Annotated in this window: 50 protein-coding genes (2 of these 50 cut by a window edge); 26 read left to right on the top strand and 24 right to left on the bottom strand. The window is 67.1% G+C overall.

The window, feature by feature from the left end:
• Positions 1 to 1,385, bottom strand: the 5' portion of a protein-coding gene (gene pdxR, locus JHD77_RS18780; protein WP_003136388.1) for a MocR-like pyridoxine biosynthesis transcription factor PdxR. The gene continues 91 nt to the left of window position 1, outside the view; 1,385 of the gene's 1,476 nt are visible here — the first part of the coding sequence; its start codon is at positions 1,383 to 1,385; the stop codon falls past the left edge of the window.
• A 127-nt stretch (positions 1,386 to 1,512) separates the two neighbouring features.
• Here pdxR and JHD77_RS18775 point away from each other — a divergent pair, with 127 nt between their 5' ends.
• Positions 1,513 to 1,962, top strand: a complete 450-nt coding sequence (locus tag JHD77_RS18775) for a GNAT family N-acetyltransferase (protein WP_003096834.1) — start codon at positions 1,513 to 1,515, stop codon at positions 1,960 to 1,962.
• 8 nt (positions 1,963 to 1,970) lie between these two features.
• Positions 1,971 to 2,645, top strand: a complete 675-nt coding sequence (locus tag JHD77_RS18770; protein ID WP_196994398.1) for a GNAT family N-acetyltransferase — start codon at positions 1,971 to 1,973, stop codon at positions 2,643 to 2,645.
• A gap of 24 nt (positions 2,646 to 2,669) precedes the next feature.
• Here the strand turns inward: JHD77_RS18770 and mtr are convergent, their stop codons facing one another.
• The 3 genes from mtr to JHD77_RS18755 form a co-directional block, all read right to left on the bottom strand.
• Positions 2,670 to 3,923, bottom strand: a complete 1,254-nt coding sequence (gene mtr, locus JHD77_RS18765) for a tryptophan permease (RefSeq protein ID WP_003096841.1) — start codon at positions 3,921 to 3,923, stop codon at positions 2,670 to 2,672.
• A 180-nt stretch (positions 3,924 to 4,103) separates the two neighbouring features.
• Positions 4,104 to 5,927, bottom strand: a complete 1,824-nt coding sequence (gene oadA, locus JHD77_RS18760) for a sodium-extruding oxaloacetate decarboxylase subunit alpha (protein ID WP_003105555.1) — start codon at positions 5,925 to 5,927, stop codon at positions 4,104 to 4,106.
• A gap of 15 nt (positions 5,928 to 5,942) precedes the next feature.
• On the bottom strand, positions 5,943 to 7,358 hold the full coding sequence (locus JHD77_RS18755) for an acetyl-CoA carboxylase biotin carboxylase subunit (protein ID WP_003096848.1): 1,416 nt from the start codon (positions 7,356 to 7,358) through the stop codon (positions 5,943 to 5,945).
• 213 nt (positions 7,359 to 7,571) lie between these two features.
• Between JHD77_RS18755 and pycR the strand changes: the two genes are divergently transcribed.
• Positions 7,572 to 8,507 (top strand): LysR family transcriptional regulator PycR, encoded by a 936-nt coding sequence (pycR, locus tag JHD77_RS18750; protein WP_003121355.1) that lies wholly within the window; start codon positions 7,572 to 7,574, stop codon positions 8,505 to 8,507.
• On the opposite strand, the gene JHD77_RS18745 is transcribed toward pycR, so the two are convergent.
• Both JHD77_RS18745 and hexR read right to left on the bottom strand, forming a co-directional pair.
• Complete coding sequence (locus tag JHD77_RS18745) at positions 8,461 to 8,676, bottom strand: PA3496 family putative envelope integrity protein (protein ID WP_003105559.1); 216 nt, start codon at positions 8,674 to 8,676, stop codon at positions 8,461 to 8,463. The two genes, pycR and JHD77_RS18745, sit on opposite strands and share 47 nt — an antisense overlap.
• A 106-nt stretch (positions 8,677 to 8,782) precedes the next feature.
• Positions 8,783 to 9,664, bottom strand: a complete 882-nt coding sequence (hexR, locus tag JHD77_RS18740; RefSeq protein WP_003096857.1) for a transcriptional regulator HexR — start codon at positions 9,662 to 9,664, stop codon at positions 8,783 to 8,785.
• 85 nt (positions 9,665 to 9,749) lie between these two features.
• On the opposite strand from hexR, the gene zwf reads away from it, so the two are divergent.
• On the top strand, positions 9,750 to 11,216 hold the full coding sequence (gene zwf / locus JHD77_RS18735; protein WP_017002408.1) for a glucose-6-phosphate dehydrogenase: 1,467 nt from the start codon (positions 9,750 to 9,752) through the stop codon (positions 11,214 to 11,216).
• An 80-nt stretch (positions 11,217 to 11,296) separates the two neighbouring features.
• Positions 11,297 to 12,691 (top strand): prephenate-dependent tRNA uridine(34) hydroxylase TrhP, encoded by a 1,395-nt coding sequence (gene trhP, locus JHD77_RS18730; protein WP_003105560.1) that lies wholly within the window; start codon positions 11,297 to 11,299, stop codon positions 12,689 to 12,691.
• Here trhP and JHD77_RS18725 read toward each other — a convergent pair.
• From JHD77_RS18725 to JHD77_RS18715, 3 genes are read right to left on the bottom strand one after another with little or no spacing between them, the layout of a single operon-like run.
• On the bottom strand, positions 12,685 to 13,410 hold the full coding sequence (locus JHD77_RS18725; protein WP_003096864.1) for a DUF3142 domain-containing protein: 726 nt from the start codon (positions 13,408 to 13,410) through the stop codon (positions 12,685 to 12,687). The two genes, trhP and JHD77_RS18725, sit on opposite strands and share 7 nt — an antisense overlap.
• Positions 13,407 to 15,608: a hypothetical protein gene (locus tag JHD77_RS18720; protein ID WP_017002409.1), complete on the bottom strand. Its 2,202-nt coding sequence runs from the start codon at positions 15,606 to 15,608 to the stop codon at positions 13,407 to 13,409. The genes JHD77_RS18725 and JHD77_RS18720 overlap by 4 nt, the downstream gene beginning before the upstream one ends.
• Before the next feature lie 58 nt (positions 15,609 to 15,666).
• Positions 15,667 to 18,522 (bottom strand): putative bifunctional diguanylate cyclase/phosphodiesterase, encoded by a 2,856-nt coding sequence (locus JHD77_RS18715; protein WP_031756756.1) that lies wholly within the window; start codon positions 18,520 to 18,522, stop codon positions 15,667 to 15,669.
• 176 nt (positions 18,523 to 18,698) lie between these two features.
• Between JHD77_RS18715 and uvrD the strand changes: the two genes are divergently transcribed.
• From uvrD to JHD77_RS18695, 4 genes are all read left to right on the top strand, one after another.
• Positions 18,699 to 20,885 carry a DNA helicase II gene (gene uvrD / locus JHD77_RS18710; RefSeq protein ID WP_023088826.1) on the top strand — a complete coding sequence of 729 codons (2,187 nt, stop codon included), beginning with the start codon at positions 18,699 to 18,701 and terminating at the stop codon, positions 20,883 to 20,885.
• Positions 20,886 to 20,922: 37 nt separating this feature from the next.
• Positions 20,923 to 21,351: an EamA family transporter gene (locus JHD77_RS18705; protein WP_003096873.1), complete on the top strand. Its 429-nt coding sequence runs from the start codon at positions 20,923 to 20,925 to the stop codon at positions 21,349 to 21,351.
• Positions 21,352 to 21,448: 97 nt separating this feature from the next.
• Positions 21,449 to 22,942, top strand: a complete 1,494-nt coding sequence (locus JHD77_RS18700; protein WP_003096875.1) for an acetyl-CoA hydrolase/transferase family protein — start codon at positions 21,449 to 21,451, stop codon at positions 22,940 to 22,942.
• A gap of 377 nt (positions 22,943 to 23,319) precedes the next feature.
• Complete coding sequence (locus JHD77_RS18695) at positions 23,320 to 23,523, top strand: DUF1127 domain-containing protein (protein WP_003096877.1); 204 nt, start codon at positions 23,320 to 23,322, stop codon at positions 23,521 to 23,523.
• Positions 23,524 to 23,578: 55 nt separating this feature from the next.
• On the opposite strand, the gene wbpZ is transcribed toward JHD77_RS18695, so the two are convergent.
• The 8 genes from wbpZ to rmd are packed head-to-tail and all read right to left on the bottom strand — an operon-like array spanning position 23,579 to position 32,602.
• A complete protein-coding gene (gene wbpZ / locus JHD77_RS18690; RefSeq protein WP_010792440.1) occupies positions 23,579 to 24,724 on the bottom strand; it encodes a D-rhamnosyltransferase WbpZ in 1,146 nt (381 codons plus the stop codon).
• Positions 24,725 to 25,852 (bottom strand): glycosyltransferase family 4 protein, encoded by a 1,128-nt coding sequence (locus JHD77_RS18685; RefSeq protein WP_003102573.1) that lies wholly within the window; start codon positions 25,850 to 25,852, stop codon positions 24,725 to 24,727.
• Positions 25,836 to 27,218: a glycosyltransferase family 4 protein gene (locus tag JHD77_RS18680; protein ID WP_003096882.1), complete on the bottom strand. Its 1,383-nt coding sequence runs from the start codon at positions 27,216 to 27,218 to the stop codon at positions 25,836 to 25,838. The genes JHD77_RS18685 and JHD77_RS18680 overlap by 17 nt, the downstream gene beginning before the upstream one ends.
• The gene (locus JHD77_RS18675; RefSeq protein WP_003102571.1) at positions 27,215 to 28,480 is read right to left on the bottom strand and encodes an ABC transporter ATP-binding protein; all 1,266 of its coding nucleotides are present in this window, start codon (positions 28,478 to 28,480) and stop codon (positions 27,215 to 27,217) included. The genes JHD77_RS18680 and JHD77_RS18675 overlap by 4 nt, the downstream gene beginning before the upstream one ends.
• Positions 28,480 to 29,277 carry an ABC transporter permease gene (locus tag JHD77_RS18670; protein ID WP_003096887.1) on the bottom strand — a complete coding sequence of 266 codons (798 nt, stop codon included), beginning with the start codon at positions 29,275 to 29,277 and terminating at the stop codon, positions 28,480 to 28,482. Before JHD77_RS18670 ends, JHD77_RS18675 begins: the two co-directional genes overlap by 1 nt.
• On the bottom strand, positions 29,277 to 30,716 hold the full coding sequence (locus JHD77_RS18665; protein WP_003096889.1) for a mannose-1-phosphate guanylyltransferase/mannose-6-phosphate isomerase: 1,440 nt from the start codon (positions 30,714 to 30,716) through the stop codon (positions 29,277 to 29,279). Before JHD77_RS18665 ends, JHD77_RS18670 begins: the two co-directional genes overlap by 1 nt.
• A gap of 3 nt (positions 30,717 to 30,719) precedes the next feature.
• Positions 30,720 to 31,691, bottom strand: coding sequence for a GDP-mannose 4,6-dehydratase (gmd, locus tag JHD77_RS18660; protein ID WP_003096890.1), 972 nt, complete (start codon positions 31,689 to 31,691; stop codon positions 30,720 to 30,722).
• Positions 31,688 to 32,602 (bottom strand): GDP-6-deoxy-D-mannose reductase, encoded by a 915-nt coding sequence (gene rmd, locus JHD77_RS18655; protein WP_003102568.1) that lies wholly within the window; start codon positions 32,600 to 32,602, stop codon positions 31,688 to 31,690. The genes gmd and rmd overlap by 4 nt, the downstream gene beginning before the upstream one ends.
• 407 nt (positions 32,603 to 33,009) lie before the next feature.
• Between rmd and JHD77_RS18650 the strand changes: the two genes are divergently transcribed.
• From JHD77_RS18650 to JHD77_RS18605, 10 genes are all read left to right on the top strand, one after another.
• Positions 33,010 to 34,638: a glycosyltransferase gene (locus tag JHD77_RS18650; RefSeq protein WP_003102567.1), complete on the top strand. Its 1,629-nt coding sequence runs from the start codon at positions 33,010 to 33,012 to the stop codon at positions 34,636 to 34,638.
• Positions 34,632 to 35,933 (top strand): glycosyltransferase, encoded by a 1,302-nt coding sequence (locus JHD77_RS18645; RefSeq protein ID WP_003102565.1) that lies wholly within the window; start codon positions 34,632 to 34,634, stop codon positions 35,931 to 35,933. The genes JHD77_RS18650 and JHD77_RS18645 overlap by 7 nt, the downstream gene beginning before the upstream one ends.
• A complete protein-coding gene (locus JHD77_RS18640; protein WP_003102563.1) occupies positions 35,930 to 36,793 on the top strand; it encodes a class I SAM-dependent methyltransferase in 864 nt (287 codons plus the stop codon). Before JHD77_RS18645 ends, JHD77_RS18640 begins: the two co-directional genes overlap by 4 nt.
• A complete protein-coding gene (locus JHD77_RS18635) occupies positions 36,790 to 37,932 on the top strand; it encodes an acyltransferase family protein (RefSeq protein WP_003102561.1) in 1,143 nt (380 codons plus the stop codon). The genes JHD77_RS18640 and JHD77_RS18635 overlap by 4 nt, the downstream gene beginning before the upstream one ends.
• Positions 37,926 to 38,762: a class I SAM-dependent methyltransferase gene (locus JHD77_RS18630; protein ID WP_191519380.1), complete on the top strand. Its 837-nt coding sequence runs from the start codon at positions 37,926 to 37,928 to the stop codon at positions 38,760 to 38,762. Before JHD77_RS18635 ends, JHD77_RS18630 begins: the two co-directional genes overlap by 7 nt.
• 162 nt (positions 38,763 to 38,924) lie before the next feature.
• Entirely contained in the window at positions 38,925 to 39,137 is a 213-nt protein-coding gene (locus JHD77_RS18625; protein WP_003096905.1) for a DUF1127 domain-containing protein, read from the top strand.
• Positions 39,138 to 39,232: 95 nt separating this feature from the next.
• Positions 39,233 to 39,550 (top strand): DUF2388 domain-containing protein, encoded by a 318-nt coding sequence (locus JHD77_RS18620; RefSeq protein ID WP_003096907.1) that lies wholly within the window; start codon positions 39,233 to 39,235, stop codon positions 39,548 to 39,550.
• Positions 39,551 to 39,674: 124 nt separating this feature from the next.
• Entirely contained in the window at positions 39,675 to 39,968 is a 294-nt protein-coding gene (locus tag JHD77_RS18615) for a DUF2388 domain-containing protein (protein WP_003096909.1), read from the top strand.
• A 43-nt stretch (positions 39,969 to 40,011) separates the two neighbouring features.
• The gene (locus JHD77_RS18610) at positions 40,012 to 40,332 is read left to right on the top strand and encodes a DUF2388 domain-containing protein (RefSeq protein ID WP_003114112.1); all 321 of its coding nucleotides are present in this window, start codon (positions 40,012 to 40,014) and stop codon (positions 40,330 to 40,332) included.
• Positions 40,329 to 42,287: a DUF7844 domain-containing protein gene (locus JHD77_RS18605; RefSeq protein WP_003102547.1), complete on the top strand. Its 1,959-nt coding sequence runs from the start codon at positions 40,329 to 40,331 to the stop codon at positions 42,285 to 42,287. The genes JHD77_RS18610 and JHD77_RS18605 overlap by 4 nt, the downstream gene beginning before the upstream one ends.
• Before the next feature lie 107 nt (positions 42,288 to 42,394).
• Here the strand turns inward: JHD77_RS18605 and JHD77_RS18600 are convergent, their stop codons facing one another.
• On the bottom strand, positions 42,395 to 42,814 hold the full coding sequence (locus JHD77_RS18600; protein WP_003102545.1) for a GFA family protein: 420 nt from the start codon (positions 42,812 to 42,814) through the stop codon (positions 42,395 to 42,397).
• Between the two features lie 67 nt (positions 42,815 to 42,881).
• Between JHD77_RS18600 and JHD77_RS18595 the strand changes: the two genes are divergently transcribed.
• From JHD77_RS18595 to JHD77_RS18580, 4 genes are all read left to right on the top strand, one after another.
• Positions 42,882 to 43,826, top strand: a complete 945-nt coding sequence (locus JHD77_RS18595) for an AEC family transporter (RefSeq protein WP_003096914.1) — start codon at positions 42,882 to 42,884, stop codon at positions 43,824 to 43,826.
• Positions 43,823 to 44,185 (top strand): DUF2388 domain-containing protein, encoded by a 363-nt coding sequence (locus JHD77_RS18590; RefSeq protein WP_003102543.1) that lies wholly within the window; start codon positions 43,823 to 43,825, stop codon positions 44,183 to 44,185. The genes JHD77_RS18595 and JHD77_RS18590 overlap by 4 nt, the downstream gene beginning before the upstream one ends.
• Positions 44,186 to 44,464: 279 nt before the next feature.
• Positions 44,465 to 45,769, top strand: coding sequence for a CitMHS family transporter (locus tag JHD77_RS18585; RefSeq protein WP_003096918.1), 1,305 nt, complete (start codon positions 44,465 to 44,467; stop codon positions 45,767 to 45,769).
• A gap of 20 nt (positions 45,770 to 45,789) precedes the next feature.
• Positions 45,790 to 46,554: a TerC family protein gene (locus JHD77_RS18580; protein WP_003096920.1), complete on the top strand. Its 765-nt coding sequence runs from the start codon at positions 45,790 to 45,792 to the stop codon at positions 46,552 to 46,554.
• Positions 46,555 to 46,559: 5 nt separating this feature from the next.
• Here JHD77_RS18580 and prfH read toward each other — a convergent pair whose 3' ends face one another.
• The 3 genes from prfH to JHD77_RS18565 form a co-directional block, all read right to left on the bottom strand.
• Positions 46,560 to 47,174: a peptide chain release factor H gene (prfH, locus tag JHD77_RS18575; RefSeq protein ID WP_003114116.1), complete on the bottom strand. Its 615-nt coding sequence runs from the start codon at positions 47,172 to 47,174 to the stop codon at positions 46,560 to 46,562.
• Positions 47,171 to 48,310, bottom strand: a complete 1,140-nt coding sequence (locus JHD77_RS18570; protein ID WP_003121369.1) for an RNA ligase RtcB family protein — start codon at positions 48,308 to 48,310, stop codon at positions 47,171 to 47,173. The genes prfH and JHD77_RS18570 overlap by 4 nt, the downstream gene beginning before the upstream one ends.
• Positions 48,311 to 48,677: 367 nt before the next feature.
• Positions 48,678 to 49,478: a substrate-binding periplasmic protein gene (locus tag JHD77_RS18565; protein ID WP_003121370.1), complete on the bottom strand. Its 801-nt coding sequence runs from the start codon at positions 49,476 to 49,478 to the stop codon at positions 48,678 to 48,680.
• Between the two features lie 354 nt (positions 49,479 to 49,832).
• Between JHD77_RS18565 and JHD77_RS18560 the strand changes: the two genes are divergently transcribed.
• Both JHD77_RS18560 and JHD77_RS18555 read left to right on the top strand, forming a co-directional pair.
• Positions 49,833 to 51,581, top strand: a complete 1,749-nt coding sequence (locus JHD77_RS18560) for a Na/Pi cotransporter family protein (protein ID WP_003096931.1) — start codon at positions 49,833 to 49,835, stop codon at positions 51,579 to 51,581.
• Between the two features lie 68 nt (positions 51,582 to 51,649).
• The gene (locus JHD77_RS18555) at positions 51,650 to 53,023 is read left to right on the top strand and encodes a M16 family metallopeptidase (protein WP_003102849.1); all 1,374 of its coding nucleotides are present in this window, start codon (positions 51,650 to 51,652) and stop codon (positions 53,021 to 53,023) included.
• A gap of 5 nt (positions 53,024 to 53,028) precedes the next feature.
• Here JHD77_RS18555 and JHD77_RS18550 read toward each other — a convergent pair whose 3' ends face one another.
• Complete coding sequence (locus JHD77_RS18550) at positions 53,029 to 53,589, bottom strand: GNAT family N-acetyltransferase (RefSeq protein ID WP_003096934.1); 561 nt, start codon at positions 53,587 to 53,589, stop codon at positions 53,029 to 53,031.
• Positions 53,590 to 53,731: 142 nt separating this feature from the next.
• Positions 53,732 to 55,021: an MFS transporter gene (locus tag JHD77_RS18545; RefSeq protein ID WP_003096941.1), complete on the bottom strand. Its 1,290-nt coding sequence runs from the start codon at positions 55,019 to 55,021 to the stop codon at positions 53,732 to 53,734.
• A 373-nt stretch (positions 55,022 to 55,394) separates the two neighbouring features.
• Between JHD77_RS18545 and JHD77_RS18540 the strand changes: the two genes are divergently transcribed.
• Positions 55,395 to 56,435, top strand: coding sequence for a DUF5924 family protein (locus JHD77_RS18540; RefSeq protein ID WP_003114118.1), 1,041 nt, complete (start codon positions 55,395 to 55,397; stop codon positions 56,433 to 56,435).
• An 18-nt stretch (positions 56,436 to 56,453) separates the two neighbouring features.
• Here JHD77_RS18540 and JHD77_RS18535 read toward each other — a convergent pair whose 3' ends face one another.
• A protein-coding gene (locus tag JHD77_RS18535) for a nucleoside recognition domain-containing protein (RefSeq protein ID WP_003096953.1) crosses the window boundary here: on the bottom strand, positions 56,454 to 56,808 show its end. It continues 875 nt past the right edge of the window; the window shows 355 of its 1,230 coding nt (coding positions 876–1,230); the start codon falls outside the window, past its right edge — the gene reads right to left on this strand; its stop codon occupies positions 56,454 to 56,456.

The raw sequence follows: 56,808 nt of genomic DNA, 5'->3' as shown, positions 1-56,808 counted from the left end.
ACTGCCGCGAAGCCCAGCACCAGGCCCGCGCGGTCGTCTGGCGCAACGCTGGAGTCGTCCATCCAGTAGTCGCTCAAGGCGCTGACTTCCACCCCGGCGGCTGCCGCCGCGGCGATTAGGGCCCGCTCCCGCGCCAGGCTGTCGACCCGCACGCACAGGTGCAGCCCCGCCTCCACCGCCGGCAACGGCTGGCAACCCGGCGCCTCTGGCCAGCCCCGCAGCAAGGCGTCGCGGCGGGCGCGGGCGGCGCGGCGCATGCGGCGGACGTGGCGCTGGAAATGCCCCTCGGCGATGAAGTCGGCCATGACCCGCTGGGTGCCCACCTCCGAATGGCGTACCTCGATGGCCCGCCGCTGGCGGAAGCGCTCGACCAGCGCCGGCGGGACCACCAGGTAGCCCAGGCGCAACGCCGGGAAGGCGATCTTGCAGAAGGTCCCGACGTAGAGCACCCGGCCCTGTCGGTCCAGCGCGGCCAGCGGCGCCAGCGGCGTACCGCTGTAGCGATACTCGCCGTCGTAGTCGTCCTCGACGATCCAACCGTCGGCGCGCTCGGCCCACTCCAGCAGCTCCAGGCGCCGCGCCAGCGACAGGGTGACGCCGGTGGGGTACTGGTGCGACGGCGTGACATAGGCCAGGCGGCAGCCGGCAATGCCCGCGAGCCGGTCGCTGCGCAGCCCCTCGGCGTCGAGGTCGATCCCGTGCGGTACCGCGCCGGTCGCGGCGAAGGCCAGGCGCGCCGCGCGGTAGCCAGGGTTTTCCACAGCCACCGGATCGCCGTTCTCGAGCAACACCTGGGCGCACAGGCGGATGGCCTGCTGCGCGCCATGGGTGACGATCACCTGTTCCGCCTCGCAGCGCAGGCCGCGCGCGCTGCGCAGGTAGGCGGCGATCAGCTCGCGCAGACGCGCCTCGCCGGCCGGGTCGCCGTAGCCCAGGCAGTCCGCCGGCGGGTTGCGCCAGAAGCGCGCCTGTAGCCGCGCCCAGGTGTCGAAGGGGAACAGGTCGAAGGCCGGCACGCCGACGCGGAACGCTCGCGGCGCGCCTTCCGGTGGCGGCGCCAGGGCCGCCGGGCCGCGCGGCGCGGGAGCGCTCGGGGCGACGGCGGGGGCCCTGCCTGGGATTTCCTGCAACTCGGCAACGTAGGTGCCGTCGCCTGTGCGCCCGTCGATATAGCCCTCGGCGTGCAACTGTTCATAGGCCCGCACCACGGTGTTGCGCGAGACCTTCAGGGCCTGGGCCAGCTCGCGGCTGGCGGGCATCCGCGTGCGGCTGCCGAGGCGGCCGTCGAGGATCCGTTCGCGCAGCGCGGCGTAGAGCTGGCGGGCCAGGCCCTGGGCGGGGTCGAGGTGGATGCCGGCGGCGTCGAAGGGCAGTACGGTGGCCATGGCGGTCTCGGAGGGAAGAAAGCGCCAGTGTGGATTGGACCTGTGGAATTGACCAGCAATGGATCTTCTAGCGGACCATTTCCCGGCCTAGTCTGGAGGCACCTTTACCCGGACATGGAACCGAGCCATGAGCACGTCCCTGCAGATTCGTCCCGTCGGCGCCGGCGACCACGCCGCCTGGCTGCCGCTGTGGGAGGGCTACCAGCGCTTCTACAAGACCGAGATCGCCGCCGCTACCAGCGACGCCACCTGGCAGCGCTTCCTCGACGCCGACGAACCGATGAACGCCGCCCTCGCCTGGCTCGACGAGCGCGCCGTGGGCCTGGTGCACTGGATCTACCACCGCTCCTGCTGGACCGTCGGCGACTACTGCTACCTGCAGGACCTGTTCGTCGCCGAGGGCCTGCGCGGCGAAGGCATAGGGCGCCGGCTGATCGAGCATGTCTACGCCGAGGCCGGCGCCGCTGGCTGTTCGCGGGTGCACTGGCTGACCCACGAGAGCAACAGCGACGCGATGAAGCTGTACGAGCGCATCGCCGACAAGTCCGGTTTCCTTCAGTACCGCAGGATTCTCTGAGGCCCACCATGCGCGAACCCTTGAACTGGCGCCCCGTCGCCACTCCACCCCACGCCCCGCTCGACGGCCGCTTCGTCAAGCTCGAACCGCTCGATCCGCAACGCCACGGCGACGACCTGTGGGACGCCCTGCAAGGGCCTGGCGCCGACCCGTTGCTGTGGGAATACCTGGCCTACGGCCCGTTCGCCGAGCGCCCGGCGTTCGACGCCTGGCTGGCCGGCCAGGCGGCCAGCCGCGACCCGCTGTTCTTCGCCGTGCGCGAGCGGCGCACGCAGCACGCCGTCGGCCTGCTCAGCTACCTGCGGATCACGCCGAAGGATGGCGTCATCGAAATCGGCCATATCGCCTTCGGCGCGCCTATGCAGCGCACACCGGGGTCTACCGAGGCGGTCTACCTGCTCGCCGAACTCGCCCTCGGCCGCCTCGGCTACCGCCGCCTGGAGTGGAAGTGCAATGCCGGCAACGCCCGTTCGATGCGCGCCGCCGAGCGCCTGGGCTTCACCTACGAAGGCACCTTCCGCCAGCACATGGTGGTCAAGCAGCGCAACCGCGACACCGCCTGGTTCTCCCTGCTCGACAGCGAATGGCCGGCGCGACAGGCGGCGTTCGAGCGCTGGCTCGATCCTTCCAACTTCGACGCCGAAGGCCGCCAGCGGCAGACGCTGGAGGCGCTGCGCGACTAGCCCCTGGCAGGGACTGCCGGTCGCTCAACGGTACTCCGGCAGCCAGTGCAGGCTGGCCAGGATGTGCGCGACCGCGTTGGCCACGCCGAACAGCAGCACCAGCACGATCGCCGGCGTGCCGCCCCAGGCGCGGAACAGCGGGCTGCCGAAGCGCTTGCGCGAGGCCCGCGCCATCAGCGCCGGAACGATCACCGCCCAGAACGCCGCGGCCAGCCCGGCGAAACCGATGGCGTAGATGAAGCCGTTGGGGAACAGCAGCCCGCCGATGGTCGGTGGGACGAAGGTCAGCAACGCGGTCTTGAAGCGCCCGAAGTGGCTGTCGTCGAACCTGCACAGGTCGGCCAGGTAGTCGAACAGGCCGAGGGTCACGCCGAGGAAGGAGCTGGCCACCGCCAGGTTGGAGAAGGTGGTGAGCAACGCGTTCAGCGAATCCGACGCGGTGATCCGGTGCAGATATTCCACCAGGGTGCCGACGTTGCTGCCGCCGGCGATGATGCCCTTGAACTGCTCGCGCGGGATGGTGCCCAGGGTGCTGGCCTGCCACAGCAGGTAGATGGCCAGGGCGATCAGGGTGCCGATCCACAGCGAACGGCTGATCCGCTGCGGGTCCTTGCCGTAGTACTTCATCAGGCTCGGCACGTTGCCGTGGTAACCGAAGGAAGTCAGGCAGAACGGCAGGGTCGCCAGCAGGTAGGGCCAGTAGACCGCGTCCGGCTCGCCGCTGTTGAACAGGATCGCCGGCTGGATGCGCCCGAGCAGGCCGCTGATGGAGAGGCCGAAGGTAATGATCATGCCGCCGAGCATCAGCGTGGTGATGCGGTCCACCGCGCGGGTGCTCCACCACACCACCAGCGCCACCGCCAGGGCGAACAGCAGCCCGGCGAGCTTTTCCGGCAGGGTCACGCCGAGGCCGCTGGACAGGGTGTAGCCGATGATCGAGCCGCCGCCGGAGATATAGGCATAGGTGAGGATATAGAGGACGAAGGCGATGCTCAGCCCGTTGACCACATTCCAGCCCTGGCCGAGCAGGTCGCGGGTGATGGTCGAGAAGCTCGAGCCCACCGGGTAGTTGAGGTTGGCCTCGAGGATCATCATCCCCGACAGCAGCATGCAGAACCAGGTGAGCAGGAACACCGCCACCGACCAGCCGAACCAGATGCCGGACATGGCGATGGGCAGGGAGAACATTCCGGCACCGACGGCGGTGCCGGCGATGATCATCGAACCGCCGAGCAGCGAGGGCCGGCGGCTGGGCGTTTGAGCTGGAGAGGACGACACCTGGACTTCCCGATAGTCAGCGCCTGCGGCGCGACGCGCCGTTGGGCAGAGGCGGCATTCTAGGCGGCGCGCGCGCCGGGCGCACCCTGGCAGGGCGAACAGCCGGCCGACGCGGCAACCGATGCCGATAAAAAAAGGGGAGCATCATGCTCCCCCAGGGACTTTAACCGTCTGTCGCGGTCAGCCCGCAATCTCGATCAGGATCTCGCCCGGGTTGACCCGGTCGCCCTTGGCCACGTGGATCGCCTTGACCGTACCGGCGATGCCGGCCTGGACCTCGGTTTCCATCTTCATCGCCTCGGTGATCAACACCGCCTGGCCGGCCTTGACGCTATCGCCTTCCTTCACCAGCACGTCGACGATGTTGCCCGGCATGGTGGTGCTGACGTGGCCCGGCTCGCTGGCATGCTTGCGGCCGCTGGCGGAGCCGGCGACATATTCGTTGAGCGGCTCGAACACCACTTCTTCCGGCATGCCGTCGATGGACAGGTAGAAGTGCCGCTTGTTGTCGCTCTTCACGCCGACCCCGGTGATGTCGACGCGGTAGGTCTCGCCGTGCACGTCGATGACGAACTCGGTCGGGGTGCCTTCCGCGCCAGCGGCGGCGACGCCCTTGCCGGTGGGAATCGGCAGCAGTTCCTCGGGCTTCAGGGTGCCGGCCTCACGCTCTTCGAGGAACTTGCGCCCGATGTCCGGGAACATCGCGTAGGTGAGTACGTCTTCCTCGGACTTGGCCAGGTTGCCGATCTCGCTGCGCAGCTTGTTCAGCTCCGGCTTGATCAGGTCGGCCGGGCGCACGTCGATAACTTCCTCGCTGCCGATGGCCTGGCGCCGCAGTTGCTCGTTGACCTCGCCGGGGGCCTTGCCATAACGGCCCTGCAGGTACAGCTTCACTTCGTTGGTGATGGTCTTGTAGCGCTCGCCGGCGAGCACGTTGAAGAACGCCTGGGTGCCGACGATCTGCGAAGTCGGCGTCACCAGCGGCGGGAAACCGAGGTCGGCGCGGACCCGCGGGATTTCCTCGAGCACCTCGCCCATACGGTTCAGCGCGCCCTGCTCCTTGAGCTGGTTGGCCAGGTTGGAAATCATCCCGCCCGGCACCTGGTTGACCTGCACGCGGGTATCCACGCCGGTGAATTCGCTCTCGAACTGGTGGTACTTCTTGCGCACCGCGTGGAAGTACATGCCGATCTCCTGGATCAGCTCCAGGTCCAGGCCGGTGTCGTAGGGGGTACCGCGCAGCGCCGCGACCATCGACTCGGTGCCCGGGTGGCTGGTGCCCCAGGCCATGCTGGAGATCGCCGTGTCGATACGGTCGGCGCCGTTTTCCACGGCCTTGAGCTGGCACATGCTGGCGACACCGGCGGTGTCATGGGAATGCACCACCACGTCCAGCGGCAGGGCGTCCTTCAGGGCCTTGACCAGGTCGCCGGTGGCATAGGGGGTGAGCAGGCCGGCCATGTCCTTGATGGCGATGGAGTCGACGCCCATGTCGGCCATCGCCTTGCCCTGGGCGACGAAGGCCTCGATGGTGTGCACCGGGCTGGTGGTGTAGCAGATGGTGCCCTGGGCGTGCTTGCCGGCGGCCTTCACCGCCTCGATGGAGACGCGCAGGTTACGCACGTCGTTCATCGCGTCGAAGATGCGGAACACGTCGATGCCGTTGACCGCCGCCTTGGCCACGAAGGCGCGCACCACATCGTCGCTGTAGTGGCGGTAGCCGAGCAGGTTCTGCCCGCGCAGGAGCATCTGCAGGCGGGTGTTGGGCAGCGCCGCCTTGAGCTTGCGCAGGCGTTCCCACGGGTCTTCCTTGAGGAAGCGCACGCAGGCGTCGAAGGTGGCGCCGCCCCAGACTTCCAGCGACCAGTAGCCGACGCGGTCGAGCTTGTCGCAAATCGGCAGCATGTCCTCGGTGCGCATGCGGGTCGCCAGCAGCGACTGGTGGGCATCGCGCAGGATGGTATCGGTGACGCCGGTCTTCTTCGCTTGGATGGTATTGCTCATGTTCTGCTCCTTCCCTTACAGGCCGGCGTGGGCCGCGATGGCGGTGGCGATGGCGATGGCCAGGTGCGACGGGTTGCGCTTGATCGAGTACTGGGTCAGTTCCGGGTGGCTTTCGACGAAGCTGGTGTTGAACTGGCCGCTGCGGAATTCCGGGTTGCGGAGGATTTCCTGGTAGTACGGCGCGGTGGTCTTGACCCCTTGCACGCGCATGTCATCGAGGGCGCGCAGGCCGCGATCGAGGGCCTCTTCCCAGGTCAGCGCCCAGACGATCAGCTTCAGGCACATCGAGTCGTAGTACGGCGGGATGGTGTAGCCGGTGTAGATCGCCGTGTCGGTACGCACGCCGGGGCCGCCGGGGGCGTAGTAGCGGGTGATCTTGCCGAACGAGGGCAGGAAGTTGTTCTTCGGGTCCTCGGCGTTGATGCGGAACTGCAGGGCGTAGCCGCGATGGACGATGTCGTCCTGCTTGACCGACAGCTCCAGCCCGGAAGCGATGCGGATTTGCTCGCGGACCACGTCGATGCCGGTGATCTCCTCGGTGATGGTGTGCTCCACCTGGACCCGGGTGTTCATCTCCATGAAGTACACCTCGCCGTCGGCGAGCAGGAACTCCACGGTGCCGGCGTTCTCGTAGCCCACCGCCTTGGCCGCGCGCACCGCCAGGTCGCCGATATAAGCGCGCTGCTCAGGGGTGAGCTGCGGGCTCGGGGCGATCTCGATGAGCTTCTGGTTGCGGCGCTGGATCGAGCAGTCGCGCTCGAACAGGTGCACGGTGTTGCCGAAGGAATCGGCGAGGATCTGCGCCTCGATGTGCTTGGGATTGACGATGCACTTCTCGAGGAATACCTCGGCGCTGCCGAAGGCCTTGGTCGCCTCGGAGATCACCCGCGGGAACGCCTGTTCCAGCTCCTCGCGGCTGTTGCAGCGACGGATGCCGCGACCGCCGCCGCCGGAGGTGGCCTTGAGCATCACCGGGTAGCCGATCCGCTCGGCTTCGCGCAGGGCCTCGGCGAGATCGGCGACGTTGCCTTCGGTGCCGGGGGTGCAGGGCACGCCGGCGGCGATCATGCTGCGGCGGGCTTCGGTCTTGTCGCCCATGCGGCGGATCACTTGCGCCGACGGGCCGATGAACTTGATACCGCGCTCGGCGCAGATTTCCGCCAGCTCGGCATTTTCCGAGAGGAAGCCATAGCCGGGGTGCAGGGCGTCGCAGCCACTTTCCACCGCCAGGTTCACCAGGGCGCGCGGGTTGAGGTAGCCGGCCAGCGGGTCCGCGCCGATGCTGTGGGCTTCGTCGGCGCGCTTGACGTGCAGCGCGTGGCGATCGGCCTCGGAGTAGACGGCCACCGAGCGGATGCCCATCTCGGCACAGGCGCGCACGATGCGGACGGCAATCTCGCCGCGGTTGGCGATCAGGATCTTCTTGATCACGGAGGTCTCCCTCTTCGGGGTTGGGAACCTGGTACGGTCGATCCGGATATTCCGGTCGCTGCATGACCGGCAGGCAGCTCCCGGTCGCGCTTTTACCCTACCCCCGTGAGGGTGATTAACAAAAATCAATAATTATTGGGATAGCCATTAGAAAAGCTTTATAGTCGCCCGACCGATCTCGGTCAGAGTGTGACTGGAATGCGTAAGTCGTTGATGCGTATGACATTACGGCAGCTTCAGGTTTTTCGTGCCGTATGCGAGAGCCGCTCCTACAGCCGGGCGGCGGAGGAAATGGCCCTGACCCAGCCGGCGGTCAGCCTGCAGATCCGCCAACTGGAAGAGCTGGTCGGCCAGCCGCTGTTCGAGTACGTCGGCAAGAAGCTCTACCTGACCGATGCCGCCGAAGCCCTGCTGAAGACCAGCACCGACCTGTTCCAGCGCCTGGAAAGCCTGGACATGCAGCTCTCGGACCTGAAGGGCTCGCTGCAGGGCCAGTTGCGCCTGGCGGTGGAGTCCAGCGCCAAGTACATCACCCCGCACCTGTTCAAGGCGTTCCAGAACCTGCATCCGGAAGTCAGCCTGAGCCTGACGGTGGTCAACCGCACCCAGGTGATCAAGCGCCTGGCCGACAACCGCGACGACCTGGTGATCATGTCCCTGGTACCGCAGGACATGGCCCTGGAGTTCCTGCCCTTCCTGAACAACCCGATCATCGCCGTGGCGCCGCCGGACCATCCGCTGTGCAACGCCGCGAAGCTGGCCCTGAAGGACCTGGAGCCCTTCCCGCTACTGGTCCGCGAACCGGGCTCCGGCACCCGCAAGGCTTGCGAGGAGTTCTTCCAGCAACGCCGCGCGCACTTCTCGCAGATCCAGGAGATCGCCTCGCTGGAGTCCCTGCGCGAAGGGGTGATCGCCGGCCTCGGCCTGGCCCTGCTGCCGCGCCATGCGGCGCACCAGGAACTGGCCAACGGCCTGCTGCGCGAACTACCGGTGGAGGAATTGCCGCTCTATCGCAGCTGGTGCCTGGTGCACGCCAAGGGCAAGCGCCTGAGCCCGGTGGCCCAGGCGTTCGTCGCCTTCGTCCGCGAGGAGCGGGCGCTGATCAGCCAGCTCGCTGGGCGCTTCGCCGGCCCTGGCGGTTCGAGCTGAGGTAGGCGGCGGCTACCAGCTCGGGGTAGTCGGCCAGTTCCTGGCGCAGGCGCAGTTCTTCGCAGTGGTCCTCGATCGCCCGGCGGAATTGCATGCGCCGCTGGTCTTCGAGTTTGCGGCGGGTTTTCGAATCCACGTGCTGGGCATTGGCATCGCTATGACGGGGCATCTCGCGTCTCCCATGGCCGACTGGCTGGAGTCGCGAGCATCGCGCAGCAATGTGACGGTTTGGCGGCAAGCCGGTGAAGACTGCGTTATGCCTTCCCGGCGGCGCCTCAGGACGGCTCGCCGCGCTCTTCCTGGTTCTTCATCACCTTCGGCGACAGGCGCAGGCTGCGCAGGCTGCGCTTGACGCTCTTGAGGTGGTTGACCAGGTCCGGGCCGCGGGCCATGGCCACGCCCATCGCCAGCACGTCGATCACCACCAGGTGGGCGATGCGCGAGGTCAGCGGGGTGTAGATGTCGGTGTCCTCGTGCACGTCGATCGCCAGGTTGACCGTGGCCAGGTCGGCCAGCGGGGTCTGGCTCGGGCACAGGGTGATCAGCGTGGCGCCGGCCTCGCGCACCAGGTTGGCGGTGATCAGCAGGTCCTTCGAGCGACCCGACTGGGAAATGCAGATGGCCACGTCGCTGGGCTTGAGGGTCACCGCCGACATCGCCTGCATGTGCGGGTCGGAGTAGGCCGCCGCCGACAGCAGCAGGCGGAAGAACTTGTGCTGGGCATCCGAGGCCACCGCGCCGGAAGCGCCGAAGCCGTAGAACTCCACGCGCTGGGCGTGGGCGATGGCGGCGATGGCGCGCTCCAGGGCGTGGGTGTCCAGGTGCTCGCGGACTTCCATCAGGCTGTGCAGCGTGGTGTCGAAGATCTTCAGGCTGAAGTCGGCCACCGAGTCGCTCTCATGGATCGAGAACTGGCCGAAGCTGGCGCCGGCCGCCAGGCTCTGCGCCAGCTTCAGCTTGAGGTCCTGGAAGCCGCTGCAGCCGATGGCGCGGCAGAAGCGCACGATGGTCGGCTCGCTGACCCCGACCCCATGGGCCAGTTCGGCCATGGAGCTGTGCATGACCGACGCCGGATCGTTGAGAACGTGATCGGCGACCTTGAGTTCCGACTTGCGGAGCTGTTGGCGGGACTGGGCTATGTGCTGCAGCAGGTTCACAGGCTGGGCTCGATTCTCTGTAGTAACCTTGTAGTTATACTACAAACAGTCAGCCACGCCCAGCCAACGCCGTCGGGAGCTTGCCTTGAGTACACCAGCCACTCCAACGTCCTGCGACATCCTGGTCTTCGGCGGTACCGGCGACCTGGCCCTGCACAAGCTGCTGCCGGCGCTCTATCGCCTGCACCGGGAGGACCGCCTGCCGGCCGATACACGGATCTTCGCCCTCGCCCGCAGCGCGCTGGACAACGCCGCCTTCCTCGCCTTCGCCGAGCGCAACGTCCGCGCGGTGGTGGCGCGCAGCGAGTTCGCCGCCGAACAATGGAAAGGCTTCGCCGCGCGCCTCGACTACCTGGCCATGGACGCCTCGCAGAGCGCCGACTTCGGCCGTCTCGCGCGGCACCTGAAGAGCAGCGAGGGCCGGGTGCTGGTGCACTACCTGGCGACCTCGCCGAGCCTGTTCGCGCCGATCGCGCAGAACCTCTCCATCGCCGGCCTCGCCGGGCCGCAAGCGCGCATCGTGCTGGAAAAACCGCTGGGCCATTCGCTGGACTCGGCGCGGGCGATCAACCAGTCCATCGGCCGGGTGTTCGACGAGTCGCGGGTGTTCCGCATCGACCACTACCTGGGCAAGGAAACCGTGCAGAACCTGATGGCCCTGCGCTTCGCCAATGCGTTGTTCGAGCCGGTCTGGCGCGCGGCGCACATCGACCATGTGCAGATCAGCGTCAACGAGACCCTTGGCGTGGAGAACCGCGGCGGCTACTACGACCACGCCGGGGCGATGCGCGACATGGTGCAGAACCATCTGCTCCAGTTGCTCTGCCTGGTGGCGATGGAGGCGCCGGTGCGTTTCGACGCCGAGGCTGTGCGCAACGAGAAGCTCAAGGTGCTGCAGGCGCTGAAGCCGATCTCCGGGCTCGACGTGCAGGACAAGACGGTACGCGGCCAGTACGCCGCCGGCAGGATCGGCGGCCAGGAGGTGCCGGCGTACTACTTCGAGAAGAACGTCGACAACGACAGCGATACCGAGACCTTCGTCGCGCTCCAGGCCGAGGTCGAGAACTGGCGCTGGGCCGGGGTGCCGTTCTACCTGCGCACCGGCAAGCGCATGGCGCGCAAGTGCTCGGAAATCGTCATCCAGTTCAAGCCGGTGCCGCACAGCCTGATCGACGGCGGCGGCGGGCCGGCCAACCGCCTGTGGATAAGGTTGCAGCCGGAGGAGCGGATCAGCGTGCAACTGATGGCCAAGACCCCGGGCAAGGGCATGCAACTGGAACCGGTGGAGCTGGACCTCAACCTGGCCGAGGCCCTCAGCCGCAACAAGCGGCGCTGGGACGCCTACGAGCGCCTGCTGCTGGACGTGATCGAGGGCGACTCGACGCTGTTCATGCGCCGCGACGAGGTAGAGGCCGCCTGGGGCTGGGTCGACCCGATCCTCGCCGGCTGGCGCGAGCACTACCAGAGCCCGCGGCCCTACCCGGCCGGCAGCAACGGCCCGGAACAGGCGCAACTGCTGCTGGAACTGCAGGGTCGACGCTGGCTGGAATGACGCGGACATTGATCCGGCTCAGGATCGCCCGGCGCGCGCTCGGCTAGAGTCGCGCGCCCACGTCGTTGCGAGCCCGAACCATGACCGCCACCACCCTCCGCCCCGAACTGCTGTGCCCCGCCGGCACCCTGAAAAGCATGCGCTATGCCTTCGCCTACGGCGCCGATGCCGTCTACGCCGGGCAGCCGCGCTACAGCCTGCGGGTGCGCAACAACGATTTCGACCACGCCCAACTGGCCGAAGGCATCGCCGAGGCCCACGCACTTGGCAAGCGCTTCTACGTGGTGGTCAACATCGCCCCGCACAACGCCAAGCTGAAAACCTTCCTGCGCGACCTGGAGCCGGTGGTCGCCATGGGTCCGGATGCGCTGATCATGTCCGATCCCGGCCTGATCATGCTGGTTCGCCAACATTTCCCGCAGATGCCCATCCACCTGTCGGTGCAGGCCAACGCGGTGAACTGGGCCGCGGTGCAATTCTGGCGGCAGCAGGGCCTGACCCGGGTGATCCTTTCCCGCGAGCTGTCGCTGGAGGAGATCGAGGAAATCCGCCAGCAGGTGCCGGACATGGAGCTGGAAGTGTTCGTCCACGGCGCCTTGTGCATGGCCTATTCCGGGCGCTGCCTGCTGTCCGGCTACATCAACCGCCGCGACCCCAACCAGGGCACCTGCACCAATGCCTGCCGCTGGGAATACAAGGCGGTGGAGGGCCGCGAGGACGAGCTGGGCAACGTGGTGGCGCGGGAGCCGACCCTGGGACGCGGCGCGCCGACCGAGCAGGTGTTCCTCCTCGAGGAAGGCAACCGTCCCGGCGAACCGATGGCCGCCTTCGAGGACGAACACGGCACCTACATCATGAATTCCAAGGACCTCCGCGCCGTGCAGCACGTCGAGCGGCTGGCGCGGATCGGCGTGCACTCGCTGAAGATCGAGGGCCGCACCAAATCCCACTACTACGTGGCGCGCACCGCCCAGGTCTACCGCCAGGCGATCGACGACGCGGCGGCCGGCAAGCCGTTCGACCGCGGCCTGATGGACACCCTGGAGTCCCTCGCCCACCGCGGCTACACCGAGGGCTTCCTGCGCCGCCACGTGCACGACGAGTACCAGAACTACCAGCACGGCCATTCGTTGTCCGAGCGCCAGCAGTTCGTCGGCGAACTCACCGGCGAACGCCGCGACGGACTGGCCGAGGTGGAGGTGAAGAACCGCTTCCAGCGCGGCGACAGCGTCGAACTGATGACTCCGCGAGGCAACCTGAGCCTGCGCGTGGAGGACCTGCGCAACGCCGCCGGCGAGGCCATCGAGGTGGCGCCGGGCAATGGCCACGTGGTCTACCTGGCGCTGCCGGAAGGCCTGGACCTGTGCTACGCGCTACTGATGCGCGATCTCCAGCCCGGCCAGGATACCCGCCAGCCGCAGGCCGAACGCAGCGGCGGGTGTGCCGGCAAGGGCGCTTGCGGCTGCGCTCACTGAGGGTTGAGCAGGAACACCACGTAGCCCCTGAACCAGGGGCTCTTTTCCAGGTAGTCGGGGGCTTGCCAGTCGCCGCCCTGGACCAGGCCGATCCGGTACGGCAGCTGCAGGCGGCTGACCCGCGGGAGGTAGGCGGCGTGGTTGGGAATGCTGTGGCGCCCCTGGTAGGTCTGCACCACCACTTCATCGACCACGCCCTTGAGCCGGTTGATCGCCGCCGGCTCGGCGTTGCTGCCCCAGTCGAGCAACCCGGTGATGCTCAAGCGGTATTCGCGGGGCAGGCGCCGGCGCAGGTCGCGGAGGAAATCGACGTACTCGTCGAGGTAGCGGGTACGCGCATCGAAGTCGATCTGGATGCCGACCACCGGGTTGCCGGCACGCTTCCAGCGCTGCACCTGGTTCAGCACGGCCTGGTAGATCTGCGGCGTCCAGCGCAGGGTATGGGCGCGGTACACCACCCAGACCTCACCCCGCGCCAGGCGTGGCACCGAGATGCCCTGGGCGATCAGCCGCACGCCCTCGCCGGGGCGCCGGCGCGACTGGCTGATCTGTCCCTGCAGGATGTACAGCGTCTCGGCCCGCGCCAGCACCGGCTGCGGCGCGACGCCGCTCCACAGCCAGAAGGCGCCGTAGTCCTCGGCGCGCACCGCGGCCTCGACGGACGGCAACAGCGGCAGGCCCAGCAACAGGCCCGCCAGCCAGGCTCGCCAGCGCCTCACCAGTAGTACTTCAGTTCCTTGGCCCAGGAGCTGTCGGCGTAGGTCGACTTGAGCGTACGGAACCATTGCTTGCGCTCGGCCTGCGGGATGTCCTGCTGGCCGCAGGTGTTGTAGCCGGCCGGGGCGAAGCAGTTGATCGCGCGGAACAGCGCGTAGGCCTTGTCTTCGCGCGGAGCCTTGGGGTTGTCCATGACCAGGCGATAGCCATCCAGCCGGGAGTACACCTCGCCCTTGAAGCCGCTCGGGGTGCCGCCCAGCTCGTTGGCCTCGGGCTGGCTGTCCAGCGGCATGCCGTCGAGACCGTTGCGCAGGATGAATTCGCCCAGGCAGTTCAGGCCCTTCGGGTCCTTGTCATCGGCGGCCAGCGCCGCGGCCGACTCGGCGATGGCCGGGCAAACGTAGCCGGACTCGGCCTTGTCGCCCTTCCAGCGGAACAGCTCCAGGCTGTTACCGGCGCCGTAGACATAGCCGAGGCTGGTGCCCAGCTTGGTCTGCGAGGGGGTTTCGCCGAGCAGCGCGAAGTCCTTGCCGAAGTCGGCGAAGCGGCTGCGGCGCAGGTCCTTGTAAAGGAGAGTGAACAGCGCGGTATCGCGCTCTTCCGCCGTCGCGCCCTGCTTGGTCTGGCGGCGCAACAGCGCGGCGTCGGCGACGTTGCGCAGGAGGATGCTGCGCAGCAGCGGCTCCTGGACCGGCGAACCTTCGGCGAAGACCTTTTCCAACTGGCCGCTGCGCTCGTAGTTGAGCGCCAGGGCCAGCTGCAACTGGCCCTTCTGGTACGGCTGCGCGGCCTGCGGCAACAGTTCCAGCCAGAGCGCCTCGGCGGCTTTCCAGTCCTTCTGCTGCTCCAGCGCCAGCCCGCGCAGGGTCTGCTGGCTGAAGCCGACGTAGTCGAGGCTGCCGACCTTTTGCGGCAGCGCTTCGAGGGTCTTCGCCGGATCCTGGTCGACATAGAAGCGATAGGCCGCCTGCAGGTAGGCGAACAGTTCGGGATGCGCGGCGAAGCTGGCCTGTTGGGCCTGCAGCGTTTCCCAGGTGAAGCTGCGCGGGGTCGACGGATCGTGGGCGCGCATCTGCACCAGGTCGGCCACCGCCAGCAGCAGCGGAGTCTGGATGTCGCCGAGCTGGATACCGGTCAGGAGCTTGTTGTCGACCTCTTGGACCAGGTCTTCCAGGGCCATGTTGCGCTGCCCTTGCTCGGCTTCGGCGAATTGCGCGGCATAGTCCTGGGCCAGCAGCTTCTGGTCGCCGGCCAGCCAGTGCACGCGCCGTTGCAAGCCCTTGGCCGAGGCGGCGTAGAGCCCCTTCGGATACGCCTGCAGGTAGGCCTCGAGGGCGCTGCGGGTCTGTTCCAGGCGAGCCTTGTCGACATTCTGCAGCTCGGGGAAGCCCATGTCGTCGAAGGCGTTCTGCTGGGCGGCGTTGAGCAGGGTGCGCGCCTGCAGGTACAGGGCGGTTTCCTTCAGCCAGGGCTGCGACACGTCCTGCAACGCCTTGAAGCCCTGTTCGGCTTCGTCGAAGCGACCGCTGTAGAAGTTGGCCGCAGCCTCCAGGTACGTGGCGAAGGCCTTGCCTGCGGCCGACTCGACGCCTTGCGCGAGCACACCGCCCAGTTCCTCTTGTTCCCAGCCGCAGGCACCGAGCAGGTCCAGGCGGCTGTTGGCCAGGGCCTTGGTCTCCGCCTCGCCCAGCCCGGCGTCACGCACCTGGCGAAGAAACGCCAGCGCGCTGTCCTGGTCGTTGCTGCGGCAGCGGCTGCCCTCGCCCTCGAAGAATTCGGCGCCGGCGATCTTTTCCGGTAGCGCTTCGGCGCCCATCTGCCGGGCCAGTTCGGCGAGCGGCGAGGGCGCTGGCGCAGGCGGCGGTGTCTCGGCCTCGCTCGCCGCCGACGGCGCGGGCGGCTGGCTGCCGTCGCCGGGCAGCAGGCGGAACAGGCCGAACGGCACCAGGCCGTAGCCTTCGAGCTTCTCTTCCTCCGACGGCGGCGCCTCCACCAGCCGCCAGTGGCCGGCGTCGGCCAGCAGCAGGCGCAGGTTGGCGCGGGTGTCGTTGCCCGGGGCGAGGAACGGCAGGGTATCGCAGACACCGCCGCCGACCAGCGACCAATCGGGATAGCAGGAGTCGTCGCTGCTGGCCTGGGCCAGCGGGGAGAGACCGGCGCCCACCAGCAGGAGGGCGGGAAGAAGCGGCTTCGAGCGCATGAATCGTCCTTAATTCGTGGGAGTCGAAAGTGCTACAGCATACTCCGCCGGATCGCGTTCAACGAGCCTGGCGCAAACCTTCCTCCAGGGCATGGGCCGGCAACGGCCGGCCGATCAGGTAGCCCTGCAGCTCGTCGCAACGCTGGGCCACCAGGAAGTCCCGCTGTTCGATGGTTTCCACGCCTTCGGCGACCACCTTCAGGTCGAGGCTGTGGGCCATGGCGATGATCGCCCGGATGATCGCCGCATCCTCGCTGTTCTGGGTCAGGTCGCGGACGAACGACTGGTCGATCTTCAGGTAGTCCAGCGGCAGGCGCTTCAGGTAGCTGAGCGAGGAATAGCCGGTGCCGAAGTCGTCGACCGATAGCTTCACCCCCATCTCGCGCAACTGGCGGAAGGTCGCCAGGACACTATCGAGGGCGTCCAGCCACTGGCTTTCGGTCAACTCCAGCTCCAGTTGCGCCGCCGGCAGGCCGCTGTCGGCCAGCGCCGAGCGCACTACGTCGAGCAGGTCGCCCTGGCGCAACTGGTGGACCGAGAGGTTCACCGAGACCCGCAGGTTCAGGCCCCGCTGGCTCCACTCGGCGGCCTGCAGGCAGGCCCGGCGCAGGACGAATTCACCGATCTCGCCGATCAACCCGCACTCCTCGGCGAGGCCGATGAAGGTCGACGGCGGGATCATGCCCTCCTCCGGATGGTGCCAGCGCACCAGCGCCTCGACCGAGTCCGCGCAGCCGCTGGCCAGGCACAGCTTGGGCTGGTAATGCACGTCCAGCTGGCCCTCCTCGACCGCCTTGCGCAACCGGGTTTCCAGGCGCAGGCGTTCGAGGGTGCTGTCCTGCAGGTTGTCGCGGAAGAACTGGAAGGTATTGCCGCCGAGTTGCTTGGCATGTTGCATCGCCAGGTTCGCCTGGCTCATCAGCACGGAGATTTCCCGTGCCTGCTCGGAAAACAGGCTGATCCCCAGCGAGGCGCCGAGGATCAACTCGTGGCCGAGCACGCTCACCGGCTGGCGCAACTGGACCAGCAGGCGTTCGGCCAGGCGCGACAGGGCCGCGGTGCCGGTGCCGCCATCGAGGAGGATGGCGAACTCGTCGCCGGCCAGACGCGCCAGGGTGTTGGCTTCCGGCGCGGTGCGCCGCAGGCGCTGGGCCATCTCCCTGAGCAACTGGTCGGCGACCTCGTGGCCGAGGCTGTCGTTGAGCAGCTTGAAGCGGTCCAGGTCGATCAGCAGCAGGGCCAGCCCGCCCTCCTCCTGGCGCGCCCGCTGGGCCGCCTCGTGCAGCCGCTCGCGGAACAACCGGCGGTTGGCCAGGCCGGTCAGTTCGTCGTAGTGCAGCAGGTGACGCAGGCGCTCCTCGACGTCGCGGCGGGCACTGAGATCGGTGAAGAAACCGACGATGTGGGTCGCCTCGCCATTGCCGTCGCGCAGCAGGTTGAGCTGCAGCCATTGGGGATAGGGATCGCCATTCTTCCGCGTATCCACCAGTTCGCCCTGCCACTGCCCGTGCTGGCGCAGCTCGGCGCGGATCTGCCGGTAGTGGCGCTGGGCCTCGGGGGTATTCACCAGCAGGCTGGCGTTGCGCCCGACCACGTCCTCGCGGCGATAGCCGGTGATGCGACTGAAGGCCTGGTTGACCGCCAGCAGGTTGTAGGCCGGATCGAGGATCACGATGCTCTCGCTGGCCGCCTCGAACACTGTCGCGGCCAGTTGCTGCTGCTCTTCCAGGCGCTTGCGCGCGCTGATGTCGCTGCGCGTGCCGAGCATCCGCGTCACCCGTCCCCGCGGGTCGCGAGCCATGGCCCGGCCACGATCCTCCAGCCAGCGCCAGCCGCCCTCCCGGTCGCGCACGCGGTACTCCACCCGGTACAGCTCGCTGCGCCCCTTGAGATGTTCGGCGAGGGCGCGACGGATGCGCGGCAGGTCGCCGGGGTGGATGCTTTCGATCAGCCTGCGATAGTCCTCGGGACCGTCCCCGGCGTCGCTGAAGACCGCCTCGATATAGGAATGCTGGACCCGGCCGCTCTCCAGGTCCCAGTCCCACAACCCCAGTTCGCTGGCCTCCAGGGCCATGGCCAGGCGCGCCTCGCTCTGGCTGAGCGCCTGGCTGGTCGCGCCAAGCTCCTCGGTGCGCGCCTCCACCCGGCGCTGCAAGGCATCGCGGGCGGCGCGCAGCTCGCGTTCGACCAGGCGTCGCTGGCCGACCTCCTGGGCGAGCTTGCGATTGAGCGCTTCGGCCTCGGCGTTGACGCGTTCCAGGTGCAGGTTCAGCGCCTGGGTCTGGAAGCGTCGCAGCAGCGCGCCCTGCACCAGCCGGTGGATCTGCCCGGCGACCACCAGCAGCGCCACCAGCAGGATCAGGCCGAGCACGCCCCAGCCCTGCAACAGGCTATGCGGCTGCAACAGCAGGAAAACGATGGATGGCAGCAGGCCCGGCAAGGCGAAGGTGAGGAAGGCCGGCAGGCTCACCGCATAGGCGACGCTGGCGGAGAGGATCGCCGCCGCCACCAGGCCGAACACCAGCACCTGCTGGAGGAAGGCATCGGCCGGGACCAGCATGATCACCGCGAACGCCAGGGTCAGGCCCGAGGCGCCGGCGCCGCACAGGAAGGTCCGCCGCCAGTGGCGGCTGGCCTGGCGACGGCTGTCGGCCTGCTGGAAGGCGGCGACCTGCAGCAGGCGCAGGACGGCGAGCAACACCAGCCAGACCAGCCAGCCGCCGAGCAGCCAGCTGCTGACCTTGCCCCACACCAGGCAGGCGCTGGTCACGCCGCCGAGCAGCATGAGCAGGGTCGGCGTGCGCGAGCCGAGATAAAGGAGCCGGGTACGCTCGATGGCGATTTCGCGGGCGTAGAGCCGCAGTACATCGGTGCTGCCGCCCGGCAGCGCCAAGGGCTCGACATGGACGGTCATAGGCGCTTGTTCTTGTAGTGGTTTGCCTTGAAGTGGCCGGAGCATAACCGAGCAGGGGCAGGCTGCCCAAGGCCGGGATAGAGCATTTTTCCGCAGCCAGGCCCCACGCTGCGCCGGCCTGCGCCGAATGGCGGCCCGGTTTGCCCGGCTTTTCCCCGCCCCGGTAGAATGCCGCGATGAACGACGACCTCTCCCTCCTGCTGAACTCCCTCAACGACCCGCAGCGCCAGGCCGTGGCCGCGCCGCTGGGCCGCCAACTGGTCCTCGCCGGCGCCGGCTCGGGCAAGACCCGCGTGCTGGTGCACCGGATCGCCTGGCTGATCCAGGTCGAGCACGCCTCGCCCTACAGCATCCTGTCGGTGACCTTCACCAACAAGGCGGCGGCGGAGATGCGCCACCGCATCGAGCAGTTGCTCGGGATCAATCCGGCGGGCATGTGGGTCGGCACCTTCCACGGCCTCGCCCATCGCCTGCTGCGCGCGCACTGGCGCGAGGCCGGGCTGAGCGAGAACTTCCAGATCCTCGACAGCGACGACCAGCAACGCCTGGTCAAGCGGGTGATCCGCGAACTCGGCCTCGACGAGCAGCGCTGGCCGGCGCGCCAGGCCCAGTGGTTCATCAACGGGCAGAAGGACGAGGGCCTGCGGCCGCAACACATCCAGCCCGGCGGCGACCTGTTCCTCGCCACCATGCTGAAGATCTACGAAGCCTACGAGGCGGCCTGCGCCCGCGCCGGGGTGATCGACTTCTCCGAGCTGCTGCTGCGCGCCCTGGACCTCTGGCGCGACCATCCCGGCGTGCTCGAGCACTACCAGCGGCGCTTCCGCCATATCCTGGTGGACGAGTTCCAAGACACCAACGCCGTGCAGTACGCCTGGCTACGGATTCTCGCCAAGGGCGGCGACAGCCTGATGGTGGTCGGCGACGACGACCAGTCGATCTACGGCTGGCGTGGCGCACGGATCGAGAACATCCAGCAGTTCAGCGACGACTTCGCCGACGCCGAGGTGATCCGCCTGGAGCAGAACTACCGTTCCACCGCGTCGATCCTCAAGGCCGCCAACGCCCTGATCGCCAACAATCAGGGACGCCTGGGCAAGGAGTTGTGGACCGACGGCGAGGACGGCGAGTCGCTGAGCCTGTACGCCGCGTTCAACGAGCACGACGAGGCGCGCTACGTGGTCGAGTCGATCGAGAGGGCGCTCAAGGGCGGCCTGGCGCGCAGCGAGATCGCCATCCTCTACCGCTCCAACGCCCAGTCGCGGGTGCTGGAGGAAGCCCTGCTGCGGGAGAAGATTCCCTACCGCATCTACGGCGGCCAGCGCTTCTTCGAGCGTGCCGAGATCAAGAACGCCATGGCCTACCTGCGCCTGCTCGACGGCCGCGGCAACGACGCGGCGCTGGAACGGGTGGTCAACGTGCCGGCACGCGGCATCGGCGAGAAGACCGTGGAGAGCATCCGCGAATTCGCCCGCGGCAACGATGTGTCGATGTGGGAGGCGATCCGCCTGATGATCGCCAACAAGGTCCTGCCCGGCCGCGCCGCCAGCGCCCTGACCGGCTTCGTCGAGCTGATCGAGAATCTTTCGGCGAAGGTCATGGACATGCCGCTGCACCTGATGACCCAGACGGTGATCGAGCAGTCCGGACTGATCAGCTACCACAAGGAAGAAAAAGGCGAGAAAGGCCAGGCCCGGGTGGAGAACCTCGAGGAACTGGTCAGCGCCGCCCGCGCCTTCGAGAACAGCGAGGAAGAGGAAGACCTCACCCCGCTGCAGGCCTTCCTCAGCCACGCCTCCCTGGAGGCCGGGGAAACCCAGGCCGACGCCCACGAGGACAGTGTCCAGCTGATGACCCTGCACAGCGCCAAGGGCCTGGAGTTCCCGCTGGTGTTCCTGGTCGGCATGGAGGAAGGGCTGTTCCCGCACAAGATGAGCCTGGAGGAGTCCGGCCGCCTGGAAGAGGAACGCCGCCTGGCCTACGTCGGCGTCACCCGCGCCATGCAGCGACTGGTCCTGACCTACGCGGAGACCCGCCGGCTCTACGGTAGCGAGACCTACAACAAGGTTTCGCGCTTCATCCGCGAGATCCCGCCGGCGCTGATCCAGGAAGTGCGCCTGTCCAATACCGTCAGCCGCCCCTACGGCGGCACTTCGCGCAACGCCGGCGGCAGCCTGTTCAGCGGCGCCGGGGTGCCGGAGACGCCCTTCTCCCTCGGCCAGCGGGTTCGCCACGCGCTGTTCGGCGAAGGGACTATCCTCAACTTCGAAGGCGCCGGCGCCCAGGCCCGGGTGCAGGTGAACTTCGAGAGCGAAGGCAGCAAGTGGCTGATGCTCGGCTACGCCAAGCTGGAAGCCCTGTAGCGGCGCAGCCCGTGGAGAAGGCCCGGAGGAGGACGACATGCTGGCATCCTGGGCCTTCTGGGCACTGCTTTCGGCGCTGTTCGCCGCGCTGACCGCGATCTTCGCCAAGATCGGCCTCGACCGGGTCGATTCGGACTTCGCCACCTTCATCCGCACCCTGGTGATCCTCGTCACCCTCGGCGGCATCCTCGCGGTCCTGGGCAAGTTCCAAGCCCCGGGCAGCATCCCGCCGCGCAGCTGGCTGTTCCTGGTGCTCTCCGGGCTGGCCACCGGTGCCTCCTGGATCTGCTATTTCCGCGCCCTCAAGCTCGGCCCGGCGTCGCTGGTGGCGCCGCTGGACAAGTTCAGCGTGGTGCTGGTGGCACTGCTCGGCGTGGCCTTCCTCGGCGAACGCCTGGACCTGCGCCAATGGCTCGGCGTAGCCCTGGTGACAGCGGGCGTGGTGGTCCTGGCAATCCGCCCATAAGCCCGCTGAATGGCGCTTCGACCTTGGTATAAAGGCGAAAAATCGCGGAAACCCTAGACTGGCGGCCTCTAATAATTCGTCGTCTGAGGTTCGTTCCATGTACCGTGATCGCGTGCGCCTGCCCTCCCTGCTCGACAAGGTGATGAGTGCGGCCGAAGCCGCCGACCTGATCCAGGACGGCATGACCGTCGGCATGAGCGGTTTCACCCGCGCCGGCGAGGCCAAGGCCGTCCCCCAGGCGCTGGCCATGCGCGCCAAGGAACGTCCGCTGCGTATCAGCCTGATGACCGGCGCCAGCCTCGGCAACGACCTCGACAAGCAGCTCACCGAGGCCGGCGTGCTCGCCCGGCGCATGCCGTTCCAGGTCGACAGCACCCTGCGCAAGGCGATCAACGCCGGCGAAGTGATGTTCATCGACCAGCACCTCTCGGAAACCGTCGAGCAGTTGCGCAACCACCAGCTGAAGCTGCCGGACATCGCCGTCATCGAAGCCGCCGCGATCACCGAGCAGGGCCACATCGTGCCGACCACCTCGGTGGGCAACTCGGCGAGCTTCGCGATCTTCGCCAAGCAGGTCATCGTCGAGATCAACCTGGCCCACAGCACCAACCTGGAAGGCCTGCACGACATCTATATCCCGACCTACCGGCCGACCCGCACGCCGATCCCGCTGACCCGCGTCGACGACCGCATCGGCAGCACGGCGATCCCGATCCCGCCGGAGAAGATCGTCGCCATCGTCATCAACGACCAGCCGGACTCGCCATCCACCGTGCTGCCGCCGGACGGCGAGACCCAGGCCATCGCCAACCACCTGATCGATTTCTTCAAGCGCGAGGTCGACGCCGGGCGCATGAGCAACAGCCTCGGCCCGCTGCAGGCCGGTATCGGCAGCATCGCCAACGCGGTGATGTGCGGCCTGATCGAGTCGCCGTTCGAGAACCTGACCATGTACTCCGAAGTGCTGCAGGACTCGACCTTCGACCTGATCGACGCCGGCAAGCTGCGCTTCGCCTCGGGCAGCTCGATCACCCTGTCGCCGCGGCGCAACGCCGACGTGTTCGGTAACCTGGAGCGCTACAAGGACAAGCTGGTGCTGCGCCCGCAGGAAATCTCCAACCACCCCGAGGTGGTCCGTCGCCTGGGCATCATCGGCATCAATACGGCGCTGGAGTTCGACATCTACGGCAACGTCAACTCGACCCACGTCGGCGGCACCAAGATGATGAACGGCATCGGCGGCTCCGGCGACTTCGCCCGCAACGCGCACCTGGCGATCTTCGTCACCAAGTCGATCGCCAAGGGCGGCAACATTTCCAGCGTGGTGCCGATGGTCAGCCACGTCGACCACACCGAGCACGACGTCGACATCCTCGTCACCGAGCAGGGCCTCGCCGACCTGCGCGGCCTGGCGCCTCGCGAACGGGCCCGGGTGATCATCGAGAACTGTGTCCACCCGTCCTACCAGGCACCGCTGCTGGACTACTTCGAGGCGGCTTGCGCGAAAGGCGGCCACACGCCGCATCTGTTGCGCGAGGCGCTGGCCTGGCACCTGAACCTGGAAGAACGCGGACACATGCTGGCCGGCTGAGGCTGAACCGTTTCATCCGCAACTATTTCCAGCGCCCGGACGATTAATTCTTCCGGGCGTCTGGACAGGGCAGAAAAAACCACGTAAAAACATATTTCGGCGGCCTTTTCTCTTGCCGCCATCGCAACACGCCGACCCGGCCCTTCCGCTTTTCCTGCTGTAACACTTCGTTGTTTCTTTCGGTAACGCACCATGACGGTGCAGAGCGGTACAGTTACGCACCGAAACAACCCATACAGTTCGGAAACACACCCCGGTGATCCAACGCAATTCTCCGCAACTGTTCCTATTCTTGTTGACCTGTTAGTCAGATCATATTGCTCAGTTAATCACTAGCAACCTGACTACCCACCACAAGTGGGAAGGATCGACACATCATGGAACGTACCCTCGGTTCCAACACTTTCGACATCGCTCGCTCCAACCGCCGCAGCAGCAGCCTGCTGGGCACCATGAAACTGTGGCAGCGCCGCATCCAGAGCCGTCGCCAGCTGGCCCGCCTGGACTCCCGCCTGCTCGCCGACGCCGGCATCAGCGAAGCCCAGCGCTACGCCGAGCTGAACAAGCCGTTCTGGCGCTAAGCGATACTGTAACGTCCCGGTTCGGCCCAGCCTGAACTGTACCGTAGGCCGCTCCTTACCGAGCGGCCTTCACGTATCTGGAAGAAGCCTTTTCCTCCAGCAGTTCACGGTACAGCTCGCTCCAGCGACGCCCCATCTCTTCGGCGGTGAACAGTTGCCGATAGCGGGCCTCCGCGTTCCTGCCCATTTCCTCCGCCTGCTGCGGATGCTCCCAGAGCCAGCGCATCGCTTGGCGAAACGCGGCCGGCTGGCTGGGCGGCACGACCAGGCCGGTCTCGCCATGGATATTGATGTAGCTGGTGCCGGTGCCGATCTCGCTGGAGATCATCGGCTTGCCGTACATCGCGCCCTCCAGCAGGGAGATACCGAACGCCTCGGAACGCAAGTGTGACGGAAAGACCATGGCGTAGCTGAGTTGCAGCAGGGCGACCTTGTCCTCGTCGTCCACTCGGCCGAGGAAGTGCACGTTGCGCAACCCCAGCGCCGCGGCCTGGGCATACAGCTCGGCCTGCAACGGCCCGGCACCGACGATCACCACCGGGTAATCGGTGCCCTGCAACGCATCCAGCAGGATATGCAGGCCCTTGTAGTAGCGCATCACCCCGACGAACAGGAAGAACCGCGGCCCGAGTTTCTCTCGCCAGTGCTCCAGACGCTGTGCCGCAGGCTTCGGGTAGCAGGCCTTGTCCAGGCCGTAGGTGATCACCCGGGTCTTTTCCCGGTACTGGCGGAGCACGTCGCTGGTGCTGAAGTAGTTGGGCGACGCCACCGCGATCCGATCGACGCTATGAAGGAAGCGCCCCATCAGCGGCCGGTACAGTTTCAACAGGACGCGCTGGCGGATGATGTCCGAATGGTAGGTGACCACGCTCGGCTTGTTCATACCGGTGAGGAAATGCACCAGGTCCATGAACGGCCAGGGGAAGTGGTAGTTGACCACGTCCGCCTCCGCCGCCAGCTCGCGGAACTGCTTGAACACGCTCAGGGAAAACCCGGTGGAAGCGAGCTGCAGGTCGAGCCTGGCGCGATGCACCACATGTCCGCCGAAGGGCACGACAGGCGGATGCGGGTCGCTGCTCAGGGTCAGGACGTGGTTGTCGATCCCCCACGACCCGCTGCTCTCGCAAAGCTGGAAGATCACCTGTTCGATCCCGCCTACCGTTTCGCTCAGGTAGGTCTTGTAGAAGTGCAGTACCCGCATTCAGCCCTCCACGGCACGACGATAGGCTGCAGCGGTGAGATTCGCGCAACGCTTCCAGGAAAACTGCTCCGCCCGTCGCAGGCCGGCTTCCCGGCAGCACTCCCAGTAGACGGTATCCTCGGTCATGCGGACCAGCATGTCAGATAGCCCATTGGCATCATCCGGGTCAATATAGCTGCCCGCCTCGCCGGCCACCTCCGGCATTGCGGAGAGTCGCGTGAGCAATACCGGCGTGCCGCTGGCCATGGCTTCCAGCACAGGCAGGCCGAAGCCTTCGTAGATCGAGGGGAAGACCAGCGCCCGAGCGCCCGACATCAACTCGGCGACCCGCTCGTCCGGCAGGTAGCCGAGCAGCCGCACCGTTCCCGAAGCCAGCGCCTGGCGCAGTTCGTCGTCGAGCGAGCGACTTTCCCATCCCGGCATGCCGACGATCATCAGCGGAAAACGCTGGCGGACCGCCGCCGGCAGTTGCCCATGGGCGCGCAGAGCCAGCGACAGGTTCTTGCGCGGTTCGAGGGTTCCTACGCAGAGGAAATACCCGCGCGGCACCAGGCCATGCGCGCGCAAGGGCTCGCGCAGGGACTCCCGGTCCCGCGGACGGAACCGCGCGGCATGGCCGAGGGGCGCCACCACGAAGCGCTCGCGCGGCAGGCCGAAATACGCCTGCGCCTCGTCGGCGATCGCCTGCGAGTCGGTCAGGATCAACCGCGCCTTTTCCATCCCGCGCGCCAGCCGGCGTTCTATTTCGCGCAAGCGGGCGGCGGGTTGCGTCGCCGGATAATGCAGGTGGGTCAGGTCGTGCAGGGTCATCAGCATCGGCCCGTCGAAGTCCAGCGGCCAGAGACTGGGCTCATGGTAGAGATCGACCGGCGGCCGACCGCTATCGAAACGCCGCTGCTCCAGCCAGCGTCGTGCCCGGTAGGCTCCGGGCAGGTTGCGCAGCCAGGGCGACAGACGCGAATAGCCGGGCAGCGCCGCCGCCGGCAGGTCGCCGCTCCAGCCCCAGCCATGGAACAGGGAAAACTCGAAGTCCGCGTGCGCCTGCAACGCGCCCAGCAACTCGACCAGGTAATGCCCGATGCCGGTCCGCGGCGCCTGGAGAATCCGCGCGTTAACCGCAATCCGCATGTACTGCCTCGCCATGCGCCGGGGCCTTGCCGAGGGCGAGCAGGATCCGCGCGATCAGTTGCCGACTCGCCTCGTGCCAGCCGATCCAGCGCCATTCGCCGACCGGTCGCTCGGCCGGGAACTCGCCCGTGGCTTCGAAGCGGGTGACCAGGTTCGCCAGGGTCTGCGGATCGGCGAGGTCGAAGTAGGCCATGAATTCGCCGCCGATCTCGCGGAACACCGGGATGTCGCTGCCCATCGCCGGCAGGCCGCGCTGCATGGCCTCCACCAGCGGCAGGCCGAAACCTTCCACATAGGACGGGAAGACCAGCGATGCGGCATGGGAGTATGCGTACTCCAGGCTCTTGTCGGAGAGGTCGTTGAACATGAACAGGCGCTTGTTCAGCTCCGGATGCTGCCGCACCCGTTCCACCAGCGCCTCGCACTTCCAGCCGATGCGTCCGGCGATGCACAACCGCGCCTGCGAACCCTGGGCCCAGGCACGCTCGAAGGCATCCAGCAGGTAACCGTGGTTCTTCCGCGGCTCGATGGTGCTGACCATCAGGAATACCGGCGCCTTGGCCTTGAACATGCGCAGCAGATCGGGCTCGACGGAGGCGCCGTCCTCCACCAGGTCCAGCTCCGAACCCAGGTGGAAATAATCGAACCAGCGTTGCGCGACCTTCTCCGGGCCGATGCGCCGCAGCATCTCCGCGCGCACTTCGTCGCGGATGGTCTCGGAAATCGCGACGTAGCCGTCGGCGGTGGCCGCGATCCAGTCGAACCAGTGGTTGAACACCTTGACCAGTCCGGCATCGCAGAATTGCGGATGGGTCAGGGGAATCAGGTCGTAGATCACCGAGACGATGCCCACGCCCTCGCTCTTGAGGCGTTCCGCCAGCGGGAAGAAATCGGCGTGCCAGGAGGAGTCCAGCAAGACCAGTTGGTCGCCGGCCCGATGTTCGAGCGGGGTCGCGCGCACGGGTGCAGGCTGCTGCTTGCCGAGGATGCGGTCGAGCAGGCGCAGCGGAATGCTGAGGAAGGCGAAGGCGAACAAGCGGCAGGCTACATAGAGAAGGCGCCGGGCCCACGGCGAGGAACGGAACGGGCGGCGCTTTTCCAGGGTGCGCTGGCCCAGCCAGAAGTAGTTGGCGGCTCGCTCCACCAGGATGCGCAGGCGTACCAGCGGCGAATGCGGCCGCGGGTCCAGCGGCGCCAGGCTGTGGACCTGATACAGGGTGCCGTCGAGCATTGCCACCGGGATGCACTCCACCGTCTCGTCGGCTTCCGGCAACTCGCGGATGACGTTGCGCACCACCCGCTGAATACCGGAATTGACCTTGGGATGCTCGAACACATAGGTGCATTCGACCAACAGACGCGTCATGGAGTGCTCTCCGCGGAAGTGGGGTCCAGAGCCGCCTCGCCGGAGCGGCTGATATGAGTTTCGGCGCCCAGCCAGGAGCAACCGACGAAGTCTTCCTGGCGATTGTTGATGACATGGAAGACCAGGCCGTAGTCGCGCCATTCGAAGTTGCGGTCCAGGTGCGAGTCCAGCCGCGACAGGCTCAGCGCCACCGAGTAGTGCCCCTTGCCCAGGCGCATGTCGAAGGCGAAGCGGTAGGTGATGCGCTCGCCGGCCTTCAGGTCGGTGAGGGCCTTGTCCAGGCGGTGGGTATTGATCCCGTACATCGGCTGGCCGAGGCGGTCCTTGATCATGAAGCCGAGGATCAGCCGCTCGATGTCCTGGCGAACCTCGACTTCGACTTCCAGCGTCACCGCCTGGCCTACCTCGACCACCTCCAGCGCACGCTGCCGCTGGTCGACCATCCGTACGTCGAGGATCGCTGCCTCGCCGGTGCCGGAAATCGTCCGCACCTGGCCGTCGGCGAGCATTTCCTGGCGCACGGTCTGCCCCTCGCGCTCGGCGAGCAGGGCGTTGTAGTAGTCCATCACCTCTTCCGGCCGCCCGCGCATGGCCATCCGTCCCTGCTCCAGGAGGATCGCGGAGTCGCAGATGGACTGGATCGCCGAGCGGTCGTGGGAGACGATCAGCAGGGTGGTGCCGGCCTTGCGGAAACTGCGGATGCGCTCGAAGCTCTTGTGCTGGAAATAGGCATCGCCGACCGACAGGGCCTCGTCGACGATCAGGATGTCCGGCCGCCGGGCAGTCGCCACGCTGAACGCCAGGCGCATCTGCATGCCGCTGGAGTAGGTGCGCACCGGTTGCTCGATGGCCTCGCCGATTTCGGCGAAGGCCTCGATATCCGGCATCAGCGCCTGGATTTCCTCGACCTGCATGCCCAGCAGTTGCCCGGCCATGAAGACGTTCTGCCGGCCGGTGAAGTCCGGGTGGAAGCCCATGCCCAGCTCGAGCAGCGCGGCGACCCGGCCGGCCACGCGGATCTCGCCGCAGGTCGGCTGGGTGGTGCCGGCGATCATCTTCAGCAAGGTGCTCTTGCCGGCGCCGTTGACCCCGACGATGCCGACCGCTTCGCCCGGCTCGATGGTGAACTCGACCTCGCGCAGGATCCAGTGCAGGTGGTGGCGCGAAGGGCTGAAAGGCACCAGCCATTCGAACAACCGGCTCCAGCGATTGGGATACTGCTTGTAGGCCTTGCCGAGGCCGGATACGCGTATCTGTCCCATCAGAGTTCATCCACCATTTCGCCGACCCGCTGGCGGAACAGACGCAGGCCGAGCGCGCACAGCAGCAGCGCCAGCAGGGTGATCGGCAGCAATGAAGGCCAGTCCGGCCATTGCCCGTGGAGGAACAGCTGCTGGTAGCTGCGCATCAGCGCGGTCATCGGGTTGAGTTCGATCAGCGAGCGGATACCCTCGGGCAGGATGCCGATCGGATAGACGATCGGCGTCAGCCAGAACCAGAACTGCAGGCAGATGCCGAACAACTGGCCGACGTCGCGGAAGAACACGTTGAGCACCCCGAGGATCATCCCCAGTCCCGCCGCGAACAGCACCTGGATCGCCAGCAGCGGCACCAGCGCGAGCAATGCCGCGCCCGGCAGGCGCCCGCTGAGGGCGAGAAAGCCGAGGAACAAGGCGAGGATGATGGCGAAATTGACCCCGGCGTTGAGCAGTACGATGACCGGCAGGCAGATGCGCGGGAAGCTGATCTTCTTCAGCAGGTTGGCGTTCTCGATGAACATGCTCTGGCTGCGCGAGGTGATTTCCGCGAACAGGCCCCAGGTCAGCAGGCCGGCGCAGAGATAGACGCTGTAGGCCAGGCCGTCGTCGACCCCCGGCAGGCGCGCGCGCATCACCTGGGAGAAGATCACCGTGTAGACGACGATCATCGACAGCGGATTGAGCACCGTCCACAACGCGCCGAACAGCGACCCGCGGTAGCGCGACTGGAACTCGCGCTTGACGCTGCCGAGAACGAAGCCACGATAGCCCCACAAGGAACGAGACAAGCCAAGAAGCATCAGACCACCCTGCCGTACTGGTCCTCGAAGCGGACGATGTCGTCCTCTCCCAGGTATTCGCCGCTCTGCACCTCGATCATCACCAGGTCGATGACCCCCGGGTTTTCCAGGCGATGCCGGTGGCCCGCGGGAATGTAGGTCGACTCGTTGCTGTTGACCAGCCGCGCGCCATCGCCATTGGTGACCCTGGCCATGCCTTGCACCACGATCCAGTGCTCGCTGCGGTGATGGTGCATCTGCAGCGACAAGCGCTCTCCCGGCCTGACCACGATTCGCTTGATCTTGAAGCGCGGCCCCTCCTCGAGGACGGTATAGCTGCCCCAGGGACGGTTGACGGTCCGATGCAGCCGATAGGCCTCGTGCCGCTCGTCCTTCAGCCGCTGCACCACCCTGCGCACCTCCTGGACCCGGTCGGCGCGGGCGATCAGCAGCGCATCGGAAGTATCCACCACGACCAGGTCGTCGACCCCGACCGTGGCGACCAGGCGCCCGTCGCTCTGCACGAAGGTGTTACGGGTGTCGACGAACAGGGTGTCGCCGCTGCCGCGATTGCCCTCTGCGTCCGCGTCGAGCAGCGCGCTCATCGCGCCCCAGGAACCGATATCGCTCCAGTCGAAGGCCGCCGGCACCACGGCGACCCGCGCGGAGCGCTCCATCAGCGCATAGTCGATGGAAATGTCCGGCAGCGCGGCGAAGGCTTCGCCCGCTAGCTCATGCTGGATGCCATCGGCCATCTTCACCGCCGCACTGGCGGCCAGGCAGGCCCTGGCCTGCTCCAGCAGGGCCGGGGCATGCTGCGCCAGCTCGTCGACCAGGGTCGAGGCCGTGAAACAGAACATCCCGGAGTTCCACAGGAAACCGCCACTTTCCACGTAGCGACGGGCGGTTTCCTCATCGGGTTTCTCGACGAAGCGGCGCACCTTGGCCGCCCCCTGCTCGTCCAGCCGGTCGCCCAGCTCGATATAGCCGAAACCAGTTTCCGCTGCATCCGGCACCACGCCGAAGGTAACCAGGTGCCCGGCGACGGCGAGACGCGCGGCATGCCCCACCGCCTCGCGGAAGGCCTCCTCGTTGCGGATCAGGTGATCCGCCGGCATCACCACCAGTACCGCCGCGTCGCCATGTTCGGCTTGCAGCGCCAGGGCGGCGACGGCAATCGCCGGAGCGGTGTTGCGTCCGGTCGGTTCGAGGATGAAATGTCCCCGATGCCGCCCCAGGCGGGCCGCCTGGAACTGGTCCTTGCTCTGGAAGTAATGCTCGCGGTTGGTCACCGTGACGATTTCGCCATGCCCGGCCAGGAGCCCGGCGGCACGTCGGTAGGTCTTGCCCAGCAGGGTCTGGCCATCGGGCAGGCGCATGAACGGCTTCGGCTGTCCTTCACGCGACACCGGCCAAAGGCGGGTACCGGCGCCGCCGGAAAGCACCACGGGAATCAGCATGGCTTACTCCCGGGAAACGCGTCGCAGGTCCGCCTCGACCATCATCCGGATCAGCTCGTCCAGGCTGGTCCTGGGCTTCCAGCCGAGCACACGCTGAGCCTTGGCCGGATTACCCAGCAGCACGTCGACCTCGGCGGGCCGGAAGAACGCCGGGTCGATCTTGAGGAAGTCGCGGTAGTCCAGGCCCACATGCTCGAAAGCGATCTGGCACATGTCGCGCACGGTGGTAGTGACACCGGTGGCCACCACGTAGTCGTCGGCCTTGTCCTGCTGCAACATCAGCCACATGGCTTCGACGTAGTCCCCGGCAAAGCCCCAGTCGCGCTTGGCGTCGACGTTGCCCAGGCGCAATTCCTGCTGCTTGCCGAGCTTGATGCGGGCCACCGCGTCGGTAACCTTGCGCGTGACGAACTCGATGCCGCGCAGCGGCGATTCGTGGTTGAACAGGATGCCGCTGGAGGCGTGCAGGCCGAAGCTCTCGCGATAGTTGACGGTGATCCAGTGGCCATAGAGCTTGGCCACGCCGTAGGGGCTGCGCGGGTAGAAGGGCGTGTTCTCGTCCTGGCGCTCGGCCTGGATCAGGCCGAACATCTCGCTGGTGGAAGCCTGGTAGAAGCGCGTTTCCGGGCTGAACTGGCGGATCGCCTCGAGCAGGTGGGTCACGCCCAGGCCGTCGACGACGCCGGTGGTCACCGGCTGGTTCCAGGAGGCCCCGACGAAGCTCTGTGCCGCCAGGTTGTAGACCTCCTGCGGCTGCGCCTTGATCACCGCGCGCTGCACCGAACAGGCATCGGCCATGTCGCCGTCCTCGTACTGGATATCGCCTTCGATCCCCAGTTCGCGCAGGCGCCAGCGCGTGTCGCTGCTGCGCCGCGCCACCAGGCCGTGGACCCGGTAGCCCTTCTCCAGCAGCAGCTTGGCCAGGTACGCTCCGTCCTGACCGGTGATCCCAGTTACCAGTGCACTTCTTGTCATTCTTCTCGTACCCGTGACTCCCAGTCGGACAGGATCGCCCGCAGGGACTGTTTTATGGTTATTTCAGGCTTCCAGCCCGTGGTGTCGTGCAGTCGCGCATGGCTGCCGCGAACCCGCCGCTGTTCCGCCCGGCGCATCCTGGCAGGGTCCTGAACGATTTCCAGCTCGACCTGGGCGATGTCCGCCAGCAGTTCGATCAGCTCGCGAATCTTCTGCTCCTGCCCGGAACAGACGTTATAGACGGCGCCCGCCTCGCCGTGGGAGAGCAGGCGCAGATAGGCTGACAGCACGTCCTGGACATCGAGGAAATCACGGCTGACGTCGATGTCCCCCACTTCCAGCCGATTGGCCTGCAAGCCCTGCTTCATCCGGGCGATCTGCCGCGCGGCGCTGGCGATCACGAAGCTGTCCTTCTGCCCCGGCCCTATATGGTTGAACGGTCGCGCCACCAGCACCCGCCAGCCTTCGGTGATACCCCACTGCAGGCACAGCGACTCGGCCGCCAGCTTGCTGACCGCATAGGGATTGCGCGGGTGGGGGATGAGTTCCTCGTGGATCGGCAACGCCGCCTCGGCCACCTGGCCGTAGACGTCGCCGGAGCTGATGTACAGGAAGGTACCGGAGAAACCCCGCGCCTTAAGCGCCTGGAGCAGGTTCAGGGTGCCAAGGAGGTTGATCTGCAGGGTCCGCGCAGGATCGCGGAAGGCCTCCGGCACGTAGGTCTGCCCGGCCAGGTGGATGACCGTATCCGGCAGCTCCGGCCAGAGGTCGCCCAGCGAATCCGGCTCCAGCAGGTCGTAACGATGCGGTACGGGAAGGAGCGCCCACGGCGTGTGGGCCGCTGCCAGATAAGCTTGAAGATGCTTGCCTACGAAACCGGAGAGCCCGGTGACGAACAGACGCTGAGTCAAGGAAGCGGGCCTTTTATCTGATGCTACGCTCAGCGACGCTCTTCCTAGGAATACGACGTTCCAGAGGTCATGCCGGATAGCGTGTTGTTCTGATTATCGCGCTCCAATCTGTGCCAAGAATGCGCCGATTTCAACCGCTTATTCGTGACCGGTAGGTTCTCATTCGAACGGCATGACGTTTTCTCCGTCAGCCTTCACGTTTTTGCGAAAGGTATGTTTAGAATGCCTCTCGATTTCGTGCTTGACTGCCTCCTGTTCTGTTGATCGAACAGGTCGCGGTCGCGATAACAGAACAAGAACACGATGGGTCGACCAGTCCGCCGGGAAGGCTTCCGGACAACGAAGCAGCACCTGGCCTCGCTCATCACCACCAAGCTGTCGAACGGGCAGTTTCATCACGAGATGCCATGAATTTCATCCTTTACTCGGATATCAACGAGCGCTCGATCGGCCACAACCTCGGTCGCCCCGAATACAGCTACTACTTCGTCCTCAAGGCCTACCGGCCAATCCTCGAATCGCTGGGACAGGTCCACCTGGTACAGAGCACGGACGAAGTCGACCCGCTCTACCGGCAACTGCATGAACAGGGCGAAGACTGCCTGTTCCTCTCCTTCACCCCGCCGCACAAGGCGGCGCGGGGCCTGCAATGCCCGATGCTGTGCGTGGTCGCCTGGGAGTTCGAGTCGATTCCCGACGTGGCGTGGGACGGCGATCCGGCGCAGGACTGGAGCCAGGTCCTGGCCGGCCATGGCGCAGCCATCACCCTCTCCGAGCAGACTGCCCGCGCGGTTCGCCGGGTGCTGGGCGAAGATTTTCCGGTACTGGCGCTGCCGACGCCGATCTGGGAGGACTTCGCCGCGATCCGCCAGCAAGGCGAACGGAATCCGGTCAAGTCCGGCGAGACCCTGCAACTCAAGGGCTGCGTCATCGACAGCCGCCTGCTGGGCCTTTCCGCCGACGGCCTCATCGCACCGATCAGGGAAGAGACCGAGGACGAGATCCTCGAGGTCCTCCCCGAGACGCCCGCCGAGCCCGAGCCCGAACCGGTCCCTGAGCCAGAACCAGAGCCAGAGCCGGTTCCTCTCGACTGGAGGCGCCGACTGGTCATCAGCAAGCACTACCTGCTGCTGTGGTACCGGGAAGCCGTCAGCGACCTGGTACCCATACCGGTACGCCGCTGGCTGTTCCGTCACCTGCGCCGGCCGCTGCCGCCCCCGCCAACGGCGCTGGAAACGCTGCCGGAGCCATTGCCCCAGGCCATCGAGCCGATGCCGCCCGCCGAGCCCGAGCATCCGCCGGCGCTGTTGCCGGCCGTCGACCAGCACCAGCAGGTCGTCGTGGACGGGGTGGTCTACGTCTCGGTGTTCAATCCGCTGGACGGGCGCAAGAACTGGCATCACCTGATCACCGCCTTCTGCTGGGCATTCCGCGACACCAGCGATGCCACGCTGGTGCTGAAGATGACCCAGAGCGACCTAACGACCTACCACGTCGAACTGCTCACCCTGCTTTCCCAACTGTCGCCATTCGCCTGCCGGGTCATCGCCCTGCACGGCTATCTCGATGCCGCGGAGTACGCCCGCCTGTACGGAGCCGCCAGCTACTACGTGAACGCCTCGCGCTGCGAGGGCCTGTGCCTGCCGCTGATGGAATTCATGTCCTGCGGCACCCCGGCGATCGCTCCGGACCATTCGGCGATGGCCGACTACATGGACGCCCAGGTGGGCTTCGTGGTCCGCTCCAGCCAGGAGCCCGCGGCCTGGCCGCAGGATTCGCGCCGGTTGTACAGCACCCGGCGCTACCGGCCGAGCTGGGAGTCCCTGAAGGAGGCCTACCTGGAGAGCTACCGGGTAGCCCGGGAACAGCCGGAGCGCTATCGGCAACTGTCCGCCGCGGCCAACCAACGCATGCGCGGCTACTGCGCCGGCGACGTGGTCCGCCAGCGCCTGGAACCCTTCCTTTCCGCCCGCAAGGCAACCCCTGCGCCCGGCGTCGAACTGGCGGCCACCGCCACAGGCAACGTTCCATGCTGATCATCATCCACTCCGAGACCAACAAGACCACCATCCGGCAGAACCTCGGGCGCCCGGAGTACAGCTATTACTTCGTCCTCAAGGAATTCCGTCCGCTGCTGGAAGAGATCGGCCAGGTGGTCGAAGTCAGCGATCCCGACGAACTGGTGGACCGCCTCTACCACGACTGCCGCAAGCGCGGCGAACCCTGCGTCTTCCTCTCCTTCTCGCCGCCCCATCGCACGCCGATCCACCATGCCTGCCCGACCATCCCGGTGTTCGCCTGGGAGTTCAGCACCCTGCCCAGCGAAACCTGGCACGGCGAACCGCGCCACGACTGGCGACATGTGCTGCGCCACAGCGGACGGGCCATCACCCACTCCAGCTTCACGGTCGACGTGGTGCGCGCCGCCATGGGTCGCGACTACCCGGTACTGAGCGTGCCGGCGCCGGTCTGGGATCGCTTCGCCAACCGCGCCTCGCAGCAGGCGGGCCGTCCCGAAGCCCGGGATGTGCGCCTGCACCTGGACGGCCTGCTGGTGGACAGCCGCCAGCTGGACCTGGCCGACCATGCCGACCCCGAGCCGTCGGCGGAGGTCCTGGCCCTGCCGGACCGCGCGGCGAAACAGGTCGAGCTGAGCCTCGACGGGGTCATCTACACCTCGGTGTTCAACCCCTACGACGGGCGCAAGAACTGGCAGGACATGATCAGCGCGTTCTGCGCCACCTTCCGCGACGAGCCCGACGCCACCCTGGTGCTGAAACTGACCCACCACAACGTCGGCGAAGCGCTGGCCGACATGCTTCACCACCTGTACAAGAACCAGTCCTACCGCTGCCGCATCGTGCTGATCCACGGCTACCTCGCCGACCCGGACTACGAGCGGCTGGTCGAGGCCACCAGCTACGTGGTGAACACCTCCTACGGCGAAGGCCAATGCCTGCCGCTGATGGAATTCATGTCCAGCGGCAAGCCGGCCGTGGCTCCGCGCAATACCGCGATGATCGACTACATCGACGCCGACAACGCCTTCATCGTCGACTCCTCGGAAGAAGCCACCGCCTGGCCCCACGACCCGCGCGCGGCCTACCGCACGCTGCGCTACATCACCGACTGGGAGTCGCTGTGCCGGGCCTACCGGGCCAGTTTCGAGGTCGCTCGCCAGGAGCCGGAGCGCTACGCACGCATGTCCGCGCATGCCAGCGCCAGCCTCGAACGCTTCTGCAGCCGCAAGCTGGCCGTGGAGCGCCTGCGTCGCTTCCTCGACGAAGCGGCACAAGGCGACCCCGCCGCCTTGCAAAGCATCCCGGCATGATCCGCGCCCTGCTCCAACGCTGGCGTTCCCGTCCCGCTGCGGCGAGCGAACCGGTGTCGCCACGCATGTGCGGTCTGCGCGATGCGGTGCTGGATGGCTGGTTCCGCAGCGAAACCGGCGAACTGCTCGCCGGCTTCGCCATCGGCGCCCAGGACACCCTGCTCGATCTCGGCTGCGGCGAAGGCGTCGCCACCCTCTTCGCCGCCCGCCAGGGCGCTTCGGTGATCTTCACCGACAGCGAGGAGGACAAGGTGCGAAGCCTGGCGCAGCAGGTCGAGGCGGTGGCCCGGCGGCCCTTCACCGGCCTGGTCAGCGACAGCGATCCGCTGCCGCTGCGCGACGCCTGCGCCGACAAGCTGGTGTGCATGGAAGTGCTCGAACACGTGGCCAACCCAGCGCGGGTGATAGCCGAACTCGTGCGTCTCGGGCGCCCTGGCGCGCAGTACCTGCTGAGCGTGCCGGACCCGGTCGGCGAACACCTGCAGCAGGGCATCGCCCCGGCCGACTACTTCCGGGCGCCCAACCACATCCACATCTTTTCCCGTGACGACTTCGCGCGCCTGGTGCAGGACGCCGGGCTGGTCATCGAGCACCGCCAGGCCAGCGGCTTCTTCTGGGTGATGGGCATGATCTTCTTCTGGGCCAGCGAACGGGCCGCCGGCCGTGAGCTCGGCGGCGCCGTCCGCGACCGTATCCAGCCGCCCTACCCGGCGCTGATGGAAGACTGGGCACGGCTCTGGGAAAACCTCCTGGCCCGTCCCGACGGCCTGGAGATCAAGCACCTGCTCGACCACTTCATGCCCAAGAGCCAGGTGATCATCGCGCGCAAGCCGCTCGACCCCGGATCGTCGCGGACATGAGCGGCAAACGCATCCTCGACATCGAACTGTTGCGCGGGCTGGCCGTGCTCGGCGTGGTATTCCACCATCTGCACGGCAACCTGTTCAGCGGCTCCCCGGCACTGCTGGACGGCATCAACCAGCGCGTCCAGTTCTGGTGGGGCGTGGACCTGTTCTTCGCCATCTCCGGCTTCGTCATCGCCCGCACCCTCATCCCGCAACTGCGCGAGGCGCCCACACGCCAGGCATTCTGGGAACAGGCGCGGTACTTCTGGATCCGCCGCGCCTTCCGCCTGCTGCCCTCGGCCTGGCTGTGGCTGGCGCTGATCCTGGCCTGTTGCCTGCTGCTGAACCGCTCCGGAGCCTTCGGCAGCCTGTCGGCCAACCTCGCGGCGAGCCTCGCCGGTTTCCTCCAGGTCGCCAACTTCCGCTTCGCCGACAGTTTCTACCGCTACGAATACGGTGCCAGCTTCGTCTACTGGAGCCTTTCCCTGGAGGAACAGTTCTACCTCCTGCTGCCGCTGCTGATCCTCTGCCTGCGTCGCTACCTGGGCTGGGCCCTCCTGGCGCTGGTGCTGGTCCAGTTCTTCAGCCTGCGCACGCCGCTGCTGATGGTATTGCGCACCGACGCCCTGGCCATCGGCGTACTACTCGCCCTCGCCTCCCTGCAGCCTGGCTATGCCCGCTGGAACCCCACCCTGCTGGGCCGCGCCTGGAGCGGGCCGTTGCTGCTGGCCGCCGTGGCCGCGGCCCTGGGCGTGCTGGCCAGCGAAGCGTACAGCCTGGTCGCCGTGCGGATCGGCGCCATCGCGCTATTGTGCGGACTGCTGGTGTGGATAGCCTCCTACGACCGCGACTACCTGCTCTCCAACGGGCCGCTGAAGCGCTTGCTGGTCTGGGTCGGCGCGCGCTCCTATGCGATCTACCTGATCCACATCCCGGCGTTCTATCTCAGTCGCGAACTCTGCTTCCGCCTGGGCTGGGACGCCGGCGAGCGGCCCCTGTCGCTGCTCGCCATCAGCCTGGTCCTGATCGTCGTACTCAGCGAGCTCAACTACCGCTTCGTCGAGAGCCCCTGCCGCGACCTGGGCTCCCGCCTGGTCAAGCGCCTGAGCGCCGCCCGCCGCGTCGCCACCACTTCCGGAGCCACCTCATGCTGAACTTCCTCAAGAAGATCGTCTCGCCGCCCAGCCCCGCCACCGAGCCCGTCGCCGCGCCACCCGCACCCGCGCCGGTCGACCCGTACATGCTCGGGTTGCGCGACGCGGTGCTCAGCGGCTGGTTCAACCAGGAGACCGACGAGCTGTTCAGCGGCTTTCCGATTTCCGCCGAGGACACCGTGCTCGACGCGGGGTGCGGCGACGGCGGCAACGTTCATTTCTGCGCCATGCGCGGCGCTCGCATCATCATCGCCGACATCGACGCGGAAAAGATCGCCAGGACCCGCGAGCGCCTGGCCGATACCCCGGCCCGCGAACTGGAATGCCTGGTCAGCGACTGCGACCCGTTGCCCCTGGCTGACGCCACGGCCACCCGGGTGGTCTCCACCGAGGTCATCGAGCACGTCGACGATCCGCGGCAGTTCCTCGCCGAGCTGGTGCGGGTCGGCCAGCCCGGCGCACTCTATCTGCTCAGCGTGCCGCATCCCACGTCGGAAGACCTGCAGAAAGACTTCGCCGCCGACGAATACTTCCGCAAACCCAACCACATCCGCGTGCTCGGCGAGGAGCAGTTCGCCGCACTGGTGCGCGAAGCCGGGCTGGAAATCCTCAGCCACAGCCGCTACGGCTTCTACTGGTCGCTGTGGATGCTGCTGTTCTGGGAGGCCAAGGTCGATTTCGGCAATCCCGACCATCCCCTCCTCGAACACTGGGCCAGGACCTGGCAGGCGCTGCTCGACTCGCCGCGCGGCCCGGCCATCAAGCAGGCCCTGGACGCCGTGGTCGCCAAGAGCCAGGTGATCATCGCGCGCAAGCCCGCCCAGGCGTAGAACCACCGGAACAGTTCCGCTACAGCCGGGCGGAACAGTTGCCGGGGCCACCGAACTGTTCCGTCCAACTCCCGCGTGGTTGCCCCTGAGCAAGCCAGCGGTCCCGGCGCATCATGAGGTTCCACACCCCGCCCCCATCCCCGGGATGGGAAGGAACGCACGATGAGGACATCCCCGCACCCGCACGCCGGGAGTTCCAGCGGTCTCCCGGCCGCCCATCCACATCTCGCCGCCCTGCTGGAAAAATTGAATTCCTGGCGACAAAACGCTCGATCGCGCAAGCATCTTGCGCAAATGTCCGAACACGACCTCGCCGACCTGGCGATCAGCCCGAGCGAACGCTACGTAGAGATTTCGAAACCTTTCTGGCGCTGAGCCGCTGGTGACGTGGCGCACAGTTGGTTAGTCTCAGCGTTGACACGGCCGCGCGGATGCGGCCGTCTACGCTGACTTCGTTCGGAGCAACTCACATGAAACGTCTGCGCCTGATCGGTGCCGCTGCCCTGCTCGCCTGCGCCTCCAGCGCGTTCGCCAGCAGCTTCGTGGTCACCACGGATACTCTGGTCCGCGCCACCGGCATGACCTCCAATGCCACTTCGGACATCACCAATTCCTTCCGCGACGACAAGATCGTCCTCGAAGCGCGCGACGACGCCGCCAGCTTCGTCGCCAGCCAGGGCGACATCCGCGGTTCGCACCTGGAAGCCGCACTGCGCCACATCCGTGGCAAGCTGCCGAGCCTGGCCGCCAACGACATGCAACTGGCCCAGGCGATCCTGACCATCTGAGTCGCCCGCCCCGCCGCCGCAGCCGCCCGGCTGCGGCGATGACCTGGCCGACCGGCCACACTGGCTCCGCGCCGCACATTCCGTTAGCCTTGGCGGCTGTTCCAGTCCTATTCCGCCCAACCCCATGCGTTACCGGTTCTCGTTGCTCTTCTGTTGCCTGCTGGCGCCCGCTGCGCACGCCTTCGATACCACGACGGCGTTCACCGCGAAGTCCCTTTACGTCACCAGCAAGCTGACCAGCACGCCGTTCGAGAACAAATTGTTACGCGATGCCCGGGGCGATGCGGCCAGCTTCGTCGCCAGCGATGGCAGCATCCGTGGTGCGCGCCTGGAAGCGGCGCTGCGCTGGTTGCGTGTCGCGCACCCCGAGCTGGCGGCCAGCGATCAGGAACTGGCCGAAGCAATTCTTGCCCAATAGGCGATCACCACCGTTCCGGAGAACCTCCATGCGCCGTAGCTCCATGCGTCATAGCCCCCTGTTCGCCGCCCTGCTGCTGGCGCTCTGCGCCACGGCCGCGGAAGCACGCTCGGTGGTCGCGACCAGCAATATCATCGTCCGCGCCCTCGACCGCAGCATCGACTTCACTTCCGACACCACCACTTCCGTGCGCGACATGAAAGTGGTCACCGAGGCGCGCGACGACGCCGCCAGTTTCGTCGCCAGCGACGGCGCCATTCGCGGCGCCCAGCTGGAAGCCGCGATGCGGACCCTGCGCAGCCGTCTGCCGGAAGCCCGGGAAGCCTCCGACCAGGTACTTGCCGAAGCCATTCTCGCCCTGTGAGGAAGGCCTGCGCCTGGCTGCTGGCGCTGGCCCTCTGCGGAGCCGGCAACGCGACGGCGGCCCTGCGCCTGAAACTCGACGCGCCTGAACTGGACCCTGCGCAGCGCGAGGCCAGCCAGCAACTCTTGGACGAAGCCGCGGACAAGTTGCCGCCGGCCTTCCGCGAACGCCTGGACCGCGAGATCGAGGTCGAGTGGCGCGACGACCTGCCCGCCAACGGCATGGGCCAGGCCCGTGGCCCGCAGCGCATCGCGCTGAACCGCAAGTACCTGGCCGATCTCACCGACGGCAGCGCCGCCAGCCGCCAGACCGGGCGCGTGCACGGCACCGAGCGGCGCGAGCTGCTGGCGACCCTGCTGCACGAGCTGACCCACGTCTACGATCGCGCGCGCCTGTGGTCGGCGGAGGAAAAACGCGAGATCCGCCGCTGCACGCGCCAGGAAGAAACCCTCGGCCGGATCGCCCAGCCCACCGATTGCCGCGGGCAGAGCGGTCGCCGCTTCACGCTCTCCGACGACCCGCGCCTGCTCGATCTCGCCGGCTGGCCGCAACGCGCCGGCCAGCGCGGGCGGCGCGAGGCGCACAATGGCTTCGTACTGCGCAGCCCGGACGTCTACGAGCTGAGCAATCCGCGCGAGTTCGTCGCGGTGAACATGGAGTACTTCCTCCTCGATCCCAGCTACGCCTGCCGCCGCCCGGCGCTCTACCGCTACTACCAGCAACGCTTCGGCTGGGCGCCGGAACACAGTGCCTGTGCGCAGAGCTTCGCCTACCTCAACGCCGGCCGCGACTTCGGCCAGCAGCCGCTGGGCCAGCTCGACCCCGAGCGGGTCTACGAGGTCGACTACCTGCTGGCCGAGGCCAACGACAACCTGGTCAGCCGCTGGGGCCACACCATGCTCCGCCTGGTGATCTGCGCCCCCGGCCGGCCGCGTGGGCCGGACTGCCGGCTGGACCTCGACCAGCATCTGGTGCTGTCCTACCGCGCCTTCGTCGGCGACCTGCAATTGTCCAGCTGGGACGGCCTGACCGGCGCCTATCCGTCGCGCCTGTTCGTCCTGCCGCTGTCGCAGGTGATCGAGGAATACACCAAGGTCGAGCTGCGCAGCCTCGCCTCGGTGCCGCTGAAGCTGGACCGCGAGGAGGTCGCCAGCCTGGTCGAGCGCGCCGCGCAGAGTCACTGGAGCTACGACGGCCAGTACTACTTCATCTCCAACAATTGCGCGGTGGAAACCCTCAAGCTGCTGCGCAGCGGCATCCCCCGGCGACCGCTGCAAAGCCTGGACAGCATCACCCCCTACGGCGTGCTCGAGATGCTGGAGAACCGCAAGCTGGCCGATCCCAGTGTGCTCGACGACCCCAAGGAAGCCCTGCGCCTGGGCTACCGCTTCGACTCCTTCCGCGACCGCTACCAGGCGATGTTCGACGTGCTCAAGCAGCGCCTGCACATTCCCCAGGACAAGGTCGAGGACTGGCTGGCGCTGCCGGCCAGGGAGCGCCAGCCCTGGTTCGCCAAGGCCGACCTGCGCGCCAGCGCGGCGCTGCTGCTGCTCGAGCAGGCCTCGCTGCGGCGCCAGCTGCTGCTCGCCCAGGACGAGTTGAAGCGCCTGTACCTCGGCCACCTGGACAAGCCGGCCGGCGACCAGCGCCTGGAAGTGGCCGGCAAGACCTTCCAGCAGATCCTCGACGACAGCGGCTTCCTCAGTCGTCCGGCGGAACTCCTGGAGGGCGGCTACGGCCTGCCGCAGGCCGCCGAGTGGAAGCACCTGGAAGAGCAGACCCGCGAACGCCAGGCGCGCCTGCGCCGGCTCAGCGACGACCTCGACCGCGAGGTCCGCGCCCTGCTCGATCCCGAGCGCCGCGCCGAGCTGGAAGCCAACGAGGCCAACATCAAGGAGGTCGGCGCGCACCTGCGCGAGCTGCACAAGGCGGCCGGCGGGCTGATGCTGCCCTGAGGGAGGCGCCTGCAGGACGCATGGTCCCGAGCGCTCTTTCAGCGCCTCGCAGACGGCGGATAACGCTCTGCGTTATTCGCCCTACAGGTGCCACCTCCGGTCTTCGCTCACGGGTCGTCCGCTCCGGCGATGAACTCCTCGTCCTCTTCGGGCAACTGCGGGTCGAGGTGTAGCCATGGCAGGCGGCTGCCGACCCAGATGTGCCGGTTGGCGGGGGCGCGCTCGGGATGGTCGAGGCTGGCCACGGTGAAGTCCAGGGTATCGGCGCTGAGCCGGGTGAACAACGCCAGGTTGGCCCCGCAACGCGGGCAGAAGTAGCGCGTGCAGCTGGCCGACGAGGCATATTCCGCCGGTTCGCCCGCCAGCCAGCGGAACGCCGCGCGCGGCACCGTGGCCCAGGTGGTGACGATGCCGCCTGTGGTGCGCCGGCAGATCGAGCAGTGGCAGTGAGCGACATCGTCCAGCGGCGCGGCGACGGCGTAGCGCAGATAGCCGCAATGGCAACCGCCGGTATGGGTCTCGGGCATGGCGAATCCTCCTCGCGGGAGTGCCAGCATAAGCCGGACTTGCCCTGTGCCGCAGCCACCTCGCAAGATGAGCGGATTCCACTATCCGGGGGTGCCCGTGACCGCTCTGCTCTACTCCCTCTGGCCGCTGTTCGCCCTCATCGTCGGCGGTTACGCCCTGCGCCGCTGGGACTTTCCCGGCGAAGCCTTCTGGCCTGCCGCAGAACGCCTGAACTACTTCATCCTGTTTCCCGCGCTGCTGTTCAGCAACCTGGCGACCGCGCCGCTGGACGACCCCGGCCTGGCCCGCCAGGCCCTGGCCGTACTGCTCGGGCTCGGCGTCGCCTGGCTCGCCCTGCTGCTCTGCAAGCGCTGGCGCGGCTGGGACGCCGGGCGCTTCGGCGCCATCGCCCAGGGCGTATTGCGCTTCAACACCTATCTCGGCCTGGCCGCGGTCGGCAGCCTGTACGGCAAGCCGGGCCTGACCCTGGCCGCGCTGATGCTGGCGCTGATGGTGCCGACGGTGAACGTGATGTCGGTCTGGGCGCTGACCGCCGAGCGCGGCATCAGCCTGCGCGCGCTGCTGCTGCCGATCCTGAAGAACCCGCTGATCCTCGCCTGCCTCGCCGGCGCACTGGTCAACCTGGCCGGCGTCGGCCTGCCCGGCGGCAGCGATCGCCTGCTCAACCTGCTGGCGGTGGCCAGCCTGCCGCTGGGCCTGCTGTGCGTCGGCGCGGCGCTGAAACCCCAGGAACTCGGCGGCGAAGTCGCGGCCCTTGGCTGGAACTGCGCGGCGCGGCTGCTGGCGATGCCGCTGCTGGCCTTCGCCATCGCTCGCGGGCTGGGCCTGCCGAGCATGGAAAGCGCCGTGCTGGTACTGTTCTTCGCCCTGCCGACGGCGCCCACCGCCTATGTGCTGACCCGCCAACTGGGCGGCGACGGCCACCTGATGGCGGGCATCATTACCTTGCAAACGCTGCTTTCCGGCGCCACTCTGGTCGGCGTACTCCTCGTGCTGCAAGGAAGCCCATGACGACAGGACGCGTCGCCGCCGCCCTCACGGCGCTCTGCCTGCTCTGCCAACCGGCCTTCGGTTTCATCAAGGTGTTTCCCGAATTCGACGACGAACCCGGCGCCGCCACCTTCTTCTGGGCGGCCGTCACCACCGTCGGCCCGTTCATCGGCAGCACCGTCAGCGCACAGGAGTCCAGCGCTGACGAGGGCGACAAGCTCGTCCAGGCGCGGGACGACGCCGCCAGCTTCGTCGCCAGCGACGGTGCGATCCGTGGCGCGTACCTCCAGGCAGCCTTGCAGGTCCTGCGCCAGGCCCCGGAATACGCCGGGTACAGCGACCTGCAACTGGCCGCGGCGCTCCTCGCGCGGCAGCCCTGATCGACCATATATCCGAAATTACCCGCACGTTTCCCGCCGTTATCCAGCGAAAGCTGCCTGAAAGCTTCCCGCCGTAGCATCCGCCCACCACCGGCAGAAGACCGGACACGACGGCGCGCCCACGAGACGCCCGCTTACCCGTACAAAAACAACAATGGTGATTGCCATGCCCCGTTCCGCACACGCCTACAGCCGCACTCCGTCCGCGCGACGCCACCCGCCCGCCGCCTGCTGACCGCACGCCGCACGCCCGTCCGCCGTCTTCCCCGGAGTGAACCCATGCTGACCCTGCTCGCCTTCGCCATGGTGGCGACCTTCATGTTCCTGATCATGACCAAGCGCCTGTCCGCGCTGATCGCGCTGATCCTGGTCCCGATCGCCTTCGCCCTGATCGGCGGTTTCGCCGCCGGCCTCGGCCCGATGATGCTCGACGGCATCCGCACCCTGGCGCCGACCGGCGTGATGCTGATGTTCGCGATCCTCTACTTCGCCATCATGATCGACTCCGGGCTGTTCGACCCGGCGGTGCGCAAGATCCTCCGGCTGGTCAAGGGCGACCCGCTGAAGGTCTCGCTGGGCACCGCGGCGCTGGCGATGATCGTCTCCCTCGACGGCGACGGCTCGACCACCTACATGATCTGCGTGGCCGCCGTACTGCCGTTGTACAGCCGCCTGGGCATGAGCCCGCTGGTGATGGCCTGCCTGATCATGCTCTCCAGCGGCGTGCTCAACATGACCCCCTGGGGTGGCCCCACCGCCCGCGCGGCGAGTGCCCTACACGTCGACCCGGCGGATATCTTCGTGCCGATGATCCCGGCGATGATCGCCGGGCTGCTGGCGATCTTCGCCATCGCCTGGATCTACGGCAAGCGCGAGCGCGCCCGTCTCGGCGAGCTGCACCTGCCCACCGACCATGAGGACCTGGCGGAGATCAGCGTGTCGCAGTATCCGGAGGCGCGCCGGCCCAAGCTGCTGTGGTTCAACGCTATTCTCACCGTGGTCCTGATGGCGACCCTGATCGCCGGCCTGCTGCCGATGCCGGTGCTGTTCATGATCGCCTTCGGCATCGCCATGATCGTCAACTACCCGTGCATCCAGGAGCAGAAGAAGCGCATCGGCGCACACGCCGAGAACATTCTCGCAGTGGTCTCGCTGATCTTCGCCGCCGGGGTGTTCACCGGCATCCTCTCCGGCACCGGGATGGTCGACGCCATGTCCAAGAGCCTGCTGGCGGTGATCCCGCCGGCGCTGGGCCCATACCTGGCGACCATCACCGCGCTGGTGAGCATGCCGTTCACCTTCTTCATGTCCAACGACGCCTTCTACTACGGCGTCCTGCCGATCCTCACCCAGGCCGCCGCCGAATACGGCATCACCCCGGTGGAAATGGCCCGCGCCTCGATCGTCGGCCAGCCGGTGCACCTGCTCAGCCCGCTGGTGCCCTCCACCTACCTGCTGGTGGGGCTGGCCAAGATCGACTTCGGCGACCACCAGCGCTTCACCCTGAAATGGGCCGTGCTGGTGTGCCTGGCAATCCTCGCCATGGCCCTGCTGCTGGGCCTGTTCCCCCTGTTCAGTAACTGACCGAGACGAGTGACCGCTTCATGGAATGGCTGACCAGCCCGGAAATCTGGATTGCGTTCTTCACCCTGACCGCCCTGGAGATCGTCCTCGGCATCGACAACATCATCATGATCTCGATCCTGGTCGGGCGCATGCCGAAGCACCTGCAGCCACGCACCCGCTTCTTCGGCCTGGCCCTGGCGATGGTGACGCGGATCCTGCTGTTGCTGTCGATCACCTGGGTCATGCGCCTGACCGCCGACCTCTTCCACCTGTTCGGCCAGGGCATCTCCGGACGCGACCTGATCCTGTTCTTCGGCGGCCTGTTCCTGCTCTGGAAAAGCAGCTCGGAGATCTACCAGGGCCTGGAAGGCGAGGAAGAAAGCGGCGATGAACCGAAGGGGTCGGCGGGCGGCTTCATCGGCACCATCATCCAGATCGCGATCATCGACATCGTCTTTTCCCTGGACTCGGTGATCACCGCCGTCGGCATGGTCTCCCACGTGCCGGTGATGGTCGCGGCGATCATCGTCGCGGTACTGGTGATGATGCTCTGCGCCGGCGCCATCAGCGACTTCATCGACAAGCACCCGTCGCTGAAGATGCTCGCCCTGTCGTTCCTCATCGTGGTCGGCACGGTGCTGATCGCCGAAGCCTTCGAAGTCCATGTGCCGAAGGGCTACGTCTACTTCGCCATGGCCTTCTCCCTGGCCGTGGAGGCGCTGAACATCCGCATGCGCGGCGCTGCCGCGCGCAAGCGGGGCGAAGAGCCAGTGAAGCTGCGCAAGGAAGTGCTCGGCGACTGAGCCGCTCAGGCCGGCTCGAAACGCTCGCCGCGGAATACCCGGCGAGCCGCGCCGCGACTGATCCGACCGTGGGCCCGGCGGCGCTCCGCGCGCAGCGCGTCGGCCGCGCTGCTCGCCTGGTCCGCGAGGCGCCGGGCGATCAGCAGGATCGCCAGGCGTTTGTTGGCGTGCTGGCTACGCTGGCTCTGCACCCTGACGCTGATGCCGCTGGCCAGGTGGGTGGCGCGCACCGCCGAGTCGGTGGTGTTGACATGCTGGCCGCCGGGGCCGGAAGAGCGCAGGGTCTCGAAACGGATCTCGCCCTCCAGACTGGCCGGCGGCGCGGCGAAGCGCTCCGCGCCGATGAACCAGTTCTTGCGCGCATGCCTTGCCCGGTAGGGGCTGGGGCAGATCCACTGGATACCGCCGCACCAGCGCTCGGCGAGCGCTTCGGCGGCAGTGCCGCGCAGCCCCAGGAGCAGCGAACGCCAGGTGCGCGGACGCTCGCCGGCCACCTCCTCGATTACCTCGACCTCGACGCCGGCTTGCGCCGCCTCGAGGCACAGCCGCTCGAACGCCTTCGCCACCGCCAGGCAGCATTCCGCCGGCCCCTGGGCCGCGGAGAGTTGCAGCAGGATCATCGGCAGCACTCCCCACGGGTCTTGTAGGTCAGCACCGGCTTCAGGCGGGCGACCAGGCGCAGCAGGCCGGCTTCGAGCAGCGCGCCGACCACCGAGTCGATACCCTTGTAGGCTTCCGGCGCTTCCTCGTAGATCAGTTGGCGGTCGCCACAGATCACCCTGCTGCCAAGGCGCGTACGGCCCAACTGGTCGACGCTGAAGCGCGCCGCCAGACGCTCCCGACACTCGCCGCGCTGCCATTTGCGACCGGCGCCGTGGGCCAGGGAGAACAGGCTCTGCGCGCTCGGCACAGGCTCCACCAGGTAGCTGTAGTCGCCGCGCGAGCCGGGGATCACCAGCACGCCCTGGTCGGCCGGGGTGGCGCCCTTGCGGTGCAGCCAGCCGTCGACGCCATCGACCTGTGCCGGCGCCACCAGGTTGTGGTTGATGTCGAGCAGTTCCAGGCCGTCGCAGCGCAAGCGTTCGAGAATGCGCCGGGCGATGAGCTGGCGGTTACCCTCGGCGAAGCGCAGCGCATCGGCGTGGCGCGCCAGGTAGGCGGAAGCTTCCAGGCTGCCGTCGAGCAGGCCGGCGTGGCCATGCAGGCTGACCTGCTCTTGCAGGATCGCCTGGCCGAGACCGCGCGAGCCACTGTGCACCAGCAGTTGCAGGCGGCCGGCATCGAGGCCGAGGGCGTGCAGGGCGGCCTGGTCGAACACGGTCTCGACCTGCTGTAGCTCGGCGAAGTGGTTGCCGCCACCGATCGTGCCGAGCGCGCGCCAGTGCTCGCGGGCCGGTAGATCCAGGGCTTCGATGCAGTCGCTCCAGGTCTCGTCCAGCGGCAGGTCGAGATTGCCCAGGCGCTTTTCCAGTTTGTCCGCCGACAGCTTGCCGGGGGCCAGGCCGGTTTCCCACAGGGCCATGCCACAGCCGATGTCGTTGCCGACCAGCGCCGGATAGAAGCGACCGACGGAGAAGAACGCCGCGCCGACCGGATAGCCGCGGCCGGGATGCAGGTCCGGGAGACCGACGACGCGGCACATGCCGTCCAGCTCGGCGGTGGTTTGCAGTTGCTGGATCGCCTTGCCTTCGATCCAGGTGCTGTCCGAGGCGATCAGTGCGACGCCCGCGGACAAAGGCTTGATGTAGTTGCCCATAATCCAATCCATGTGATTGAAACGGTAGATCCGGGGGGCAGACCGAAGCCGAGCGGGCACTCGCGGAAGGGCGAAGGGCGTCTAACGGAGAAGTGAAAACCTGGGGAGCGGTGACCGCGGCAGCCGATGACCTCTCGCCGGAAGCTTGCGCGGACGCAAGGGCGGGAATCGTTCAGCGGTGCAGGGGGTCGAGCGGTAGGTTTCGGTGGCCGTTAGGCCAGGCGCAGCCTGCAAAGGGTAGAGAACTGAATCATCGATGTAACCTCCTTTGCGGTGCGTAAGTGGGGGAAATGAAGGGCGAATCCTAGGCGTTTCATTCCCACCGCGCAAGCCCCGGAAAGGCTTCGCGATGGAAATGAGCGGCGCATCACTGCGCCGAAAGAGCCTGCACGGCGCCGGGCACCTCGCTGTTCCAGCGCTGGTAGAGCGCCCGCAGCTCGCCGGACGCCGCCATCTGCCGTACCCGCGCGTCATAGACCTCGCGCAGGAGCCGGCCGCTGGCGCTGTCGGCGAAGGTCATGAAGGACTCCTTGCCGGGCGGCAGTTGCGCGATCGGGTAGGCGTCGGCCGGCAGATGCGCTTCGCTGCGCTGCTTTTCCAGTTCGTCCGGCTCGTCGAGGAAGAAATCCAGCTCGCCGTTCTGGACCTGCTCGGTGCAACGCTCGGGGCGGACGCACTCGACCAGGGTGAAGTCGCGCTGCTCCGCGGGGATCAGGTTGTAGCTGTGGCGCCAGCCGACGCGCTTGCCGGTGAGGCTGGCGCGGCCGGAAAAGGGCGTCTTCGCCGCATGCATCACGCCGTGGTACTCGATGTCGATCGGCAACTGGGCGTACAGCTTGCCCTCAACGCCGGGGATCTCGCCCGGCACGCCATCGACCATGGAGCCCGCGGTCATCAGCTTGTTGGCGCGGTTCCAGGGCATGTTGATGAATTTCACGTCAAGCCCGTAGGGCGCATAGACCTGCTTCAGCAGGTCCCAGTACAGACCGCTGCCGTCGGCGTTGGTATAGCCTTCCCAGGCCGGCGCGGCGAAGGTCGCCTTGCGGATGTGCGCCTGCTCCAGGCTATCGCCCAGCGCATCGGCCTGAACCACCGGCGCTCCCCCTACCCCGAGCGCCAACACCGCTGCCGAGAGGCAGCCACTGATCCCCGAAAATCGCATCCGCACCACTCCTCTGTATCCCTCTAGACCGGGGCTTTTTAAAAGGTGCAAAGGATACCCTTCCTGTCGGCTAATTCCATGGCCTGTGGCGCAAACGCATGCATCGAACGGAAGGCGAAAAAATCCTCGCCGTTTCGCGGCGCGCACGCTTGAATGAAGGGTAGGCGCCCTGCCGCTCGGGCTGCCGAGACGAACTCCCGCGGGGGGCGCCTGTCCAAATATGACGTTCGTGTTACAACTCGCCTGAACGCTGCCTTTCCATCGTGGCCGTTGGCGCCGTTGTCCGGGCTCCGCGGCGCAACGCACGCGGAACCTGGCGCGAGGTTGGCCATTCGTCGTAGTGCCAGGGGGGGCCACGCCATGCTGAAACTGCTCGACCTGCTCTCTGCCGTCGCCCTGCTGGTGTGGGGCACGCATATCGTCCGCACCGGAATCCTCCGGGTCTACGGCGCCGACCTGCGGCGCATCCTCAGTCGCAGCGTGGAAAAACGCCCGCTGGCGTTCGCCGCCGGCATCGGCGTCACCGCCCTGGTGCAAAGCAGCAACGCCACCGCCCTGCTGGCCACCTCCTTCGTCGCCCAGGGCCTGATGGCACTGGCGCCGGCCCTGGCGATCATGCTCGGCGCCGATGTCGGCACCGCGCTGATGGCGCGGGTGCTGACCCTCGACCTGTCGTGGCTTTCGCCATTGCTGATCTTCTTCGGCGTGATTTTCTTCCTCAGCCGCAAACAGACCCGCCTCGGCCAGCTCGGCCGGGTATTCATCGGCCTCGGCCTGATCATCCTGGCGCTCCAGCTGATCGTCGCCGCCGCCGAGCCGATGACCCAAGCCAAGGGCGTCAAGGTACTGTTCTCCAGCCTGACCGGCGACATCATGCTCGACGCGCTGACCGGCGCGTTGTTCGCCATGATTTCCTATTCCAGCCTGGCCGCCGTGCTGCTTACCGCGACCCTCGCCGCATCCAAGGTGATCTCGCTGAAAGTCGCGCTGTGCCTGGTGGTCGGCGCCAACCTCGGCAGCGGCATCCTGGCCATGCTCAGCGCCACCGCGCAAAACGCCGCCGGTCGCCGGGTGGCCCTCGGCAGCCTGTTGTTCAAGGTCGCCGGCTGCCTGCTGGTGCTGCCCCTGGTGGGGCCGCTGGCGGACTGGATGGATCACTGGCAGTTCAGCACAGCCGAACTGGTGATCGCCTTCCACGTGCTCTACAACGCCGCGCGCTGCCTCGCCTGCCTGCCGCTGACCAACGCCATGGCCAGCTTCTGCACCCGTGTGATGCCCGACCGTGCCCTTCCCGACGACGTCGCCCGGCCGCGCCATCTCGACCCCGCCGCCCTCGACACGCCGAGCCTGGCGCTGGCCAACGCGGTGCGCGAGACCCTGCGCATGGGCGACACCGTCGAGCAGATGCTGAACAATCTGATGCAGATCATCCGCGGCGGCGATCCGCTGCTCGGCAAGGACATCCGCAAGCTCGACGACGACGTCGACGCCCTCTACACCGCGATCAAGCTGTATCTGGCAAGGATGCCGCGCGAGGACCTGTCCGAACGCGACAGCCGGCGCTGGGCGGAGATCATCGAGCTGGCGATCAACCTGGAGCAGGCCGGCGACATCATCGAGCACATGCTCGCCGCCGTGCAGGACAAGAAGACCTCGCGCAGCCGCTCGTTCTCCGACACCGGCCTGGAAGAGATCGGCACCCTGTACCAGCAGTTGGTCTCCAACCTGCGCCTGGGTCTCTCGGTGTTCCTCAACGGCGACCTCGACAGCGCCAAGCGCCTGCGCCGGGCCAAGCAGCGCTTCCGCCTGCAGGAACGGCGCTACGCCCATGCCCATGTCGACCGCCTGCACCAGCAGGTGGTACAGAGCATCGAGACCAGCTCGCTGCACCTGGACCTGATCAGCGACATGAAGCGTCTCAACTCGCTGTTCTGCGCCATCGCCTACGCCGTGCTGGACAATCCAGACGCGCCGAGCAGCGCGGCCGACGAGGGCACTCGGCGGGACGAGGACGACTGGGCCGACGAAGTCGACGACATGACCTCGGCGCCGCTGGCCGAGCCAGCGCTCGCCGAGGAGCGAGCGGAAACGCGCCGTTCGCGACATTAGCCGTTCTGCGGGTAGGTTCGTCATGAAGCATCCGCTATTCTCGGTATTTTCAGTTCCAGGCTCGGCCCATGCGTTCGTTGTCCACCCTGCTGCTGTTCTGCCTGCTCTGCCCCTGGTCGTACGCCGACCAGCGCAGCGAGGTCGAAGCCTTCCAGCTGGAAAACGGCATGGGCGTGCTGCTCAAGCCCACCGAGCAGCACCGGCACGTCTCGATCCGGCTGGTGGTGGGGGTCGGTTTCGCCGACTTCTCGTGCCGTGAAAAGCAGCTGCCGCACCTGCTCGAGCACCTTTTCTTCAGCGGCCTGGACGGCGGCGACGAGGCCGACCTGGAAGCCCGCATGCAGGCCCTCGGCGGACAATGGAACGCCTACACCAGCGAAGGCGACACCACCTTCGTCATCGAGGCACCTGCCGCCACCCAGCGGCAGGTCCTCGACCTGCTGCTGGACACCATCACCCGCACCGAACTGGACGAGCCGCGCATCGCCGCCGCCAAGCGAGTGATCGAGCGCGAAGGCGGCGGCCATTACTCGCACCTGCAGCGCTGGCTCGACCGCGAGAACCTGGGCCGTGGCGCCATGGACCAACTGGCGGTGGAACTGGGCCTGGCCTGCTCCCAGCGCGCGCCGCTGGCGCCGCTTGGCGCGGAGCAGCTGGAGCGGCTGCGCAGCGACTGGTACGTACCGGGCAACATGACCCTGATCCTGGTCGGTGACCTCGATCCGCGCCTGCCGGCCTATCTGACCCGGACCTTCGGCACCCTGGAAGACCACGAGCTCCCCGAGCGCCGCGAGCTGCCGGCGGCCAACGGGCATGCCGAGGCCAGGCGCACCCTGATCACCCGGCCATTCGGCGAGGGTGCGATGCTGCACTGGATCTATCCGGAGCCGGACGACGCCGCCCCGGACGCCATGGTCCTGCTCCAGGCCTATATGAACGACGCGCTGTACGCCGACCTGCGTGTGCGTCGCGGACTCACCTACGGGCCATCGACCGATCGCCAGGTGTTCGCCAACCAGGGCTTCTTCAGCCTCGACGCGGATGTCGAGCGCAGCGACCTACCCGCCACCGAGGCCGCCCTGCGCGAGTTGCTCGACGGCATCCGCCAGCATGGCCTGGACCCGGGGCGTTTCAAGCGGGTGCAATTCGCCGAGCGCGCCAGGCTGGCCTGGAGCACCCAGGGCAACGCGGCGCTGGCGGACTATTACTGGGGCTCGCTGGCCGACTACGAGGACGGCCATTTCCCCAATGAGGAGCGCCGCCTGGCGAAGGTCAGCCTGCAACAGGCGAACGCGCTGGCGAAGCGGCTGTTCGACGGCGAAGGCTACCTGCGCATCGAAAAGCCGCTATTCGACGACGACATGCTCTACCCATTGCTGCTCGCCGCCGGTCTCCTGGCCAGCGGCCTGCTCTGGTTCGGCCTGCGCCGCCGGCGCGCCTGACCGGGCTACAGGGCCAGGCGGTGGATGACCTGGGTCGAGTCGTCCGGGTCGCGCTGGCCGACGAAGCCCAGTGCGCAACAAAGGTCGCGCATCGCCCGGTTGGCCGCCGAGTCCACCGAATACATCTGGCGGAAGCCGTTGCGCCGCGCCACGTCGATCAGATGGCGCATCAGCACGGCGTCGAGGCCCAGACCCTGGTAGTCGTCGGCGATGGTTACCGCGCATTCGCACTGCCCTTCCTCGCAGCAGGCGGCGTAGCGGCTGATACCGACCTCGCGCAGCTCACCGTCCTCGTGCACCAGGGCAACGAAGGCCATGCTCTGCTGGTAGTCGATGTCCATCAGTTGATCGAGCAGCGCCGGGCTGGCTTCCTTGATCTCGCCGAGGAAGCGGAAGTGGCGGGTCGCCGGGGACAGCCGGTTGATGAACTGGCGTTCGCGCTCCCGGTCCTCCTCGCGCAGGGGACGGATCAGCACGTGGCGGCCATCGTCGAGGGACTCGACCCAATGGTCGCCCTCTACCGCCGCGAACGCGGAAGACCGGCTGGCATTTTGTACATTGGACATGATGCGATCTCCAGGAAGGGAAGGAAGTCGGTACAACCACTTCCTTCCTGTCTACGCGGTTTGGCGCAGCTCCGGTTGATCGACATCAACGCCGCCGCCGCAGCCCCGGCGGGAGCCGACGCACGGCATGCGGCGAAACGCCTCAGGCGTTGGCCAGCTCGGCCTCGGCGATCTCCTTGCCGCGCCGGCGGAACAGCACCAGGGTGGCGAGCAGCCCCAGCAGCGCCGCGCCACTGAGCCAGATGCCCGGGGCCGCGCGGTTGTCCAGGGTGTGGATCAGCCAGGTGCAGACCGCCGGGGTGAAACCACCGAAGGTCGCCGTAGCCAGGCTGTAGGCGAGGGAGAAACCGGTAGTGCGCACGTCCGCCGGCATCACCTCGGTCAACGCCACCACCATCGCGCCGTTGTAGCTGCTGTAGAGGAACGACAGCCACAACTCGACGCCGAGCAGGCCGGCGAAACTCGGCTCGCGGACCAGCCAGGACAGCGCCGGGTAGGCGGTCAGCAGTGCCAGCGCGGAGGCACCCAGCAACAATGGCTTGCGCCCGATGCGGTCGGAGAACGCGCCCATCACCGGCAGCCAGATGAAGTTGGACAGGCCGATGCACATGGTCACCAGCAGGCTGTCGAGGTCCGACAGTTGCAGTTCGTTCTTGCCGAAGGTCGGCGTGTAGGCGGTGATCAGGTAGAACGATACGGTGGTCATCACCACCATCGCGGTACCGGCCAGCACTACGCCGAAGTTCTGCCCGATGGAGCGCAGCACCTGCGACAGCGACGGTCGGTGGGTGCGCGCCTCGAACTCCGGCGTTTCCTCCAGCGAGCGACGGATGACGAACAGCGCCGGAACGATCAGGCAGCCGATGAAGAACGGCACGCGCCAGCCCCATTCGCCCATGTCCTGCGGGCTCAGCCACTGGTTGAGGAGCACGCCGAGCAGGCCGGCGAAGACCACCGCGACCTGCTGGCTGGCCGACTGCCAACTGACGAAGAAGCCTTTGCGTCCTGGCGTGGCGATCTCCGACAGGTAGACCGAAACCCCTCCCAGCTCGACGCCGGCGGAAAAACCCTGCAGGAGCCGGCCGAACAGCACCAGCAACGGCGCCGCCACGCCCAGCGTGGCATAGCCGGGAACGAAGGCGATCAGCAGGGTGCCCATGGCCATCAGGCCGAGGGTGATGATCAGGCCCTGGCGGCGGCCGTGGCGATCGATGTAGGCGCCCAGGAACACCGCACCCAGCGGCCGCATCAGGAAGCCGGCGCCAAAGGTGGCGAGGGACAGCATCAGGGAGGCGAACGGGTTGTCGCCGGGGAAGAAGGTCTTGGCGATGGCGGTGGCGTAGAAGCCATACACCATGAAGTCGTACATCTCGAGGAAGTTGCCACTGACCACACGGAAAATGGCGACACCTTTGGATTTATTAGAGGCCATGGGACACACACTCAGGCAGACACGGGGAAGCGGTCCATGGCGGCGTCGATGGCCACGCAGGCGGGTACGTCATCCATCGACCGAGTTGTAACCATATGTGTAAAAACTGCTGTCGAACAATCTAAAATTGCCCGAAAGGTGCGAATTGAAGGGGTTTGAAAGGCTGTCGAAAGCTTCGCGACCATCGGTCGGGAAAGCGACGCCTTTTTCCCTGGTCGACCTCCAGAAAGGAGAGCGGAGCCTCTGTCGGGCGAAGGAAACATTCGCCACGCGGCAGCTGTCCTTCGTTCATACCCAGGAAACCCGGCCGGGGTTATGCTGCGCGCCCCGGCCGGCTGGCCGAGCAGCTCCGATCGAGAACCCGCTGGTCCCCATGCCCAACCAACAACGCCCCGTCCTCAAGGCCCGCCTGGAGCAACTGATCGCCCTGGTCGGCGGCCTGATGGCCCGCTATCCGCGCACCATCGCCCTGTTCGGCTTCTGTTCGGGCGTGTTCAGTTTCATCATGGTCGACCGGCAGAAGGGCTTCGCCCAGGTGCTGGCGATCATCATGCTGGTCAGCTGGGTCTGGTTGATCCTCGAGAACCTCCTGCGGGAGACCTTCGCCCGCCGCTTCGGCTGGGAGATCCCGGCGCCGCTGCTGCGCTACGCGACCCAACTGATCCACCAGGAAAGCCTGTTCTTCGTCCTCCCGTTCTTTCTCATCACCACCACCTGGAACAGCGGCCAGGCGCTGTTCACAGGGACGCTGGCCGCCGCGGCACTGATCTCCATCACCGATCCGCTCTACTATCGCTGGCTGTCCAGGCGTCGCTGGGTGTTCCTCGCCTACCACACCCTGACCCTGTTCGCGGTGTTGCTGACCTCGCTGCCGATCCTGCTGCACCTGACCACCCCGGAAAGCTACCGGTTGTCGCTGGGCATCGCCGTCGTGCTGTCCTTCCCCAGCCTGCTCGTGACCTTCCCGCTACAGCACTGGTGGCGCGGCTTCCTGCTTCTCGGCCTGACCCTGGCGGTGGGCCTGGCCGGATGGTTCGGCCGCACCTGGGTACCGCCGGCCACCCTGTGGCTGACCGAAGTGGCGGTGAGCAGCCAGTTCGACGACCAGAGCCGCACGCCCGGCGACAGCCTGGAGCAGGTCGGCGCCGCCCAGTTGCGCAGCCAGGGCCTGTTCGCCTATACCGCGATCAACGCGCCGCGCGGCCTCGACGAGCGCATCTATCACGTGTGGATGTTCAACGGGAAGGAGTTCGACCGCATCGCCCTGGATATCCACGGCGGCCGCAAGGAGGGCTACCGGGCCTGGACCCACAAGCAGAACTTCCCCGGCGACCCGGTCGGCCACTGGCAGGTGAAGGTACTCACCGAGGCCGGACAGATGATCGGCACCCTGCGCTTCGACGTCACCCAGTGACGTCGAAGCCTGGCGACCTCAGGCGAAGAACCAGTAGCACACGCCGATGGAGGCGATGACCCCGGCCAGGTCCGCGGTCAGCGCGCAGCCCACCGCGTGGCGCGCGCGCTGCAGGCCGACCGAGCCAAAATAGACGGCGAGCACGTAGAAGGTGGTCTCGGTACTGCCCTGCACGGTGGCGGCGACCAGCGCCGGGAAACTGTCGACGCCGTGGGTCTGCATGGTCTCCAGCAGCATCGCCCGCGCCGCGCTGCCGGAGAACGGCTTGACCAGCGCGGTGGGCAGCGCTTCGACGAAGCGGCTGTCCCAACCCAGCCCCTCGACCGCCCAGCGTATCCCGCCGAGTACCACTTCCAGCGCCCCGGAGGCGCGC

Origin of the sequence: Pseudomonas sp. P20 (assembly GCF_016463925.1) — a bacterium.
Lineage (GTDB): Bacteria > Pseudomonadota > Gammaproteobacteria > Pseudomonadales > Pseudomonadaceae > Pseudomonas > Pseudomonas aeruginosa.
The sequence above is the reverse complement of the archived record's forward strand: the minus strand, read 5'-3'. Positions and strand labels throughout refer to the sequence as shown.

Bases quoted from the DNA above. Each gene is read 5' to 3' on its own strand.
- JHD77_RS18775 (WP_003096834.1), top strand. From the start codon at position 1,513: ATGAGCACGTCCCTGCAGATTCGTCCCGTCGGCGCCGGCGACCACGCC.
- JHD77_RS18770 (WP_196994398.1), top strand. From the start codon at position 1,971: ATGCGCGAACCCTTGAACTGGCGCCCCGTCGCCACTCCACCCCACGCC.
- oadA (WP_003105555.1), bottom strand. From the start codon at position 5,927: ATGAGCAATACCATCCAAGCGAAGAAGACCGGCGTCACCGATACCATC.
- pycR (WP_003121355.1), top strand. From the start codon at position 7,572: ATGCGTATGACATTACGGCAGCTTCAGGTTTTTCGTGCCGTATGCGAG.
- JHD77_RS18745 (WP_003105559.1), bottom strand. From the start codon at position 8,676: ATGCCCCGTCATAGCGATGCCAATGCCCAGCACGTGGATTCGAAAACC.
- trhP (WP_003105560.1), top strand. From the start codon at position 11,297: ATGACCGCCACCACCCTCCGCCCCGAACTGCTGTGCCCCGCCGGCACC.
- JHD77_RS18720 (WP_017002409.1), bottom strand. From the start codon at position 15,608: ATGCGCTCGAAGCCGCTTCTTCCCGCCCTCCTGCTGGTGGGCGCCGGT.
- JHD77_RS18715 (WP_031756756.1), bottom strand. From the start codon at position 18,522: ATGACCGTCCATGTCGAGCCCTTGGCGCTGCCGGGCGGCAGCACCGAT.
- uvrD (WP_023088826.1), top strand. From the start codon at position 18,699: ATGAACGACGACCTCTCCCTCCTGCTGAACTCCCTCAACGACCCGCAG.
- JHD77_RS18705 (WP_003096873.1), top strand. From the start codon at position 20,923: ATGCTGGCATCCTGGGCCTTCTGGGCACTGCTTTCGGCGCTGTTCGCC.
- JHD77_RS18700 (WP_003096875.1), top strand. From the start codon at position 21,449: ATGTACCGTGATCGCGTGCGCCTGCCCTCCCTGCTCGACAAGGTGATG.
- JHD77_RS18695 (WP_003096877.1), top strand. From the start codon at position 23,320: ATGGAACGTACCCTCGGTTCCAACACTTTCGACATCGCTCGCTCCAAC.
- wbpZ (WP_010792440.1), bottom strand. From the start codon at position 24,724: ATGCGGGTACTGCACTTCTACAAGACCTACCTGAGCGAAACGGTAGGC.
- JHD77_RS18685 (WP_003102573.1), bottom strand. From the start codon at position 25,852: ATGCGGATTGCGGTTAACGCGCGGATTCTCCAGGCGCCGCGGACCGGC.
- JHD77_RS18680 (WP_003096882.1), bottom strand. From the start codon at position 27,218: ATGACGCGTCTGTTGGTCGAATGCACCTATGTGTTCGAGCATCCCAAG.
- JHD77_RS18675 (WP_003102571.1), bottom strand. From the start codon at position 28,480: ATGGGACAGATACGCGTATCCGGCCTCGGCAAGGCCTACAAGCAGTAT.
- JHD77_RS18670 (WP_003096887.1), bottom strand. From the start codon at position 29,277: ATGCTTCTTGGCTTGTCTCGTTCCTTGTGGGGCTATCGTGGCTTCGTT.
- JHD77_RS18665 (WP_003096889.1), bottom strand. From the start codon at position 30,716: ATGCTGATTCCCGTGGTGCTTTCCGGCGGCGCCGGTACCCGCCTTTGG.
- gmd (WP_003096890.1), bottom strand. From the start codon at position 31,691: ATGACAAGAAGTGCACTGGTAACTGGGATCACCGGTCAGGACGGAGCG.
- JHD77_RS18650 (WP_003102567.1), top strand. From the start codon at position 33,010: ATGAATTTCATCCTTTACTCGGATATCAACGAGCGCTCGATCGGCCAC.
- JHD77_RS18645 (WP_003102565.1), top strand. From the start codon at position 34,632: ATGCTGATCATCATCCACTCCGAGACCAACAAGACCACCATCCGGCAG.
- JHD77_RS18640 (WP_003102563.1), top strand. From the start codon at position 35,930: ATGATCCGCGCCCTGCTCCAACGCTGGCGTTCCCGTCCCGCTGCGGCG.
- JHD77_RS18635 (WP_003102561.1), top strand. From the start codon at position 36,790: ATGAGCGGCAAACGCATCCTCGACATCGAACTGTTGCGCGGGCTGGCC.
- JHD77_RS18630 (WP_191519380.1), top strand. From the start codon at position 37,926: ATGCTGAACTTCCTCAAGAAGATCGTCTCGCCGCCCAGCCCCGCCACC.
- JHD77_RS18625 (WP_003096905.1), top strand. From the start codon at position 38,925: ATGAGGACATCCCCGCACCCGCACGCCGGGAGTTCCAGCGGTCTCCCG.
- JHD77_RS18620 (WP_003096907.1), top strand. From the start codon at position 39,233: ATGAAACGTCTGCGCCTGATCGGTGCCGCTGCCCTGCTCGCCTGCGCC.
- JHD77_RS18615 (WP_003096909.1), top strand. From the start codon at position 39,675: ATGCGTTACCGGTTCTCGTTGCTCTTCTGTTGCCTGCTGGCGCCCGCT.
- JHD77_RS18610 (WP_003114112.1), top strand. From the start codon at position 40,012: ATGCGTCATAGCCCCCTGTTCGCCGCCCTGCTGCTGGCGCTCTGCGCC.
- JHD77_RS18600 (WP_003102545.1), bottom strand. From the start codon at position 42,814: ATGCCCGAGACCCATACCGGCGGTTGCCATTGCGGCTATCTGCGCTAC.
- JHD77_RS18595 (WP_003096914.1), top strand. From the start codon at position 42,882: ATGAGCGGATTCCACTATCCGGGGGTGCCCGTGACCGCTCTGCTCTAC.
- JHD77_RS18590 (WP_003102543.1), top strand. From the start codon at position 43,823: ATGACGACAGGACGCGTCGCCGCCGCCCTCACGGCGCTCTGCCTGCTC.
- JHD77_RS18585 (WP_003096918.1), top strand. From the start codon at position 44,465: ATGCTGACCCTGCTCGCCTTCGCCATGGTGGCGACCTTCATGTTCCTG.
- JHD77_RS18580 (WP_003096920.1), top strand. From the start codon at position 45,790: ATGGAATGGCTGACCAGCCCGGAAATCTGGATTGCGTTCTTCACCCTG.
- prfH (WP_003114116.1), bottom strand. From the start codon at position 47,174: ATGATCCTGCTGCAACTCTCCGCGGCCCAGGGGCCGGCGGAATGCTGC.
- JHD77_RS18570 (WP_003121369.1), bottom strand. From the start codon at position 48,310: ATGGGCAACTACATCAAGCCTTTGTCCGCGGGCGTCGCACTGATCGCC.
- JHD77_RS18560 (WP_003096931.1), top strand. From the start codon at position 49,833: ATGCTGAAACTGCTCGACCTGCTCTCTGCCGTCGCCCTGCTGGTGTGG.
- JHD77_RS18555 (WP_003102849.1), top strand. From the start codon at position 51,650: ATGCGTTCGTTGTCCACCCTGCTGCTGTTCTGCCTGCTCTGCCCCTGG.
- JHD77_RS18550 (WP_003096934.1), bottom strand. From the start codon at position 53,589: ATGTCCAATGTACAAAATGCCAGCCGGTCTTCCGCGTTCGCGGCGGTA.
- JHD77_RS18545 (WP_003096941.1), bottom strand. From the start codon at position 55,021: ATGGCCTCTAATAAATCCAAAGGTGTCGCCATTTTCCGTGTGGTCAGT.
- JHD77_RS18540 (WP_003114118.1), top strand. From the start codon at position 55,395: ATGCCCAACCAACAACGCCCCGTCCTCAAGGCCCGCCTGGAGCAACTG.